Annotated in this window: 38 protein-coding genes and 11 pseudogenes (1 of these 49 running past the window's edge); 18 read left to right on the top strand and 31 right to left on the bottom strand. The window is 67.4% G+C overall.

Features of this window, described 5'->3' with window-relative positions:
* Positions 1-1,003 precede the first annotated feature (1,003 nt).
* Positions 1,004-1,315 (top strand): hypothetical protein, encoded by a 312-nt coding sequence (locus ABD355_RS43285; protein WP_344406840.1) that lies wholly within the window; start codon positions 1,004-1,006, stop codon positions 1,313-1,315.
* 82 nt (positions 1,316-1,397) lie between these two features.
* Positions 1,398-1,629: pseudogene (locus ABD355_RS43280) on the top strand (NAD-dependent DNA ligase LigA); the annotation flags it as partial.
* 62 nt (positions 1,630-1,691) lie between these two features.
* Here ABD355_RS43280 and ABD355_RS43275 read toward each other — a convergent pair.
* Both ABD355_RS43275 and ABD355_RS43265 read right to left on the bottom strand, forming a co-directional pair.
* Positions 1,692-1,883 (bottom strand): annotated as a pseudogene (locus ABD355_RS43275) (transposase); the annotation flags it as partial.
* 313 nt (positions 1,884-2,196) lie between these two features.
* Complete coding sequence (locus ABD355_RS43265; protein ID WP_344406848.1) at positions 2,197-2,856, bottom strand: hypothetical protein; 660 nt, start codon at positions 2,854-2,856, stop codon at positions 2,197-2,199.
* A gap of 554 nt (positions 2,857-3,410) precedes the next feature.
* Here ABD355_RS43265 and ABD355_RS43260 point away from each other — a divergent pair.
* Entirely contained in the window at positions 3,411-3,833 is a 423-nt protein-coding gene (locus ABD355_RS43260) for a hypothetical protein (protein WP_344406839.1), read from the top strand.
* A gap of 279 nt (positions 3,834-4,112) precedes the next feature.
* On the opposite strand, the gene ABD355_RS43255 is transcribed toward ABD355_RS43260, so the two are convergent.
* Positions 4,113-4,898 carry a helix-turn-helix domain-containing protein gene (locus tag ABD355_RS43255; protein WP_344406837.1) on the bottom strand — a complete coding sequence of 262 codons (786 nt, stop codon included), beginning with the start codon at positions 4,896-4,898 and terminating at the stop codon, positions 4,113-4,115.
* 63 nt (positions 4,899-4,961) lie between these two features.
* On the opposite strand from ABD355_RS43255, the gene ABD355_RS43250 reads away from it, so the two are divergent.
* Positions 4,962-5,771 (top strand): SDR family oxidoreductase, encoded by an 810-nt coding sequence (locus ABD355_RS43250; RefSeq protein WP_344406836.1) that lies wholly within the window; start codon positions 4,962-4,964, stop codon positions 5,769-5,771.
* Positions 5,772-5,788: 17 nt separating this feature from the next.
* Here the strand turns inward: ABD355_RS43250 and ABD355_RS43245 are convergent, their stop codons facing one another.
* Positions 5,789-5,929 (bottom strand): hypothetical protein, encoded by a 141-nt coding sequence (locus ABD355_RS43245; protein WP_344406835.1) that lies wholly within the window; start codon positions 5,927-5,929, stop codon positions 5,789-5,791.
* 458 nt (positions 5,930-6,387) lie between these two features.
* A pseudogene (locus ABD355_RS43240) lies at positions 6,388-6,624 on the bottom strand (hypothetical protein); the annotation flags it as partial.
* 414 nt (positions 6,625-7,038) lie between these two features.
* On the opposite strand from ABD355_RS43240, the gene ABD355_RS43235 reads away from it, so the two are divergent.
* Positions 7,039-8,742 (top strand): APC family permease, encoded by a 1,704-nt coding sequence (locus ABD355_RS43235; protein ID WP_344406834.1) that lies wholly within the window; start codon positions 7,039-7,041, stop codon positions 8,740-8,742.
* Here the strand turns inward: ABD355_RS43235 and ABD355_RS43230 are convergent.
* From ABD355_RS43230 to ABD355_RS44895, 4 genes and pseudogenes are all read right to left on the bottom strand, one after another.
* On the bottom strand, positions 8,723-10,414 hold the full coding sequence (locus ABD355_RS43230) for a hypothetical protein (RefSeq protein WP_344406833.1): 1,692 nt from the start codon (positions 10,412-10,414) through the stop codon (positions 8,723-8,725). The two genes, ABD355_RS43235 and ABD355_RS43230, sit on opposite strands and share 20 nt — an antisense overlap.
* Entirely contained in the window at positions 10,411-11,445 is a 1,035-nt protein-coding gene (locus tag ABD355_RS43225) for a hypothetical protein (RefSeq protein ID WP_344406832.1), read from the bottom strand. The genes ABD355_RS43230 and ABD355_RS43225 overlap by 4 nt, the downstream gene beginning before the upstream one ends.
* 1 nt (position 11,446) lies before the next feature.
* Positions 11,447-11,755 carry a hypothetical protein gene (locus ABD355_RS43220; protein WP_344406831.1) on the bottom strand — a complete coding sequence of 103 codons (309 nt, stop codon included), beginning with the start codon at positions 11,753-11,755 and terminating at the stop codon, positions 11,447-11,449.
* 69 nt (positions 11,756-11,824) lie between these two features.
* Positions 11,825-12,088 (bottom strand): annotated as a pseudogene (locus ABD355_RS44895) (hypothetical protein); the annotation flags it as partial.
* A 372-nt stretch (positions 12,089-12,460) separates the two neighbouring features.
* On the opposite strand from ABD355_RS44895, the pseudogene ABD355_RS44865 reads away from it, so the two are divergent.
* Positions 12,461-12,538: pseudogene (locus tag ABD355_RS44865) on the top strand (transposase); the annotation flags it as partial.
* 222 nt (positions 12,539-12,760) lie between these two features.
* Here ABD355_RS44865 and ABD355_RS43205 read toward each other — a convergent pair.
* Together ABD355_RS43205 and ABD355_RS44860 are read right to left on the bottom strand one after the other, a co-directional pair.
* Positions 12,761-13,177: a hypothetical protein gene (locus ABD355_RS43205; RefSeq protein WP_344406830.1), complete on the bottom strand. Its 417-nt coding sequence runs from the start codon at positions 13,175-13,177 to the stop codon at positions 12,761-12,763.
* Positions 13,178-13,184: 7 nt separating this feature from the next.
* Positions 13,185-13,340: pseudogene (locus ABD355_RS44860) on the bottom strand (hypothetical protein); the annotation flags it as partial.
* 623 nt (positions 13,341-13,963) lie between these two features.
* Between ABD355_RS44860 and ABD355_RS43200 the strand changes: the two are divergent.
* From ABD355_RS43200 to ABD355_RS43195, 3 genes and pseudogenes are all read left to right on the top strand, one after another.
* The gene (locus ABD355_RS43200) at positions 13,964-16,198 is read left to right on the top strand and encodes a tetratricopeptide repeat protein (RefSeq protein WP_344406829.1); all 2,235 of its coding nucleotides are present in this window, start codon (positions 13,964-13,966) and stop codon (positions 16,196-16,198) included.
* A 287-nt stretch (positions 16,199-16,485) separates the two neighbouring features.
* A pseudogene (locus tag ABD355_RS44855) lies at positions 16,486-17,150 on the top strand (helix-turn-helix domain-containing protein); the annotation flags it as partial.
* A 184-nt stretch (positions 17,151-17,334) separates the two neighbouring features.
* Positions 17,335-18,033 carry a DUF6461 domain-containing protein gene (locus ABD355_RS43195; RefSeq protein ID WP_344406827.1) on the top strand — a complete coding sequence of 233 codons (699 nt, stop codon included), beginning with the start codon at positions 17,335-17,337 and terminating at the stop codon, positions 18,031-18,033.
* Between the two features lie 30 nt (positions 18,034-18,063).
* On the opposite strand, the pseudogene ABD355_RS43190 reads toward ABD355_RS43195, so the two are convergent.
* From ABD355_RS43190 to ABD355_RS43165, 6 genes and pseudogenes are all read right to left on the bottom strand, one after another.
* Positions 18,064-18,302: pseudogene (locus tag ABD355_RS43190) on the bottom strand (IS5/IS1182 family transposase); the annotation flags it as partial.
* Positions 18,303-18,520: 218 nt separating this feature from the next.
* Positions 18,521-18,802, bottom strand: coding sequence for a hypothetical protein (locus tag ABD355_RS43185; RefSeq protein ID WP_344406826.1), 282 nt, complete (start codon positions 18,800-18,802; stop codon positions 18,521-18,523).
* Positions 18,803-18,990: 188 nt separating this feature from the next.
* Positions 18,991-20,583 carry an ISL3 family transposase gene (locus tag ABD355_RS43180; RefSeq protein WP_344406825.1) on the bottom strand — a complete coding sequence of 531 codons (1,593 nt, stop codon included), beginning with the start codon at positions 20,581-20,583 and terminating at the stop codon, positions 18,991-18,993.
* A gap of 307 nt (positions 20,584-20,890) precedes the next feature.
* Positions 20,891-21,262 carry a hypothetical protein gene (locus tag ABD355_RS43175; RefSeq protein ID WP_344406824.1) on the bottom strand — a complete coding sequence of 124 codons (372 nt, stop codon included), beginning with the start codon at positions 21,260-21,262 and terminating at the stop codon, positions 20,891-20,893.
* Positions 21,263-21,461: 199 nt separating this feature from the next.
* The gene (locus ABD355_RS43170; RefSeq protein ID WP_344406822.1) at positions 21,462-21,782 is read right to left on the bottom strand and encodes a restriction endonuclease fold toxin; all 321 of its coding nucleotides are present in this window, start codon (positions 21,780-21,782) and stop codon (positions 21,462-21,464) included.
* Between the two features lie 205 nt (positions 21,783-21,987).
* Positions 21,988-22,560, bottom strand: coding sequence for an SUKH-4 family immunity protein (locus ABD355_RS43165; RefSeq protein ID WP_344406821.1), 573 nt, complete (start codon positions 22,558-22,560; stop codon positions 21,988-21,990).
* Positions 22,561-23,110: 550 nt separating this feature from the next.
* Here ABD355_RS43165 and ABD355_RS43160 point away from each other — a divergent pair.
* Positions 23,111-23,663 (top strand): annotated as a pseudogene (locus tag ABD355_RS43160) (IS5 family transposase); the annotation flags it as partial.
* Between the two features lie 70 nt (positions 23,664-23,733).
* Here ABD355_RS43160 and ABD355_RS43155 read toward each other — a convergent pair.
* Both ABD355_RS43155 and ABD355_RS43150 read right to left on the bottom strand, forming a co-directional pair.
* Positions 23,734-24,606 carry a class I SAM-dependent methyltransferase gene (locus ABD355_RS43155; protein WP_344406820.1) on the bottom strand — a complete coding sequence of 291 codons (873 nt, stop codon included), beginning with the start codon at positions 24,604-24,606 and terminating at the stop codon, positions 23,734-23,736.
* A 260-nt stretch (positions 24,607-24,866) separates the two neighbouring features.
* Positions 24,867-25,352: a transposase gene (locus tag ABD355_RS43150; protein WP_425585872.1), complete on the bottom strand. Its 486-nt coding sequence runs from the start codon at positions 25,350-25,352 to the stop codon at positions 24,867-24,869.
* A gap of 52 nt (positions 25,353-25,404) precedes the next feature.
* On the opposite strand from ABD355_RS43150, the gene ABD355_RS43145 reads away from it, so the two are divergent.
* On the top strand, positions 25,405-25,929 hold the full coding sequence (locus tag ABD355_RS43145; protein WP_344406819.1) for a DUF6193 family natural product biosynthesis protein: 525 nt from the start codon (positions 25,405-25,407) through the stop codon (positions 25,927-25,929).
* Positions 25,930-26,171: 242 nt separating this feature from the next.
* Positions 26,172-26,448, top strand: a pseudogene (locus ABD355_RS43140) (NF041680 family putative transposase); the annotation flags it as partial.
* A 33-nt stretch (positions 26,449-26,481) separates the two neighbouring features.
* Here ABD355_RS43140 and ABD355_RS43135 read toward each other — a convergent pair.
* Positions 26,482-27,045 carry an RICIN domain-containing protein gene (locus ABD355_RS43135; RefSeq protein ID WP_344406818.1) on the bottom strand — a complete coding sequence of 188 codons (564 nt, stop codon included), beginning with the start codon at positions 27,043-27,045 and terminating at the stop codon, positions 26,482-26,484.
* A 268-nt stretch (positions 27,046-27,313) separates the two neighbouring features.
* On the opposite strand from ABD355_RS43135, the gene ABD355_RS43130 reads away from it, so the two are divergent.
* Together ABD355_RS43130 and ABD355_RS43125 are read left to right on the top strand one after the other, a co-directional pair.
* Positions 27,314-28,291 (top strand): ArsR/SmtB family transcription factor, encoded by a 978-nt coding sequence (locus ABD355_RS43130; RefSeq protein WP_344406817.1) that lies wholly within the window; start codon positions 27,314-27,316, stop codon positions 28,289-28,291.
* Between the two features lie 93 nt (positions 28,292-28,384).
* Complete coding sequence (locus ABD355_RS43125) at positions 28,385-29,047, top strand: class I SAM-dependent methyltransferase (protein WP_344406815.1); 663 nt, start codon at positions 28,385-28,387, stop codon at positions 29,045-29,047.
* A gap of 98 nt (positions 29,048-29,145) precedes the next feature.
* On the opposite strand, the gene ABD355_RS44850 is transcribed toward ABD355_RS43125, so the two are convergent.
* The 5 genes and pseudogenes from ABD355_RS44850 to ABD355_RS43105 all read right to left on the bottom strand — a co-directional run bounded on the left by ABD355_RS44850 (position 29,146) and on the right by ABD355_RS43105 (position 32,981).
* Positions 29,146-29,493, bottom strand: a complete 348-nt coding sequence (locus ABD355_RS44850; protein WP_425585869.1) for a transposase — start codon at positions 29,491-29,493, stop codon at positions 29,146-29,148.
* Positions 29,494-31,035: 1,542 nt separating this feature from the next.
* Positions 31,036-31,137 (bottom strand): annotated as a pseudogene (locus ABD355_RS43120) (IS5/IS1182 family transposase); the annotation flags it as partial.
* Positions 31,138-31,705: 568 nt separating this feature from the next.
* Positions 31,706-31,876, bottom strand: a complete 171-nt coding sequence (locus ABD355_RS43115; protein WP_425585868.1) for a TetR family transcriptional regulator — start codon at positions 31,874-31,876, stop codon at positions 31,706-31,708.
* Positions 31,877-32,010: 134 nt separating this feature from the next.
* Positions 32,011-32,670 carry a ScbR family autoregulator-binding transcription factor gene (locus tag ABD355_RS43110; protein ID WP_344406813.1) on the bottom strand — a complete coding sequence of 220 codons (660 nt, stop codon included), beginning with the start codon at positions 32,668-32,670 and terminating at the stop codon, positions 32,011-32,013.
* A gap of 179 nt (positions 32,671-32,849) precedes the next feature.
* Entirely contained in the window at positions 32,850-32,981 is a 132-nt protein-coding gene (locus ABD355_RS43105) for an SDR family NAD(P)-dependent oxidoreductase (protein WP_344406811.1), read from the bottom strand.
* 615 nt (positions 32,982-33,596) lie between these two features.
* Here ABD355_RS43105 and ABD355_RS43095 point away from each other — a divergent pair.
* Positions 33,597-36,404, top strand: a complete 2,808-nt coding sequence (locus ABD355_RS43095) for an FG-GAP repeat domain-containing protein (RefSeq protein WP_344406810.1) — start codon at positions 33,597-33,599, stop codon at positions 36,402-36,404.
* A gap of 828 nt (positions 36,405-37,232) precedes the next feature.
* Here ABD355_RS43095 and lspA read toward each other — a convergent pair.
* From lspA to ABD355_RS43080, 3 genes are all read right to left on the bottom strand, one after another.
* Entirely contained in the window at positions 37,233-37,853 is a 621-nt protein-coding gene (gene lspA / locus ABD355_RS43090) for a signal peptidase II (protein ID WP_344406808.1), read from the bottom strand.
* Positions 37,854-38,334: 481 nt separating this feature from the next.
* Complete coding sequence (locus ABD355_RS43085; protein WP_344406807.1) at positions 38,335-39,051, bottom strand: class I SAM-dependent methyltransferase; 717 nt, start codon at positions 39,049-39,051, stop codon at positions 38,335-38,337.
* 52 nt (positions 39,052-39,103) lie between these two features.
* The gene (locus ABD355_RS43080) at positions 39,104-39,619 is read right to left on the bottom strand and encodes a hypothetical protein (RefSeq protein WP_344406806.1); all 516 of its coding nucleotides are present in this window, start codon (positions 39,617-39,619) and stop codon (positions 39,104-39,106) included.
* A 135-nt stretch (positions 39,620-39,754) separates the two neighbouring features.
* Between ABD355_RS43080 and ABD355_RS43075 the strand changes: the two genes are divergently transcribed.
* The 3 genes from ABD355_RS43075 (at position 39,755) to ABD355_RS43065 (ending at position 41,991) form a co-directional block, all read left to right on the top strand.
* Positions 39,755-40,210, top strand: a complete 456-nt coding sequence (locus tag ABD355_RS43075; protein ID WP_344406804.1) for a sensor domain-containing protein — start codon at positions 39,755-39,757, stop codon at positions 40,208-40,210.
* A 99-nt stretch (positions 40,211-40,309) separates the two neighbouring features.
* Entirely contained in the window at positions 40,310-40,948 is a 639-nt protein-coding gene (locus tag ABD355_RS43070; RefSeq protein ID WP_344406803.1) for a histidine kinase, read from the top strand.
* 143 nt (positions 40,949-41,091) lie between these two features.
* Entirely contained in the window at positions 41,092-41,991 is a 900-nt protein-coding gene (locus ABD355_RS43065) for a Vgb family protein (protein ID WP_344406802.1), read from the top strand.
* Positions 41,992-42,025: 34 nt separating this feature from the next.
* Here the strand turns inward: ABD355_RS43065 and ABD355_RS43060 are convergent, their stop codons facing one another.
* The 3 genes from ABD355_RS43060 to ABD355_RS43050 form a co-directional block, all read right to left on the bottom strand.
* Complete coding sequence (locus tag ABD355_RS43060) at positions 42,026-42,766, bottom strand: phosphotransferase (RefSeq protein WP_344406800.1); 741 nt, start codon at positions 42,764-42,766, stop codon at positions 42,026-42,028.
* A gap of 567 nt (positions 42,767-43,333) precedes the next feature.
* On the bottom strand, positions 43,334-43,675 hold the full coding sequence (locus ABD355_RS43055; RefSeq protein ID WP_344406799.1) for a peptidase inhibitor family I36 protein: 342 nt from the start codon (positions 43,673-43,675) through the stop codon (positions 43,334-43,336).
* A gap of 267 nt (positions 43,676-43,942) precedes the next feature.
* Positions 43,943-44,498, bottom strand: partial view of a hypothetical protein gene (locus ABD355_RS43050; protein ID WP_344406797.1) — the 3' portion only. 155 nt of this gene lie beyond the right edge of the window; only the last 556 of its 711 coding nucleotides appear in the window; its start codon lies off the right edge, out of view — the gene reads right to left on this strand; its stop codon occupies positions 43,943-43,945.

Here is a 44,498-nt window from a genome sequence, read left to right as displayed (position 1 = left end):
CATGACGAAAAAGCATCTACAGCCCCCGTGTATACAGTTGTAAAGCGAAAATAAGTGGTCGAGTGCGACTTTAAAACGGCATGGGCCCGGAAACAATGTGGCGATCACCACGGGAAGGTCATGGAACCTACGCGCTTAGTTCACGATGAGAAGGGACGCAATGCCGCAGATACGGAACAAGATGCACAAAATTCCGCCACGCTCCCTTCGGGGCAGCCTTGCGTGCGGCCCTTCATGCTTTCAGGCTGAATAAGTTTAGCGAACTCTTACTCCATTCTAGTTCTGATCTTTCATGAGGGTTCATCGGCTTGTGACCCTGGTAGTCTCCGGCGCGCGATCTCGTCAGCCCCGAGTCTGGTCCTGGCAGCCGACGAAGACATCCAGCGCCAGGCCCACAGACGTGGAACACGCTGACCACGGACACACTGCGCGCTGCGGCAGGCGCTCTCCCTCGACGGCGAGCTGACCGAGCAGCAGCGCGAGACGTACTTCGCGCTGCTCGAACCGCAGGAGAACACCGGCTGACACCCGCCTCGCCCCACAGATGAGGGGGCCGGAGCCAATGCCAGCGGTTCCGGCCTCTTCCGCGTGACTGTAGGCGTGACACCGGCCGATGGGATCGGCCCTGTTAGGGGCAACAGGCCCAACCGACACCGGTCCCGCCGTTCAAGCGGATCCTCGACGGGGGGGTGCGCGCACACACCGGCCCGCACGGCACGGCGTGGTGGACGGCGCCCGCCTACGAGGACCTGGCCCTCGCCCCCGCCCGGATGGAGGCGGATGCCGAGGCCGTCACCTTGGACGATGTGTTGCTCCGTCACCGCATTAGGCTCCCCACTGCGCTGACGAGAGGAGCCCATAGATGGCGCCATACCAACTGGGTCTTGCGTTGGGACAGTGGACAGTGTGGATCGCCATGGCCCTCGCGGCAGTCTGGGTAGGGACAGGCCGATGGCGGTACCACCCACGCCCTGAAGGCAGGAGCGCCGACGAGGTTGCCGCCGTGGCACAGCGACGGTCCTGGATAGTCAACTGTTCGATCCTTGCCGTCGCCGCGCTGTGGATCCTGACGGACTGCGTCATCTCCATGGGCATTGCGTTCGGACACTGGACAGTCTGGATCGCCATTGCCTTGGCCCTCGCGGCAGTCTGGGTAGGGACAGGCCGATGGCGGTACCACCCGCGCCCTGAAGGCAGGAGCGCCGACGAGGTTGCCGCCGTGGCGCAGCGGCAGTCCAGGATGGTCAAACGTTCGACCCTGACCCTCGTCGCGCTGTGGATCCTGACGAACGTCGTCTCCATATGGGCTTCGTGAAAACCAGCGAACTTCTGCTCTTCAGAGGACGGGATTCTTCCGCGAGTCGATTGGCGATCGAGGCGAAGCGCCTAGCGCGAGCGCGCACAGCGATCTGATGGCACAGGTCGCCGCGTACGGGATCAACACCACCGCTTCACCGCGATGCCCGGCGTCACCGCCGAGACCGTGGAGCAGGTGCTGGTGCGGGTGCAGGAGATCGCCGGGCTGCGGGCGGAGTTGCCGCGGGATCGACGGGATCGTCGTCAAGGCCGACCTGGCCGCCGACCAGCAGACTGCGGGGGTCGGGTTCGAGCGCTCCGCGGTGGGCGATCGTAGAGGGGCCTCAGAGGGCATTTGATCTAGGCGAATTGCGCTTTCTGTCCTAGTAGCTCCCTCACCAGGTTGGTGTCGTCTCGTCTGTTATGCGCTTGGCGAGGTTGTCGATCGAGGCGACGTGGATCATGGCCTCGGAGCTGGCGGGAAGGGTTTCGTAATCGCGAGAAAGGCGCCGGTGCAACATAAGCCAACCCAGACTTCGCTCGACTACCCAGCGCCTTTTGACGACGTGGAAGCCGCGAACTCCTGGAGCTGATCCTGCAGACAGGACGCGAGGGCTCCCTCAGCGGTTGCAGGAGCCGGATGTCACTTCTGTTCGACTCCTGACCTGGGACAACAGCCCTTCGAGGCTTGGAACAGGTACTGAGCTCAGCGCCAGTCGAGCCCCAGCTCGGCGAGTCGGTCCAACTGATCGACCGTGAGTTTGGCGCGACGGCTTTTTGGTGTTGGAGATCCAGACTCCCAGTTTCACGGGTCCGTCCTCGAGTTCCTCGGCATGGCCCCTGGGCACGGTCACGGAGCCGGTCCGTGCCTTGTTGTGGGCTGTGGATGCTGAACGCAGGTCAACGCCCGGTGAGCACTGGCTTCGGAGTTGTCGGTCCGCCTCCGCCGGGCTCGGGCTGGTTGCCGACGGTTGATCCGTGCACGAGGTCTGTGCCGAGTCGGGTCGGGGCGTGGTGGACCGTTTGGCCGTTGCGGGCGGTGGCGATGAGGCCGGACTGGCGCAGGACGGAGGCGTGTCGCGAGGCGGCCGCTGCGGACACGCCCAGGGTCGCCGCAAGCCGTCCGGTGGTCAGTGCCGGCGTCCTGACAACGGTGACCAGCGCTGCGGCCCTAGTTGCCCCGAGCAGAGACACCAGGGCCTGGGCAGGAGCGTGGAGTTCGGGGTCGCGCGTGATGGTGCTGGTGGTAGCGGGGTAGATGACGGTCACTGAGTCGGCGAGCGGGTCGAACATGATGCGGCTGGCCAAGGCTGTGGGCTGGAAGATCAAAGGACGTCCTTCGAGGGACTCTTCGGCGTGGACGAGCGTGTTCAGGCGTAGTTCCCGGCCATTCCAGCGGATCGACGGATGCAAGGAGTTCAGCAGGCCGTCGACGCCACCGATCGCGGCGCGGACTCCTGCCGTGGCTCCCGCCGTGGCGACAGCGGAGGTGATAAGTCGTCGGTAGGGGTCCAAGGCCGCGAGACGGAAGCCGGTGAGTATGCGGTTCAGGGCGCTCACCGCGCCCACGTGCCCATCGGCAAGGGATCGCGTGAACGGAGTCAGGGCGCCGCACCGAGCCAGGTCCCACAGATGCGCGGTAGCCGGTGGAGAGGCGGGGTCTATCCCTGCAGGTGTCTCCTGAACGATCCCGTCGAAGAAGGCCGGAATGTAGAGGCTCGAGTACAGATCGAAGAGTTTGTTGCCGAATGCCAGCCACGGGCTACATCTAGGCGCCACGCCGCCAGCCTCCGGCTCGGGGCCCGACCAGCGAGCTGATCCCCACCCAGCGCGAGCTCGTACGCAAGGTCTGGCGTGTCGGCCACCTGCAACCGCTCCAGGTCGTCCGTCGACAGAGTGATCCGTATCAACGTGGTTCCCCCCGAACCATGTGCTGGCGGACCTTTTGCATGCTCACGCAAAAGCCTAGCCGTTGGAGTACTGACAGTCGATCGTTGATTCGCCGGCAGGGACGAACAGCGGGAACGTCCAGCGGCACGCAGGGTCGTGGAGGGCACGCACCCACCACGAGAACCAGGCCATCCAGGCCCCACGGAAATCCTCGGAGGTAGCACATGAAGATGCAGCTCACCCGGCGCGCCGCGACGATCCTGGCGGCAGCGGCGCTGACCGCCGGCACTGCGGTCGCCGTCACCCCGTCGACCGCGTTCGCGTCCAGCTCCGACCAGGGAATTCGCCTGAGCACCGGCCACAACGTGGGGGTGTACGGGTCCGACACGAACATCAACAACGGCACCAAGGTCGCCGCCGACCTCATCTACGCCAACCACGACGGGATCGAGACCGACTGCTATACCGTCCTGGGAGCGGACCTACTGGGCACCGGCAGCCGTGACGCAAAGATCTGGTACCACACGATCAGCGAGTACTACAACACCCTCGGGCAAACTGAGCACGTCTACGCGTGGACCTACGGTGCCTACGTGGACGGCGACTACGCCGCGGACCACGGTGGCCTTCAGAACTGCAACTACTAGGCGTTTCGGTTGGATCAGTGGGCGGGGCAGAGGAAGACCGCGATGTGGAGTCTGGCCGGGTCGCCGGCGGTGGTCTTCTCGTAGCGGATGGCGAGGCCCCGCTACTGGTCGGGTAGTCGGGCCGGGTCACGTTGTCGTGGCCCGGCCCCTCAGAACCGGGCACGTCTGGTCGAGCGTCTCGGCGCGTATTGCGGTGCGGCCGGCCGCTATGGGCGGGGTGAGCTTGGCATCAAAACGCCAGCGCCCAGCGCCGCCCACCAGCACTCGCCGGTGTGTACGTCAGAGAAGCCTGGCAAGGGCGGCCGCGGAAGGGCTTCCCGGCACTGCCTGGTAGACGATGATCACCTGCTGCTCGGCGCCCCCGACGGTGAGTGCCTGGCGCCGCAGCGTGAGCTCCCCGACAACCGGATGCACGAACCGTTTGAGTTCGTCGCGGGCGGGCCGCGCGTCGTGTCGCGCCCACAGGCTGCGGAAGTCCTCGTCCGCCTCCAGCTCGGCGACGAGCCGCGCGGTCCTCGGGTCGCGTGGGTCGGCCTCGGCGCGCAGGGCCGCGGCGGTCTGCGCGGCGATCTCCGTCCAGTCCGGGAACAGCCGACGGGAACGGGGGTCGAGGAACACGTCCCGGGCCAAGTTGTGCCCGGGCTCATACATCGGGGCGAGCGTACGGGCCCACTTGTTCGCGGCCAGCACGTCGAACCGCCGGTTGCGCACATACGCCGGAGTGCCCGCCCACCCCTCGAGCAACTGATGCACGTCCGCAGTGACTTCGGCCTCGGCAGGTCGTACGGGGTCTGGAGCGGCCAGCGCGAACAGGTGCGCCGAGGTGTCGGCGTCCAGCTCCAGTGCTCGCGCGAGCGCCCGCAGCACCTGCGGTGACGGATGCCGGTCGACGCCCTGTTCCAGCCGGATCAGATACGGCTCGCTGATCCCGGCCAGCCGGGCCAACTCGTCCCGGCGGAGCCCCGCGACCCGGCGCCGGCCGTGGGCGGGCAGGTTCGCCTGCGAGGGCGTAACCCGTCCCCGCCGGGCCTTCAGGAACTCTCCGAGCGCGTTTTCTGCGGCCATGGCCGCAGGGTAACCCCACGGGGGTGCTGGCTCCGGTCCGGCGCAGGACGCAGGGTCGAGGGCATGAAGAAGACCTGGTTCATCACCGGCGCCTCCCGTGGCTTCGGCCGGATCTGGGCCGAAGCCGCCCTCGCCCGCGGCGACCGCGTCGCACTCACGGCACGCCGTCCCGAGTCCCTGCGGCCCCTGGCCGACGCCTACGGAGACAGCGTGCTCCCGCTCGTGCTCGACGTCACCGACCGGGCCGCCGTCACCGCCGCCGTACGACAGGCCGCCGAAGCCTTCGGCCACCTTGATGTGGTCGTCAACAACGCGGGCTACGGCCTGTTCGGCATGGTCGAGGAGGCCACCGAGGAGCAGGCCCGTGCCCAGCTCGACACCAACCTGCTCGGCCCCCTGTGGGTGACGCAAGCGGCTCTGCCCTTCCTACGGGCACGTGGCAGCGGGCACATCCTGCAGGTGTCCAGCCTCGGCGGGCTCGCCGCCTTTCCCACCCTCGGGCTGTACAACGCCTCCAAGTGGGCGCTCGAGGGGATGAGCGAAGCCCTCGCCCAGGAGGTCGGCCCGCTCGGCATCCACGTCACGCTCGTCGAACCCGGCCCCTACGGCACCGACTGGTCCGGCTCCTCCGCGGTGCACACCGAACCCATCGCCGCGTACGAACCCGTCCGCGAGGCACGCCGGGCCGGCGCCACCGCCCGCGCACCCCAGGATCCGCAGGGCACCGCCGACGTCATCCTCGAACTGGTCGACACCGACGAACCGCCCCTGCGGCTCTTCCTCGGCACGTACCCCTATCCCGTCGTCGAAGCCGCCTACCAACAGCGACTCGACACCTGGAACGCGTGGCGATCACTCGCCGCCAAGGCGTGACGGCCGACAGCGGCAAATTAGAGTTCGTCAACCGTCTGCTCGGTCTCCTCCGCGAGTACGAGCGCGCGCCCGGTCGCGGCCGCCGTCGTGCCGGTGGCGAGCAGGACGATGCGGTCCGTACCGTTCTCGTCCGCACCGGCGGGCGCTGCCGCCGACACGACATCCGGCAGGCGAGTCGACGGGGCGCGGCGCGCCGCGCCGGATCCCCCGAGGCGCGGATCAGTTCCATGACGGGCTCTTGAGAGATCGGCATCTGCCCATCCTGGCGTGCGAGTTCACCCAGGTGCAGGCGAAAGAGCCGATCCCCCCTCACCTCACTTCCGGTGGCGCGATGCAGCTCACACCAGCAACCGGGAGGTGGGCGGGAACATCCACAGACGGTTGACCGTTCACCTAAGCGTGGCTGCGGAGGGGACAGTGTCCCCGGGCCTCACCTATAGCCCATGGGGACGATCGTCCGGCTGAAGCCCCATGGAGCCCTCCGCCGAGAGGCGACCGCCCTCCGCACGTCACCGCGTTACGGCCCCGGCTGGTCTCCCCCGTCCAGCCGGGGCTTTCGCGTGCCGACGGCCGGCACCGTCCGGTCAAGAACACCCTGGTCGTTGGTCGGCGGCCTTCAACGCCTGCTCGGCTCAGCTGAGGTGGAGGTGGTCAGGGCGGTGGTCCAGTCGGTGACGATCGCCTGCTGCGCGGCGGAGAGGGTGATCTGGCCGTTGCAGAGCGCGGTGTGCAGCTTCGTCTCCACCGGGTCCTTCTTGTTGTTCACCCCGGAACCCTTGTGACCAGGGTCGGCGGGTTCCACCCACAGGTCCCGGTAGTCGTTGGAGTCCCCGCCGAGCTGCAGGCTGATCACGTCGGGTGCGGCCGGCAGGCGCCGTACGAACTGGGAGCCGATGAACCCGGCCCCGCTGGTCACCAGGATCGTGTCCATCGCAGGGGTCTCCTTTCCGGTGAAGGGATGGGTCAAGGGCAGCGCGGGCAGCGGCTGTTGGGCCCGGTGCCGGGAGTCGCGGCAACCGGGTTGCGGGATCCGCAAAACAACGACCACACCGTCCACTAAGACAAGAGCCTGGCCAAGAACAGCTATCTGGGCGGCAGGACGTACACCCCCGCGGGAGGAGGAAAGCTGCTCGCCAAGTAACCGCTCCGGTCGCCGAGTCACCAGGAGGAAAACGGTTCCTGACAAAGCATCACTGCTCGCTGTGGTGCCCATGTAACCTGACGCAATCATCCGCCAAGGAGTCGTCGGGGTTACACGAGGGGGCCGATGAGTCTGCAAAGGTCGAAGCGCACCGGGGGACTTGTCGCGAGGCCCGAGGACGAACGGCGGCGGTTGTCGGTCTACCACCTGGTCGGCCTTGCGGCCGGCGGGGTGATCGGTTCCGGCTGGCTGATCGGCCCGGGCAAGGCGTATGAGCGGGCCGGGTCGTACGCCTGGTTGTCCTGGCTCCTCGGCGGTCTGCTGACCCTGCTGATCGCCTGGGTCATGGTGGAGCTGGGAACGGCCGCGCCCAAGACTGGTGGTCTGGTGTTCCTTCCCCTGCAGAGCAGCGGCCCGCTGGTGGCGACGGTGGTCGCGGCGGGCCTGTGGATCCTGTACGCCGCCAACGCGGCCGGCGAAGCGATCGCCATGACCAATGGACTCGCCTGGAAGTTCCCGGGACTCCACGACCCCGCGCGCACCCCGTACTGGATCTGCACGGTCGCCTTCACCGCGCTCATCTGCGCGGTGAACCTACTGGTCCCGCGGATCTTCTTCGCCTTCAACTCCGCATTGACGGTGGCAAAGGTGGCCGTCCCCGTCCTCACCTGCGTACTGCTGCTGGTCTCCGCATCCCAGCTCGACGGCACCGGCGTGAGCGCGCGGCATCCGCAACCGAGCGTGAGCGGGGCACTGGCCGCCGTCGTCGACGGTGGCGTGATCTTCGCCTATGTGGGCTTCCAAGGGCCGCTGGACTTCGCCGGGAACATCAAGCGCCGAGGCATGGGCGAATCCGCCCGGCTGCGCTGGGCGGTCTTTGGCACGATCGTCGGCTCGACCGCGTTGTACACGGCGCTCCAGTTCGTCTACGGCAACCACGTCGGGCCGCTGACCGGCAACAGCCTCCAGACTCCGTGGGGCCAGTTCGCGATGGCCGCGCAGATGAACGTGCTGCTGTGGGTGATCCAGATCGATGCGGTGGCCTCGCCGATGGGCGCGGGGCTCGTCTTCGCTCACTCGCTCACCCGTGAGGTGGCGGCGCTGAGCCGGGCCCATCTGACGCACCGGGGGCTGCAGACGAGCCGTAACGCGTCCCTGCGGGGACGGTACGACGTGTACTGGCTGGTGCTACTGGTGGACTTCGTCGTCGGGGTGGTCATGCTGGTGGCGTTCCGCGGGGACTGGGGATCCCTGACGTCCGTCATAGGAGTACTGGCCCTGGTCGTCTACGCCGTGCCGGGTGTGGTGCTGGTGGCGCTGGGGGACCGCCTGCCCGAGTGTTCCTCCGGGCGGCGCAGGCTTCGGGTGGGTCTGGCTGTGCTGGCCTTCGTACTGATAGGGCTGATTCTGTACCTGGCGGGCGAAGGCAACGTGCTGCGCGCCATGGCGACGCTGGCGGCGGGATGCGTCCTGCTGCTGGGGCTCCCGGTGCTGTCCCGGCGGCGGCCGGCGCTGGGACGGTTCTACGACGCCAAGGAGCACGTGACGGCGTTCCGGGAGTGGCGCGCCCGTCCGGCCGCCCAGGCCGCCCTGGTACTGATCGGTTACCTGCTGGCTCTGCTGCTGTTCACGGTGTGGGGTTCCACCGGGCGCACCGCCAAGATCTCCGGCGGCTGTCTGGTCGTCGTCGCGGCCTGCGCGGCGTTCTGGGGCCTCGTGGTGCTGTCGAACCGCTACATGAGCGAAGTGGCCCCGCTGCTTCCCAGACCGGCGGACTGGGCCACGCAGGCCGGGCCGTCGCGCACTCCGGTCAGCGCAGCGAGCGAATGACCTGGGCGGCCTCCGCGTGGAATCCCTGGTCCTTCAGCTCGTCGACCGTCTGGTCACGGTGCAGTGCGTCGGACCAGCGGCCGACCGTGGCCCGCAGCACGAGGAACCTTGCCTCCTCGGGCATCGCACTGTCGCGCAGCTGCCGGACGATCACGCACACGTCCTCCGGGGTGATGAGCTGCTCGTTCTCCAGACAGCGTTCGAGCAGGTCCTCGCCGTCGCGCATCAGCCGCCGGTCGTAGAGCCCGGCGACGATCTTCCCGACGATCCTGGCCGATCCCTGGGCCCAGTCGGCCGCGGACGGGTCGGCCAGCTCCTTGCGGGCGAGGTGTACAGCGGTCTCGGCGCCTGCGCCGGCGGATGTGCGCAGCGTCTCGACGTAGTCGACGAACAGGTCGGCTTCGGCGTCCTCCTTGAGGAGGTGGACGGCGAGGCGCCGGGCGATGGTGCGTTCCGCGCGACGGCGGTCGGACGACTGCTCGACCTTGCACAGCAGGTGTGCCAGGTCCGCTCCTGAGCGGCCCTCGGTGTGGGCAGCCGCCGCGTTCCAGAGCAGCCGCCTGCACTCGGGATCCGCGTTGACATTGCCCAGGGCCGTGGCCAGGGACTCGAGGTCGGCCACCGGTCGCGGTCCGGCCCTCCCGGCCCCGCCCCGAGCCACGACGTCGGCGAGCAGGTCTTTCGTCGTCCCGGCGAGGACCCCGTCGGGACGGTGCCATTCCTTGATGATCCTGGCCAGGTCGTCGAGATTCACGCGTGCCGCGACGTGCTCCCGGATCAGTCGGCATTTCGCGGGCGCCTCTTTGGTCAGGTGGCTGCAGATCCCGGCGACATGATTCTCCGACAACCGTGTGCCGACGTGTTCGGCGAGCGTGTCCTCGCCGTCCTGCGCGCCGGCGATCAGAGCCGCGACGATACGTCTGGTGGGCGGCACGTGATCCGGCACGTCCAGCTGTTTGTCGACCCACTTCTCCAGGATCCGCTCCGAGGGGCTGAGCCGGCGCAGTGAACCGACCAGGTCGCGGAACTCCGCCGGATCGGCTTCCGCGGTCCCGGTGGCACCGTTCTTGTCGATCGCCTGGAGCGTCCTGTGCAGGAGGTCTCCAGCCGCGTCGTCGCATCCCTCACCGCGCAGCGCGATGTGGAGCAGCGCCTTGTCGAGGTGCGTGCGCCCCGAGCTCGGCCTGATGAACGCGTCCAGCGTCTTGTCCACCAGCTGCGGCCTGCCCGATTCGCTGCACTTTCGGATGAACGTCGCGACGTCCACGGCGGTCCGCTGGCATGCGACGTCGTGGATGATGCCGTCGGTATACGGAGTGGCTCGGACGTCCCCTTCCTCCCGGAGCTCGGTGTCGTACTGCTCCACTGCCAGGGCCGCCGCTTCCCACGGCTCCCGGCACAGTGCCGCCACGGCCAGCATGTTGATGGCGTCCTGGGGGTGATCGAACTTCCTTGCCGACTGGACGAGTTCGTCGATGCGGCGCAGGACGGCGAAGGCGTGCAGGGCCCGGACCGCGTTGGCGGGCTGTGGCTGCATCGTCGCCCGGCCTTCACGAAAGGACTGCATGCGGCTCACGAAGATTTCGACCGAGCAGGTGGAGGTCCACTTGTACCGCTGGATCCATGACTCGGGGCTGTGCTTGGGCTCCGCCGCCCCCTGACCGTCCGTCATGCCTGGGGTGACCGGGTCGGCTCCACGTGGCTCCAGTAGCGGGCGAAGGTGTCGGGCTCGACGAAGAACTCGTTGGCCTTGGCGTCTATGTCGGCAGCGAGGTCCTGGCTCTCCGGGTCGGTGAGGCTGCTCAGGTGACGGACGACATCGCCGGTCATGTGTTCGTCCTTCAGCAGGTCCGCGAGGGGCGAGAGGCGATCCACCTTCAGGAGCCGGGCCCATTCCGCGGGCTCGACGGGCGCCGGACGCGCGCGGCGTTCGCCCTCGTCCATCCGGTTGGTGAACAGCGGGGTGCTCTCCCGGGCGTTGTTGAGGGACATCCTCGGCGCCTTGTGCCCTGTCGGGCACCGTTCCATCTCGGTCCGGACGGCCTCCCGCAGGTGGCCGATGGTGAGCTGGTCCGTGTCGTCCCTCGTGCCCTGCTCGAGCACCTTCAGCAGATGTCCGCTGAACGGCGTGCAGCCGGCGAATCGCGTCGGCAGCTTGGTGCAGCCGGCGGCGGGTGCGTAGGACTCGCGTTCGTCTTTGAGAGCGGTGAAGACGCACGTGCCCTGGTCGCGCTCGCCCAGGATGCCGGGCAGGACCGACTCGCCCCCGAGGTGGGGCAGCCGGCCCGAGAAGCAGCAGTCGGCGATGAGGACCTTGAGCCGTGCGTCGGCCTTGCGCATGACGCGGTAGACGTACCAGCTGGACAGCCAGGTCCAGGGCCTGTCCTTGTAAGAGGAGCCCACGGCGAAGTGGACCTGGTCGCTGACGGGGAGATCACTCCAGTACTTGCCGTGGCCCACGTAGACCACGAGGAGGGTGTCGTCGGGGCCCGTCGCGTCGGCCGTGTCCTGCAGCGCGGTCATGACACCGTCGGCCGTCTGCAGCTCTTCGTCGGTGAGGATGCGGCACGCTCCCGGTCCCCACATCGCGTCGCTGCTCAGGACCTCCAGGTACCGCCGGGCACTCTCGGTGATCTCGTCCCAGCTGCCGATCTCCTGGTCGGCGTACTTCCCCGCTCCGATGACGAGCGCGCGAGATGCCATGTCAGCCGTCCAGCCCTTCCGCGTCCGTCGCCCCGTCGTCGCTCTGCGGTTCGGGGTCGGTCCGGATCGACGCCTCGGGAGGGTCCAGCCTCTCCTCGCGCCAGCGCCCGATGACGTCCTTCACGGCCTGGACGGCAGCCTCCACCGTCATGTCGGCGGTCTTGGTGACCACCGCGATGAGGACGATCTCGACGATCCCGCCAAGGTTCTTTTCCTGGTCGACTTCCTGCTGATGCCACGACAGCCGCGTTCTGGCAGCGAGCTCGTCCAGAAGGCGCTCGGGCTCGTCCAGCCCGAACAGCCCCTTCACGGACACCGAGATCCTGGTTGCCACGCTCGCGCCCCCATATCGAGGAAGACCAGTACCCGACCAGAGTACTCACGATGGCAAGCCCTGCCTTGACTGCCCAGGTAGTTGACGGAGCGTCAGTAGCGTGTCGGTTGCGTGTTTGGGGCGTGTCCGACCCGCTATGGCGGGGCCGAGACGAGCGCCTGGACGCGGGAGCCGGGGGGACGGGAGGCTGGCCCCCTCCGCGCTCGGCGCCGCTGTGACTGGCTGGAAGAACGTCTCGCCGCCCGAGGTGGAGTCACCACTGCTACCCGAGGTCAGCCCGATCGCGGAACTAGGGTCGCCGAGGCAGCCGCAACGAGGGGCACATAGCCGAGGCAGTGGTGGAACTGAACGTTCCCCCTCTGCCTGTTCGGGCCTGGAGAACAGCGGCCGAAGCCGTACCGATCAAGCCTCACTAGCCGTTGCTCTATCGATCTTGGTGATCGTGAGTTCCAGTTTGCCGACTCGGTTGGGTGATCTTCTGGTCGGCAGGGCACGGGAGGGGGGCCTCCCGCACAGCTAGTGGGTGTCGAATCCAACCGAGCAACAAGAGGCCCCTGGTACCGCAGTCTTCCGCGCCCGCGCATTGCCGTCCAACTCCGCTCCCCTGTCGTGTGATTGCCTCGCTCACCGGTTCAGGAACGCCGGGGACCGCTTCACAGGCGTCCGAGGTACCCCTCGGACATGACCGACGCGGAATGGGCAATCGTGCGCGACACGTTGCCCGTGCCGGCCCGGCTGGAAGGCCGCGGCGGGCAGCCGGAGGGCTACTGCCGGCGGTCCTCATCCTGGCCCTCGCGGGCGCAGCGGGCCAGCAGGAAGGCCTTGATGAAGGGGGATGCGGCTGCGTGGTCTTCCCGGTCGGTGGCCAGTTCCCGCAGTATCTCGTGCCATTGGGTGTTGAGCTGGTCTTCGTTCGCTCCGACGTGAGAGAGCAGGTGGCTCTTGAGAGGTCCACGGCGGTCAGTGGGGCACCGCGGTCGTTCATCGTCTCGAACATACGGTAACCGTGGTCGGAACTGGCCGCGCGGATCCCGACGAGGACCACGCGGTCCAGCAGCCACTCGGTGAACCGATCAGGTTTTCTGCGTCGAGTTCTTGCGCGAGCTGGGATTCGACCTGCCGACTGCGCGCCCACAGATGGCGGTGGGAGAGTGAATCCCCCACGCCTGTTTCGTAGGTGCGGGCCTCGGCGACCGCGCGCAGGACGGGTTCGTGATCGGTGATGCCGAGCGAGAAGTGCTCCCCGTCCGTCGTGATCACCCGATTGAGACGGACGACGGCCCGGGTGTCTGCGCTCACCTGTGCCGCCAGCCGCAGCTGCAGGAAGAGCAGGTGCAGCGTTGACGCACCGCTGCTGCCCGTCGACGAGGTAGCGCCGGTTCTTTGAGGGCTCGTCATAGACGAACGGCCCCAGAAAATACTGTGGTGCGGAGTGTGGCCGGCGCAGGCAGGACGGGTTGGTGGACCGGTTCCTGAACGATCCGCACAGATCCCGCCGCGTGCGGACTTCGTCCTCGCCCCAGGTGTACTCGCGCTGGTAGTAGTCGATCTCGTAGGTCACGTCACGGAACAGTTCCTTCAGGCTGAAGCCCTGGGACCTGATCTCGTCCGACCCATGACACCACTCCCCCGCCTGCCCGGCTATCTGTGTCAGCGTAGTACTGGGTGAGCCGCAGTACGTCCGTGTCCCTTCGGTCCTCCGGTCCTGCACGGCGGAGCAGCCTGGGCCGCTGCCTTGCCCAGCGGACGATGGGCTGCATCAACGCGTAGCGGCTCTGTTGCCGTGTCATCGCCTGCTGCGACGCGGGGATAGTGCCCGCAGCAGTATCCCGAGGGTGCGGTGCGCTGCGGCGCGTCGCTCAGGGTGGCGTGACCAGATGGTGGGGAGGACGACGCCCACATATAGGAGGGCGAAGGCGGCCAGTACCAGGAGGACCAGGCTGGTCGGAAGGTGCGTGCTATCGCGCAGAAGAGGCCCCAGGCCCATGTCGTGTTCCTTGATGACGATGTCAGTGGGATCGGCCCCCGATGACGGCGGCCTGGCAACGAGGTTGACTGTCCAAGGCCGTGTCCAGCAGCCATTCAGTGGCCGGTTGCGCAGACCGCGCAGGGAGCACTGGTGAGGGGACGTAGAGTTCGCGGGTGTCCAGCTGTGTCGTCTGGGCATAGTGGGGGGACACCGCGGTGGGCGGAAGCGAGGACGCCTTCTTCGTTGATCTACGGCGGCTCGGGCAGATCCATGGGCGTCATCTGGCGCAACGGGTCAGTCTGCGGGCTCTGTCACGCGGCGCGGGCGGCCCCGTCGCGACGACGATCGGTGCCTGGCTGGACGGCAGCCGCTTTCCCCAACAGGTCGACGCCCTGGTCTCGGTGGTAGAACAGCTGCGTACGGCAGCGGCAGCCGAGGGATTCGAACCGGTTCCGTCCGAGGCACGTCTGCTCGATCCGCTGTGGTGGCGTGACCAGCATGCGGCCGTGGGCCGGGAGCGGGCCGAGAGCGTGCGCGTCGGGGTGCGGCGGGCCCAGGCACAAGCCATACGGCAGGAGCAGCAGGCTGCCGCGTTCGTGGGACGGCCCATCTCCCAGCTCAACCCGTTCGATCTGGAGGTACACCACGGCGTCGAGGTGTCGGCCTGGAGCGTGGACACCATCCTCGACTCCCCCTACGCCGCATGGCTTTCCACAGGTTGGACGTCAGGCGACGGTCTTCCCGAGCTCACGCCCTATATTCTGCGCTCCCATGACGAGGAGCTGAGTGCTCTGGTGAGCCGGGGCGAGGCCGGCCACAGCGCGATGGCGATGCTGGTGGGCGGCTCATCCTGCGGCAAGACCCGGGCCTGCTGGGAAGCCGTTCAGACCTTGGGAGAGGGCTGGCGCCTGTGGCATCCCTTTGATCCCACCCGGCCGGAGGCCGCGCTCGCCGATCTTCAGAACGTCGGCCCCCGCACCGTGGTCTGGCTCAACGAGGCACAGCACTATCTGCTGCCCTCGACGAGCTCTCTGGGAGAACGAGTGGCTGCCGGAATACGCGCGCTGCTGCGGGATCAGGCACGCCGCCCCGTGCTGGTGCTGGGCACCATGTGGCCCGAATACTGGGACACGCTGACGGCTCTGCCTGCTCCGCATGCCCCCGACGTCCACGAGCAGACCAGAAAGCTGCTGGCAGGCACCAACATCTCGGTCCCCTCCGCCTTCTCCTCAACTGATCTGAGAGCTCTGCTCCGCGACGGCTTGGGCGACCCCCGCCTGCTGTATGCCGTCCAGCGGGCCAGGGGCGGCCAGATCACGCAGTACCTTGCCGGGGCACCCTCACTGCTGGAGCGCTATCGCAATGCCCCCGTCGTCGCCCGAGCCGTTCTGCAAGCGGCCATGGACGCACGTCGTCTCGGCCACGGTCTCGCTCTTCCCCACCCTCTTCTCGCTGCAGCCGCGCCCGGCTATCTCACCGATGAGGAGTGGGACCAGACCAGCGACGACTGGCTGGAAGAAGCGCTGGCCTACACCGCGAAACCCTGCCACGGTGCGCGGGGCGCACTCACCCGCATCAAGCCGCGCCCCGGCCAGGCAGGCCTCGCCACCCCTCATTACCGCTTGGCCGACTACCTGGAAGAGCACGGCCGCAACACCCGCTACAGCCGTCCCGTTCCGGACACACTGTGGGAAGCCGCGTTCCAACACGCCCACGTGGAGGATCTGTTCGCCTTCGCCCGCTCCGCCGCCAGCCAGCGCGGCCCCGAAGAACATCTACGGTTCGCCGTCAAGGCGGCGGCCAACGGCGATCACGCGGCGGCATGGCAAGCAGCAGAGACCCTCAGCCGCTCCGGCCGACTGGTGGAGGCCCTGGCCATGTACCAGCGAGCGGCAGACGGCGGCGCCTTCGTAACCGCCCGCCGAAAGGCCGCCGCACTGCTGCACCAGCTCGGACGCCTCGACGAAGCCCTCCAGGAGTATCAGGCGGCAGCCGGCCAGGGCCACCTCCCCTCGGTGCACCGTGCCATCACACTCATGCACGACCGAGGAGATCGCACAGCAGCCGCCACATGGTGCCAACGCCTCGCCGAACAGACCGACCTCGACATCCTCGACACGGCGATCACCTTGCTACAGCAGACCGGCCACGATAGCGCCCTCACCCAATGGCTTTGCGACCTCGCCGAACGCGGTCGCCCCGGAGCCCTCGCACGCGCAGCAGACCTCCTACAGCACACCGGCCGCGCCGACGAGGCGGTGGCATGGCTCGTACCTCTAGCCCAGGCGGGATACCTGGGCGCCGAGCTGCTCGTCGCCGAAATCCTGGAGGAATCCGGACACCTCGACGAAGCCATCACCTGGTATCGCCGCGCGACCGAATCCGGCTACCCCAGCGCCCGCAGCGCGCTGACACGCCTGTCCGCCACCAGCGTCCCGTCAGCCCCATGACCCGCGGCAGAACACCACCGATCGCAAACCCGTGCATCCGCCACACCTCAGACATGGGTGCCGGGTCAAGGAGTGCTGGGCGTCGGCTGGTTGTCGGCGTGCTCTGCGAGGCCGTCGAGGGCTTGGGCAGTGAGGCACAGCAGCCGAGCGCGCTGTCAGAGCTCTTTGCCGAAGCCGGTGGGCTGGCCGCCCATGCCACCGCGGCGTTTGCGGTTGGCCCGCTTGCCTGGACCTACTGATCTCTTCGGAGTGTTGTCGGATGCTGATCCCTGCGGCAGGCCGGTGGCATGCGGTACGCGCAGGGTGGCGGGCTGACCGCCGAGCGGCGGTGGTTTCGTGAACGGATCCGGTACCAGGCCGGTGAGCGGTTCGCACGTGGTGAGAGGACCGCGGTGATCGCGAAGGATCTGCGGGTGAGTGAGCGGTCGGTTGAACGCTGACGTCATGCCTGGCAGGAGGGTGGATGAAGGCCCTCGCCTCGACGGGGCCGGCGAAACTTCCCAAGGTGTCCGACGGCCAGTTCGCCGAACTGGAAAAGGAGTTGGCCCTCGGACCGACCGAGCACGGCTGGGAGGACCAGTGGTGGACCCTGGCACGGGTCAGAGGAAGAAGGATGTGTGGCCGCAGGCGGAATGACCGTGGCGGCGCTGGGGGCCTACATCCTGTTCGAGGACGAGGCCGGGTTCTCGATGCCCCCGCCGCGTGCCCGCACCTGGGGCCGACGCGGGCAGACACCCGTGGTGCCGGTACGGGGCCGCTCCTGGCGCCGCTGGTCGATCGCGGCGATGTGCTGCTACCGGCCAGGAGCACCCTCCCGGCTGATCTACCGGCCGCCCGCCACCGCAAGCATCGGGGCAAAGGACGCGACACCTTCGCCTGGAGGGACTAACGCGAGCTGGTCGTGCGCGCGCACCTCCAGCTCAAGGCCCCCATCGTCTTGATCTGGGAGAATGAGCGTTTTCCGACTTCACGAGTGCCGAGGCGGATCTTCTGTAACCAGGCGGCGTGATACCAGGGCCCGCGGTTGTCAGAGGCCCTGGATACGCTGTCTGGCGTCGGTCTTCGCTGCGCGTGTAGGGATGCCTGTGTGTGAGGGAATCAGATGGCTGGCCGACCGGGACGAAGGGCTGGACAGCGTGGTGTTCGCCCGGCGCATCAGTCCAGAGGAACTGGCGGTGCGGATGGGTGGCACGCCCGGTGCCGCCGTGGAGCTGACCGGCCTCGATGTCACCCATGTCCTCCATCGCTCGCAGACCAGCGACAACGCCGTGGCACGGGTTGGGGCATGCGGTGCCTGGTCGTATGCGGTACTGCATCTGGCCGACCCCGGGCGAGACGACCTGGCCGTCAGAGCATCACGCGATGGTGTCGAAGTCATCCAGTACGTGGCTATGACGGATCACCCGCTCGCGCAGTTCAACTACCTGTGTGATGGTCGAACGGTGTGCGGCTTCGGAATCGGGGAGGAAGCACATCGCTGGGGTCAGAATCCGGACCATCTGCTGCCGACGCTCGTTGTAGGCGGCGTCCTGCCCCCTGACGGGACGAGTCACCAAGCTGCGCCGGCGGACTCAGCCCTGAGCGGCAAACATCTCACGCTCGCCGTGCTCGAGCACCACTTCGGGTTGTGTCTGCCCGAAAACAGTGTGATGCGTGCGCAATTGCCTGCCTACACAATCCGCGGCACGCTCAGCCTGGGCCCCGACCCAGACGTCGACATCATCCGCGCCTGGGCTGCCGAGCACGGCTACCCCCTGGACTGGGGTCAAAGCGGCCACGTACCGACCTCCATCCGCGAGGCGTTTGCCCATGCCACCGGTAGGCGCTCAAGCTGAGGTCGGAACGGGATCATTGAATCTTCCACCTCAGTCTGAGCCTGCCAGGTGCAGGGCGAGGACGGCCTGGATGAGGCCCGTGATCCGGGTCGTAGGCCAGCGGAGCTTGCGCAGCAGTCGCCAGGCCTTGAGGGTGGCGACGGCCTGCTGGGCGAGGGCGCGGATCTTTGCGTGGGGTCGGTTGACCGCTTGTTGGCCGGCGGACAGCGTCTCCCACCTGCCTTAATACGTAGTTCGGATCGTGCCCCGGCGCCGCGGTATGCCTTGTCCCGCCCCGCCGCATCGGCGGGGCGGGAGGCGGGCTCGAGCGCCAGCAGCGGTGACACGGCAGCGCATGAGCCTGTACTGGACGCTGTATTCGGTGTGTCTTCCTCCACGGTCTGCCGCAGTGGCTATGTCGATGACTTCGGGGTTCTGGCACAGATCTTGGGGAGCCGTCGCGGAGGGTGACGGTGTCGTTCGATTGAGGGCGCGGGTCCGGGGCCCGTCAACGTTCTCGCATTCTGGTCCACCACCAGCCGAACACCGCCAACTCAATGTTGTTGGGGTCGGGCAGGGTGCGGCGCTCGAATTCCTCATCGATGCGTGTGATCAGTCGGCCCAAGTCCCGTTGCGCTCCGGGAGGAAGGTGCCGCATCGCCCACTCGAGGTCATCACGGGCATCTCCCACCCCGGGCGATTCGAACTCGAAGGCGTCCAGGTAGCGTCCCGGCCGGTTAAAAGCTCGCTCGAAACACGAGAGCGCATTGGCGACCGCGTTGGGCCACATCTCCTGGTCTTCGACCCGGCGGATCGCTGCACGAGTCTGCGCAGAGACACCGCGGACCTTCTGGACCGAACACTGCCATCGTGGCCGCCACCGCTCCGCGCGGACGACCTTGGGACGCCTACGCGGCATCGCCCTTTCGGATCAACATGAGGCCATCCTGCCACGGGTGGGCGGCTGCTCGCGCAGTGTTACTGGAGCAGGATCATTTTGCGGAGGAGTTCAAATCCGGCTCGGCCGTAGAGCTGGCGCTTGATCTTCTTGATGCGGTTGACGGCGCCCTCGATGCTGCCGGAGCTCCAGTCGAGAGTGAGCCCAGCTATCACGGCGTCAAGGTCCCGCAGAAGGTGGAGCGCGAAGCCGGTGAGACCGGGGAGCTGACTGGCGTCGACTGCATCGATCCAGGTGGGGAGTGTGGCGCCGCGGCGGTCGGTGAGTATCTCGCCGAAGTCGGGGACGTGTGCGGCGGCCGTGTCCAGTTCGGGACAGCGTGCAAGGACATCCTTGAGGCCGGCCCGGTCTTCTTCGGTCAGGGCCGTGGGGTGTCGGGTGAGCCAGCCGGTCACCTGACGCACCGACGGCGGCCGCGGCGGCGCGTCGGCCGGAGCCCTGCGGAGGGTGGCGATGTGGGCGCGGACCATCTGGTAGGTGACGGGCGCGTTGTCGGCGAGGAGTTCACCATGAAGCTGGGTGACGCTGGTGCATCCCTCGGTGAATCGCCGCTCCAGGTAGGACTTGTAGGGGTCCAGTCTGCTGGGGCGGGGCCGGTTTTCGCGGAAGGTGTCCTGCCAGCGTGCCGCGTTCGCGTACCGGAGTACGGTGTTGAGGCCCCAGCCCAGGTGCCGTGCAATCGCCCGGCGTGAGTGACCTTGAGCGAGAAGCTCGTGGACCAGGGCATGTGCTGCCTTCTTCCGCTCGGCCCGCCGGCCGACGGGCCCCGACTCGTCCTGCGGCAGACCGGAAGCCAGCCGGGTGGCCTCCGGCAGAGTGCCACTGGGCGAAGGATTGCTCAGGCAGTCGCGATGGGCGGCGACGCAGGTCTCCACGGCGCGGCCGAGGCCCTGCCATAGATTGAACCGGTCAGCGACCTGCAGAGCATCAGGGGCACCGCGGCGGGCAGCCTCGGCATAGGCGCCCGCCCGGTCCCGGCAGATGATCTCCACGCCGGGGTGACGGACAAGCCACGCGGCCAGCGGTCCGGCTTCACGCGTCGGGAGCACATCGACCACGCGATGGTCTTCGACGCTGGTCAAGACCGTGGAGTACGTCTGACCGCGACGGATCGCAAAGTCGTCCACGCCCAGCACACGCGGCGTGCTGAACGCGGGATCGGGCAATGCAATGACCCTGCGCAACAAGGTCATCCGGCCAGCTCCGAAGCCCAGCTGGGCAGCCAGCCGGGCGCCGGCCCGCCCGGCCAGCGCGAGCCCCACCCGTTCCAGGACACGGTTGAGCCGCGTGGTGAACCGTGCGTGCGGGGCGGCCAGCCGGGAGAACGGCTCGGCGAACGTCCGGCGCGGGCAGTCCGCCGCTCCGCAGATGAAGCGCCGGACCGTCAGCCGGATCACGAAGCCCTGCTCAGCGAGTGGAAGGTCCCTCAGCTTGCGCTGGTATCGGTCGTGGACCCGTCCCGAGAACCGGCCACAGGCCGGACACGCAGCCCCGGCCGCTCGGCCTATCGCCATCACCTCAACCGTGCCGAACGCGGCCGTAACCGCCTCGACATCCACATCATCGATCCCGTCGAACACCAGCGAGGCCCAGAACGGTGCATCGGTCTGCATGACCAGCACCATCACCGTCCGCAACCGACCGCAGCAGCGATCAGCAGACACCTGAGGGAGCGTCAATTCCGTCCGGGGGATGACAAGGCGTACGCCGTCTCACACGAACCCGTCTCCTCGCAATCGAACGTCGAGGTAACGCTCCGCGACGGCTCCCCAAGATCTGTGCCAGAACCCCGAAGAAAGAGACATAGCCAGCCGCAGAGTGGCCGTTGATCGGGTGACGAGTTGGCGTACCGCAACAGACGAGGCTGTGAACACAACCACCCTGTCGACAACCGCCATCAGTACCGATCCACCTCATTGGTCAGCCCTTGAAACTGCGCCGTCGTTCCAGATAGTTCGCTCCCCAACCAATGAATTCGTCATCATCGTCCACGACGCAAGGCCACCTCTCGCACATCACGGCCACAACAACGTCCGCGGCTTCTATAGTGCGATAGTCGATGCCAAATCCATTCCATTTCCCGATGAGTCCACCAATTAGAGCGAGTTCATCCGGCTCATATTCCCTCGCCAGCTCGCCCTGCAGGTCCGGTTCGACCCATGCAATTGACTCCTCGTGCGACACAACGATCCGCCCGTCTCGGAGGTCTGCACTGATCCCACGAGCCAGCAGTTGATCTCGAACCGCTTCGGCGGTCACATCGCTCGGCAAACACGCGATCAACGAATTCATGAGACGACCCCCCTCATGGGCCCAGATACTGATGTCGGTCGCCGCCGGGACACACATGGATACCACCGTGGCGGACCTGCCACTCAATCAGCCCTTCAGGCTCGTACGTGAGCAAGAAGAGCCCCTGCACCTCGGAGTCTTCCTCATCTGCGGGCGGAATAGCAGCCATCTCGGCCAACTGAACACGAAGCCAGGGAACTTACCCCTCCTGGATGCCTCCTCCATAAAAAGCGTACGACGTCCAGTTGAATGGGTGGGCTGGAAATCCCCACCCACCGGAGTAGTGATCATCAGCATGCTTGGCGATGATCTTTCCCAGAACCAAGTTAGTGGGCTTCGCCTGCGCCACATAGGTATCACTTAAAGCGTCAAACTCCCGACCCTTCGGATCATTCTCAAACTTTACTCTCGATTCGCCCTCGAGGCGCTGAGCCAGTGCGTCCGCCGAGGCGTCCGGCTCAAGTACCAGGGGCCACCAATTCTCCCGCTCGGCGAATGCGTGCGGATCCTGGGTGCGCAACTGCTCCCCAGCCTGTCGAAGGCCGCCGAGGCGACCCGCGGCTGGGCCTGCTCAGGATGACGCGCCGGGCCTCGCGCGCTTCCGGAAGGCCGGTTGCGAACGCTTGGGGCGAGGAGTGGCCTGACCTGACCGGCATGCAAAGTACGGCAAGCTCCGGCCCGAAGTTCCGCACGTGTCCGTCGTCAGTCACCGATTCTGCGCTCTTTCATTCGAAATGATGTTCCGGATCCACAATGTAGGTGAGGACCTCGAACCAACAGGAATCCGGGTTCTCCAGAGCGGCCGGATCCACGGCACTCATCGTTTCCCGGATGCGCAAGCGCACAGCCTCAAGCTCTTCCTTTCCATGCGATTCCCAGTCATAGTTCGGACTCTCGGCCTTGAGGAGGTACAGGAAATGAACAAATGACCGCAGCCCGCTGTTCAGCAGATAGATTTCTTTGTATTGAGGCAGACAGTAGACCTTGCCGGTATCCGGGTCGAACGCGATATCGTCATAGGGGATCATTCCCAGACCGATCCAACTGTCCGCCCCCGGCGGGATCCGGTCGAAACGGTCGGAGAGTTCTCCGTCCCACTGCGCGACCGGCTCCAGTCGCTCGCCGATCCCGTCATCCAGGTCGAACCAGGGGTTCTCCCAGACCGGAATACCCAGCGTTCCCAGAACGTCTCGGGCATCCGTGTCCGACACGGGCCCGAGAATGCTCTCCGGCGATCTGATCAGCTCGTCCGGATCGAACACGGCCACGAGCATGTCACGACTGAGGTTGCTACTCATTTACCCTAATCCCACCGAAAGTAGATAACTCACGAAATCCTATCTACTCAGTTTCAGCTGGTCAAGATAGCTCTCCATGACGGCATTCCTATGCTCCCTGGACGCCTTGTCCCCGAATTCAACACTATGACTCACCTCGGTTCCCCGGAATCCTCCGCCATCCATGAGCTGCAATTCGCCTCTGTGCTACAGGGTTCTCGCTCCGTATAGAGATAGCGCATTCGCGCCGGTTCCCCCCTCTCAAAAACGGCGTCCCGATCATCCGCTCGGAATGCTCGCACCCATTGCTGGGGGCCACGAGAATAAAGTCTCCGCTGCCGTCCGCACTACGCACCCGCGCGGCCGCGTAGTTGTTACTCGTGAACTCTCCGTCCTTGTTGTGAGTGCCGTAAATGCGATCCGCGTGGCGCGCGCCAACTGGGTGGCCTCGGAAAGGTCGCTGCTGCCCAGCGGAACCTGCTGAGACGATGCCTTCGGCCGCGGATCAGTGCGCCCCTCGCTCTTGTCCTTCAGCTTGCCGTTCTGTTCGCCTCTGACCGGACGTCCGATAGAGCTGCTGCTTGCCGAGTTGCGGACGGCCGACATGCTCGACCTCTCTAGGGCTGCCGTCGACTGCAGCCATATCGGCGATGAAGGGTGGGCCGGCCACCGGCCCGTCCCCGGTGGACCGAGGCAAGACCGGTAGCAAGCACCACGTCATCGTCGGGGCCCACGGAATCCCGCTGGCCACGATCACCACCGGCGGCAACCGTAACGACGTGACTCAACTGATTCCGCTGATCGAGGCCGTGCCGCCGGACCGCGGCAAGCGCGGCCAACCGCTACGCCGACCCAGGCATCTGTATGCCGACCGCGGCTACGATCACGACCTTTACCGCGACCGGGTGCGCAGGTTTGAGATCACCCCGCATATCGCCCGGCGCGGCATCGAACACGGCTCCGGCCTGGGCGTCTACCGCTGGGTCGCGGAGGGCACGATCGCGCTGCTGCACTGGTTTCGCCGCTTGCGGATCCGCTGGGCGATCCGCGACGACATCCACCATGCCTTCGTCACCCTCGGCTGTGCCCTGATCTGCTGGCGACGGCTGAAATGGTCGCTGTGAACTCGTGTCGCCGTGGCCCACAGGTTTTCGCGTTCGTCATGGTGTTCTGCGGGACCGCTGCGGATGTGGGTCACGACGAGCCCTGGACGCGTTGAGCGGTGTAGGTGACCGTTAGGCGCGGGTCTGCGACCTGGCCGCCGAGCTCGTCGACGAGCGAACCGAGGCGAGTGAGGAACTCTTCGCGGTCGGGCGCGGAGAGTTCCGCGATGTTCGGGAACGTGGACCACTGATCCCGTGCGGTCTGCGCGGTCAGGATCTGCTCCCATTCGATGATCTCGACGGAGACGTTGTCGAAGTAGCCGCCCGTGGTCAACTGGCTGCGCCACCGGTCGGTGTCGAGGACGTGCGAGCGGCTGTCCCGGTAACCGGTCTCGGCAGGCAGCAGGTCTTGGTAGACCTCGTCGAGCCGGTCGCGGAAGAGCGTCGGCCGCTTGACGTCGCCGAAGTCGTTCCACCACGCCGCCAGCCAGCCGCCCGGACGCACCAACCGCGCGATCTTCGCGGTCGACGTGGCCGGGTCGAGCCAATGCAGCGCTGTCGCCACTGCCGCGAGGTCGAACCCGCCTGGCAGGTCTACAGCCTCGAAGTCACTGACGAGGACCTCCAGCCGGTCACACGCGTGATCGGCGACGAGGATCGCGGCCAGGCTTTCGCCGGGCTCGACCGCGACCACGTGCGCGCCGGCAGCCAGCAGCGGTTCGGTGGCCAGTCCCGTACCGGCACCGATCTCGAGCACCCGCGCACCGGGCCGCAGCCCGCAGCGCTCTGCCAACAGGTCGAAGACCGCGTCCGGGTACGGTGGTCTGCCTCGTTTATAGGTCAGCGCATCAGCGTTGAACGACATCCGGCGAGCTGCGCGCGTCGTGTCAGCCATCATCGATCGCTCGGCGGTGACAGAATCATGAGCAGCTCCGGTGTCGAGGTCAGATTCTTGATCGTCCACTTCGACAGTCTGCCAGCTTCGCCTTACGGAGCCACAGGATTTTCGCCCCTGGGTACCCTGCGCAGCTGGGAGCCACAGGTGGTCCCGAAACCTCGTGATGCTGCACAGCAATGCCGCGCTTATCGTTACGAGTCGTTATACACATCGGCCATTCGCTTGTTTCGCTGAGGAATTCTGGTGCGTCTCGTCCAGTTTCTCCGCGAAGTCCCGCACGTGGGACACGAACCCACGGACCTTGTCCTCGTTCACATTCGGCCAGTTCACACCGATGAACTGCAGGAAGAAAACGACTTCTTCAGGCAGCTCAATAGCCGCAGTGCCCTCGTCCGACAACAGCAGGCGACGACCGAGTAGAGCCAGCCCGGGATCATCTGGCGCTTCACCCCTCCGTGGCCGAAGGTATGACAAAAGGCCCGGCCAGGGCAGGTGTTGGCGTCCGGGCGCAGCCACGGCGAGACGTCCGCGGCCAGCACGACCCGGCCGTCGTCCGCTGTCCGCGGCAGCGGCACTGAGGCCAGTGCGCGGCGCAGCCGGGTCACGTCGATCCGCCCCTGGTTGAGACGGGCGTAGAGCGCCCCGTGCCCGCGTCGGAGTTCCGGCGCGAGTGCCAGATCGACCAGCGTCTGCGCCGGCCCGTCCGTGCACAGCAATGCGTCGCATAACTCGAACAGCGCGTCGCCCCCCGCGGTCAAACACGCGTACAACTCCGTCCGGAAGCACGGCACTTCCGAGAACGTATCTTGCAAAACACCCTGATGCACCAGACTCACGACCACGGTCTTCGCGCTGATCCACTCAGTGACGGAGCAAAGGATCGAACGAAGGCCGCTCTCGCGTCCGGCCGTTCCCATCCCGACTGATCAAGTTCGAGGGACCATTCGATCAATCAGGCGGGCTCGGTCGGCCGCGTCCCTCGTGCACGATGGTGACGTGAACAGGGATGCAGCGCGCGAAGCCGTCGTTGAAGCAGGCTGGCAGGCAGTACGGGACGACGGGCGGGTACGGGCGGAGTTGTTGGAAGCAGCCTATGCCGAGCCCTGTCTGCGGCAACTGTTCCCCTGGACCGGGATGGGAGAACTTCACTTCAGTCGTTGCACCGAAAGGCGGTGGACCTGGGACATCCCGTACATTCAGCCCTCATCCAGAGGTACCTACTGGGTCTCCGGCCCTCTGCGGAGCCAGACAGTTGGCCCGGCAGCTACAGCACAGGAGGCCATCGCCATGGTGGTCCAGCGTCTTCCAGCGGGCTGCGGTCCTGCCTTCCTGGGCACACCGGAAGAACTCGCGGCTCACGAAGCCACAACGAAGAGGCACACAGACTGACGAAGGTTAAAGGACAACTGAGGACCTGTTTCTGAACCCAGATCCGCAGGTCACCGCTCCAGTGTCCGAAACGCTCAGTTCGTGGAAGCGTTCGCCGAACGGTCATGGTGACCGTTCGGCGAACGGAACTGCTGGAGCCAGTGGGACATGTGATGCGTTGTTCATACACAACAGGTCCCGGAGGCCGGCGACTCGACTGACGGACCGGCTCGGCCTTGATCGTTCTCAAGGTGTTGGCCAACATCGCGGCGCACACCCAGCTGCGGCTTGCGCTGCCGCTGGCAGCCGACCGGCGCAGGCCCTGCGAGAAGACCACCCGTACCGGCACCGCGCTCCCCCCGACCCGCGTCCGGCGCGGGTTCCGGAACATCACATCCACCCTCACCTCTGCAGTCCGGCCCGCGCACCCATACCCACCCGGCCAGGGCCAAGACGACCACCCGGCTCCAAGAACCGCAACCCCGCCACCCGCTACCGACGTAGGCAAGCCTCAAACGACCCGAGACACTCATCGCCCTGCGTAATAGCCGATGTCGAGGAACAAGCTCGCGCCTACGCCGGGAACATGCTCCAGAACTGGTTGTTGCTGGAGTCGGCCGACCACAGACGCTGGAGGTTCGCGTCCATGTCCAGGTAGAAGCGGTCATTGGCCCAGCTGTTGGCTTTGTCGGCGGCCAAGTTGGCGACCCGCTGGTAGTAGTTGGTGCGCGGGGTGAACCGCCACCGCTGCTGTTCGGACTGGTTGCACCCCCATGCTTGCACGGCCGCACCGCCGGTGAGGTTGTTGGCGTCGGCGTCCAGGCACAGGCCGGTGGCGACGTTCACCAGCTCGTACCAACTGCCGGACGCGCCACCGCTGCCTTCGGGGTAGAAGGTCCACTTGTCGTGGTCGTCGCTCGAGCACTGCTGGACATAGGTGCGGGTGCCGTTCCCCCCGGCCCCCCACAGGCACATGGCCTTGCGACTGCCTCCGGTCCAGCCAGAGTTTTGGATCTTGAAGGTGCCGAGCGAGTCGTCGGCGTGAGCGCTGACGGGTACGGCGACGAGTGCGGCGACCGCGCCGAGCGTAGCGGCGACGGTGGTGATGGAACGTCTCTTCGGGAGCCTGAATTTCAAGGAATTCCCCTCCTGGGAATCGGGAGCCACGGACCAGGGCCCGTCCCCGCTGGATCGGACCGTCCAGGCTGGGGGTCCGTGCCCTCTCCATGGCGCTGGCATGGCGTTTCACGAACTTGCCTTGCGGCCGGGAGCAGAGGTAAGAGTTGCGGGCGAAGCCGCGGTCACACGATGGACTGCGCGACACAGTCGCGACTAGGCTTTTGCGCGAGCATGCAAAAGCTCAAGGACCAGCACCATCAGGGGACGCGCCGGGGGGGACGCCGCCTTGATACGGATCCGTCTGACCAGCGACGACCTCGAACGGACGCAGGTCGCCGACACACCGGACTTCGGCTACGAACTCGCCCTGGGCGGAGCCCACTTAGCCAGACCAGTCCCGGACCGCCGGCTGTCGATGTGGCGACACGAGGTCGCCTCCACCTGGAACCCGTACCACAGCAGGCTGTTCGACCTGTACACGGACCTCTACCTGCCCGCGTTCTTCGACGCGGCCACCCAACCCGCGCCGACACCGATCGACCCAGGGTCTCCACCGGCGGTCGCCCACCTGCGGGACCTGGCCCGATCCCGGGCATTGACCCCCTTCGCGCGCGGGCTCGCCGAGGGCCATCCCCGCGCGGCCACCACCCTCGACCGGGTACTCGCCGGCCTGCGGGCAACGGCCCTGGACCCCTACCGGCGACGTATCACCTCCCTTGTCGCCACTGCGGCCGCGCACGCAGAAACCCAGGCCAAATTGGGCGGCCCCAACCGCCTACTGAGCTCGGTACACCCGTCCGTCAGCTGGGACGGCCAGCACCTGCGCCTCAACACCAGGGTCGATGCCGTGGAATCCCTCGAAGGACGGCCCTTGATCTTCCAGCCCTCCGCTCTGGCCACAGGAATCACCTTCAACCCCCTCGCCGATGAGGTGATCGTCAGCTATCCCGCAGCCCCGGCCCCTCTCACCCGGGACCCCGAACTCCACACCCCGTCTGCGGCGCTGCAGTCGCTGCTCGGCCCGACCCGAGCAGCAGCGCTGGTCGCCGTTGTCCGGACGCCCGCCCTGACCACCGGCCGGCTCGCAGCCACCATCGGCATCTCCCCCGCCGCCGCATCACGACACGCGTCCGTCCTACGCAACTCCGGGCTCATCGCCACCACCCGCAACGGCCAGACGGTCCACCACCACCCGACGCGGCTCGGCCTCGACCTCGCCTACGGATCGGGGGTTGAGGAACATCGATGCCAAGAGGCGCGCTAGGTACTGTCTCTCCGGTCACGACCGGCAGGACAGTACCTAGCAACTGCTTTTGAGGGTTGACCTTGCCCCTGGGGCAAGTCCCACGGTGGCGCTATGGACACCGCATCAGCTCAAGAACGACTCCTGTCCGAACAGCGCGCCTACTACAGTGCCCTCGCCCCGGACTACCTTGACCAGCTCCTCGATCTTCCCGGCGGCGCTGAGCTGAGTGAGGCGCTCGACGCGTTCCGGCCTACGGGCAGCGTCCTGGAACTAGCCTGCGGGCCCGGCACCTGGACCCCTCAGCTGCTCCGCCACGCCAGCGATGTCACCGCCGTCGATGCGTCCCCGGAAATGCTCGCGATCGCCGCGAGCCGCGTCCCTGATGGCGCACCGGTGAGATTCGTCGAGGCTGACCTGTTCACCTGGGAACCTGGCCGCCGTTATGACGTCGTCTTCATGGGGTGCTGGCTCTCGCACGTGCCGGCCAGGCGATTCGAGTCCTTCTGGTCCCTGGTGACCACTGCCCTCGCGCCACAGGGCCGCGTGTTCTTCGTCGATGACCACTACCGAACGCCAGAGGAGCTCGTCGAGGGCCCGGCATCGTCCACCATCCAGCGGCGCATCCCTGATGGGACGGCCTACCGGATCGTGAAAGTTCCCCATGAGCCGGCGGAGCTGGAAAGACAGCTTCGCGAGCTCGGCTGGGACATCACAGTCACGCCGACAGCTGGCCCGTTCTTCTGGGGCGCCGGCAACCGGACTGGAGAGTCTTGATCACGATCGGAGCCAGATCATGACTGAGGCGGTGGTAACGGTGCCTAGGCAGATGTGTCCGCGCTTGTCATAGCGAGTGGCGACGGCCGGGAACTGTTTCAGCTTGTTGATCGCCCGCTCGACCGTGTTGCGCTTCTTGTACCGCGTGGGGTCAAAGCCAGGGGGCCGTCCACCCTGCGAGCCCGGCGTGGGCGTCCGGCCTGTTGGTCCTTCTGCTCCGGGATCACGTGCCAAATGCCACGCCAGGGCAGGTAAGACCGGATGGCGCGGTTGCTGTACGCCTTGTCGGCACCCACGCTGTCACGCGTGCGACGCGGGCGCCCCAACCCAGTTCCGGGCACCCGGATCTTCTCCAACGTCGCCTCCAACTGGGTGCCGTCCGCCCGCTTGCCCGGCGTGATGACCAGCGACAACGGACGACACCTGCCGTCCGCGGCGAGGTGCACCTTGGTGGTCAGCCCCCCCCGCGGGAGCGACCAAGCCCTTCGCCTGCCGCCCCGCCTCCGTGCTGGGCGCGGACCACCAGACGCCCTGAGCACCCGTCACAGTCTCACCCGGTGACGAGGCGAGGCGGGAGACGCGCCTGGCACACTCATGGCCTTCAAGGAACTGCTGCCGGACATGGTACGAGTCCTGGGCCCCGACCAGCGCAGCACGCCCCTCGTTCGGGCGCGCCACGCCCAATCGCTGGGGGATGCGGCCCTTGCAGCCGACGCAGCCGCCGCCTTCGAGTAACTGCTGCCGGACATGGTGCGGGTACTGGGCCTGGACCACCCCGACACCTTGGGAACCCGTCAGGGCCTCGCCGTCGCACGAGGCAAGAGGGGGCGTGCATCTGGCGCAGCCACCGCCCTGCACGAGGTCCTCGCCGACCGGCAGCGGTACTGGGCCCGGACCACCCCCACACTCTCATCGCCTCGGCCGCCCTCGCCCGATGGCGAGGGGGCCGGCCGGGGACGCGGATGGCGCTGTCACGACCTGCGACGAGCTGCCGGCCATGGAGCGCGTGCTGGGCAAGGACTACTCCCGCGCACTCACTGACCGTCGCAACCCCGCCTGCTGGAGGGGCGAAGCGGGGGATGCGGCTGGCGCGGCCGCCGCCTTCGACGAGCTCCTTTCCGACCGGCGGCGCGTGCCGGCCCCCGACCCACCGACACCTTGGGAACCCCTCAGAGCTGGGCCTACTAACGGAGCGAAGCAGCAAGAGGTGGTGAACTGGGCTCCGGATAATGGCGGTTGGGCTCGCGAGTGCAGCAAACGCACTTCGGCACCGTCGTGGCGGCCGCCCACGATCAACTGCGGTGCGCCCCCCCTGCAGTTCGTACCGTACGCAGGGTCCTCGGGGACGACGTCCAGGCGGCTGGTCTCCGCATTGAACGCCATGGCCTGGACGTGACCCACGAGTTCAGGCGCGGCCGACGGCAGCGTCGTCGCCCGTTCAGGGTCCTGGTTCCTCTTCGGACTCGCCGACGCGCCCGTGGTCAATGACACTGCTCCCCAGCGGCAAGAGCGGCCCGCTCCGGTGCCGTACTCTCGACGGACCCCCCATTGCCCGAAGTGTGGCGCACTGATGCGCCTGCGTGTGGTCGGGATCGGCCATGAGAGCAGTCCTCAGGGCATAGGGCGCGCAGGGTCCGGGCCTGCTGCCAGCCGCCAGATCAGGGTGTCAGGCCGCTTCTGATCGCCAGCCCGGACCGCTGTGACGATGCAGGGTATGCATACCGAATCAGCGTTCCCCGCATGTGTGTTCACCTGCGGCATGGAGAGGGCCGTTTGTCACACCGCCCTCCCTGCGCGCCATGGTCACCCGTTCGGGTGGTTGGTTCGCGTTCCGCGTGCAGGAACGGAACAGCTGCGGACTGCGCTCGGTCGACTCTGGGCCGAACCGTCCAGCGGGCAAAGTGCCCGCTGTAGTCCCGGTCGCTCCATGTGCAGGGCGGACGGCTGATCGCGTCCCATCTGCCACCGGGCGGGCGGTCGCTCATCCACGGCTCGTTGCCGCCCCGCTCCCGCACCACCTTCCACAACCGTTCGAACTGTTTCATCCGCAGCCCGGTGAACGTCTCCACCCACAACGGATCAGCCCTCAACCCCCCACGTAAGCAAGGGAAATGCCCAGATCACGGCCGCGTGCAACGCCCTTTAGAGCGCCCAGTACCTGAATGTCCACATCAGTCCCTCTGTCATCGCCGTCGGCGCCGTGACTCTCGCCTGGCGAACGGGCAGGCCGCCGACTAAAAAACAATCCAGGCGGTTTGTCAATAACAAACCATTCAGTCTGTTTACTTTGCCGCTTCGATGAGAAAATAGCCTGTCGGGTTAGTCTTTGTCCGCCGTGCGGGAACGCCGACGGCGGCGGTGCCGGGGGGCGAAACCGGGGAAGCCCGGCTGTATTCAGGGGTCCTGCTGGGCCGTCGGACACGGACAGCAGCACGCTGCACACCGACCCATGCCTGCCAGCGCGCCGGGAGAAGGCGCGGCTTCCCGTGTGGGCCGGGTACCAGATGGACCTGGTCCACCCGGGCTGCGGAGCGCCAGGTCTCGTCCGAGGCGGCCAGGACACGCAGTCCGGCCGTCACGGCGACGACGGTCATGGTCATAGCGTACGAGGAGGACGGTGACCTCACGCGCCACGTCGGCCAGGAGGTTCCAGCCGCGTCAGGCCCGGGCGCCCTTGCTCTCGAAGTGGAAGAGCAGGGCCCCCTTGCTCACGCCAGCGCGCTCACTGATCACCGGAAGGGACGCGGGTACGTACCCTTCGCCGACGAAGGACTCCGCCGCCTGGATCAGTGCCCGGCGGGTCCGGGTGGCACGCTCCTGCTTGACCATCCGAGCTTCCCTCGGTCGGTTTGCGGAACCGCTCCTGTGCCCCCTGCTCACCTCTTCGCACCTGAGGGTCACACAGCACGGGCGTCTCCGATCTCCCCCCTTGCCCAAACCACACAGATGGTTTGTTTCTATGGTCACTGGCCGGCGCCGGCCAGAGCCGAGGCCTGCTCCACCTCGGCTATGACCCGGGCTCCCCGGTCAGGGGCCGTGTCGAGCCACACCAGGACGGCCGGGGCGGCGATGGCGGGCAGCATGTGGCTGAACAGCGCCGACATGCGCACCTCCAGGTCCGCCCAACCGGCCATGGCCTGGGAGACGTGCTGCACGCCGATCCAGGCCCCCAGGAAGACCTGCGCGGTCTCCTCGGGCACGACGTGCGGGAGCACCTCGCCGCGCTCCTTGGCCTCGGACAGGAAGGACGTGGTGACATCGGCCCAGGCGGGCCAGGCGCTGCCAACGACGTCACGGCTTTGCAGATCGGCGGAGAGCCGCACGCCCGCGAGCAGCATCGGCTCCTGCGGCAGGCGCTTGGCCAGCGTCATGCCGGCGTCCACCCACTCCTGCAGTTTCAACTCCCTGGGCACGTGATAGTCGTTGCTGACCTGTACCTGCAGCACACCTCGGGCGAGGGCCACTTTGGAGTCGAAGTGGAAGTACAGGGCACCTTTGGTGACCCCGGCGCGGTTGAGGATCTCGCCGATCGTGGCTGCCGCGTAGCCACGCTCCGCGAAGACCGCGGCGGCAGCCTCCAAAACAGCGCGTCGGGTCCGGACAGCTCGTTCCTGCTGTGCCATGGACCCTCCTCAAGCTGAAAATTAAACCAAACAGCTCGTACCTTACCGCATGCGGCAGCGAAAAGAAGCAGCGCGGTCCGTTTGGTGCGGGGGCCATGGGGGCGCGGCTGCCGGGTCACCAGGCGGTGCGTCCTCCGCCGCAGGCCTGCCTCTTTCGCCTCGGGTGGCGCTGGAAGCACTCATCGACCATCTCGGAGCGGCGAGTCCGGGCGCGATCGCGTGACCCGGACGCTGCGGGCGGCGTACTCGACCGCGGCCACCTTGGTCAGGCCGATGACGGCGTGCTTGGAGGCGGTGTACGGGGCGGCCACCGAGGAGGCGAGAAGTTGGCCGACCTGGAAACGCGAGCGCCGCCCGCTGATCGCGGCCTCCGCAGCACCCAACCTTTCCAAGGCCGACCATGACCCGGCCACCTGGCTGCCACCCGCGGCCGGCTATCGCTGCACCTACGCCATCGTGTGACGATCGCCTGCTGCGCGGCCGCAGAGTGACCTGGCCCTCGCAGAAGTACCGGCACCTCGCCGCCCGCGGCGCGATGGGCATCGCCATCGCCACCGTGGCCGGCATTCCCTCGATCGTGCGGAGCCGGGGCAGGGCGGGCGCCGCCAGGGTGCCCTGTGGTCCAGGCAGGCCACGACGGCGTTGGCCGTCGCGGGCTTCTCGGCCAGGGCCTGCGGCAGGACGGCCGGCGCCGCGGCTTTCGCCGCCGATCTCCCACAGCGTGGACGCGCACGGCACCCGCACTCACTCGTGAGCTGAGACAAGGACCCGTGGGAGCGAATCGTGCGGGCCGTTTCCGCTGCGCCGGTAATCCCGGCTACCCCACTGGTGTGCGCTGATAAGCTCCCGTCGCCCGTTCAGGGCATGCACATTTCATTCACAGCTGTCGGGGGGACAGCTGCCAGGGCGAGGGACCGGGGGGTTCCGTGGGGGTCAGCAAGGTCGTGCGACGCTGTCTGTTCCGCAGAGGGGGCGCGGCCCTGGCTGTGACCGTCGCCCTCGCCGCGGGTGCTCCGGGCGCGGTGCCGACAGGGATGGCGGTGGCCGTGGGGGCTGACCAGGTCGTTGGAGCGGGCGACGTCGTGCTCCCGGCCGCGGACCGGAGCGCCTCGCGCAATCCGGTGTTCATCGGATTCGGTGACACGGGTGTGCTGTCGAATCCCGAGGGATCCAGCGGCTGGCTCTGGACCGACTATGCGACGCGCCGTACCAGAGAGGTGACCGAGTTCGCCGGTACTCAGCAGCCCAACGGGCTCGCCCAGTCGGACTCCACCTACACCCTGTCGACCGACGCCGAGGGCCGACGCGTCGTGCGGTTTCGCGCGATGGGCTCTGGCGAGGACAGAGGCTCGGTGACCGTCCCGACCGGTCTGGCGTATGCCGGGACGGCCGGCGAGGGTGTCGTGGTCGCTTACCTGGGCGGCTCGAGCAACGTGCGCGAACTGCACTTGCTGAAGCGGGCGGCCGGGGGCGGCACCGAGGACACGAAGGTGACCGGCTGGCCCGCCGACGCCAAGCTTCTCGCGTTGAGCGGACGGGATGACCGCTCGCTGCTGCTGCGCTACCGCGTGCCGACCGAGGACCCCCAGGTCTTCCTCGACCAGCTCGTGCTCGTCGACGTCCGAGACGGGACCTGGACCAAGGTGTTCGCCCCCTACAACGCGAACTCGGCCCGGTTGCCCGTCCTGAGTGAGGACTACGTCGGCTGGTGGTACCCGGGCGCCGGTGCGCGGCTGCTACGCCGCGACGCGCTGGATGGACCGGTGATCACCGTGCCGGCCCAGGGCACCGTGGGGAAGACCGACTTCACGGTCGTCGGTGACCACGTCGTGGTGGCCACCTACGGCGACGAGACCCGTGCCGTGCTCACCCGGCCCCTGACCGACGCCGGGGAATGGCGCACTCTGCTTCCGCAGATGGACGGCTGGGTCCACGCGTCGGCGGACGGATCAGCTGTCGTGGTGGGCGGTCCCGACAAAGCACACTGGGGCATGTTCCGCCTCTCCGAGGCGCCGGACGGGCAGATCACCGCCGACGAGCTGATGGACCTGCCGCCCGTGCCCGCACCTGTCGACGGGCTTTCGCTGGTGGGCGGCACGCTTGCCTGGACCGACCAGACCTCGTCCCCGTCCTACGACGTCATGTTCAACACGCGCACCGTGTCGGCTGACGCGGTCCCCCAGGTGGGGCCGGTCCGGCAGGCCGGAGGATGGGTCAAGCCGTGCATTTTCACGTACAGCTGTGTGCGGCTGTTCGGCGCGGGCGACGGATCCGTTGTCTACAACGACTTGGACAACTCCCAGCTGGTACACCGCCGTACACCCACCGGTGAGGTCCAGACACTGACGGTTGACGGCTTCTACGGTGAGGTGAGCGCCGCGGAAGGACGGTACGCGCTGCTCTCGGGCGGCCCGAACCGCAAGCAGTTCCTCGTCGACTGGACGCAGTCCAAGGTCGTGTCGACACGCACGGCCGTGGCCGCCACCCTGTGGGACGGACAACTGTGGACCACGACGTCCACCGCCGGGCACCTGTCGATGAGCCGCCTCGGCTCGACGGCCGCGGCCCTCGACGTCAACGTCGGCTCGGCGTGCGTGCCCAGCGAGCTGCAGGTCAACAGCCGTTTCGTCTACTGGACGTGCGCCGCGCAGAACAAGGCCGGCGTGTTTGACCGCTCCCGCGGACGGTCGGTTGCCGTGCCCGTGGGGGACGTGCTGCTGGCCGACGGGTTCTTGGTACGCCATGACAACGAGCGCGGCAAGCTGGTGCGCACCGACGTCCGCTCCGGGCAGGCGGTCACCTCCGATCTGGCGGATCTGCCCGCGACCAAGAACCTCATGCCGGAAGGCAGCACCTCGGACCGACGGATCCGCTGGACCCTGGACCCCGACAGCGGCCGCGTGGCTTTCGTGGACGCCGGCGAACGCATCCATCTGACGCCGGCCGGGACGCTCGCCGCTCCCCTGCAGCGAGATCACGCGGGGCGGGACGGCATCGGCGACCTGCTCACCCTCGATACCTCGGGCACGTTGGCGTTCCAGCAGGGCACGGGCACAGGCACGTTCTCGGGGAAGGTGAGCGGCAGCGGGTGGCCGACCAGCGCCAGGTTCGTCTCTTACGGCGATCTGAGCGGGGACCGGTGCAACGATGTACTGGTCAAGCTGAGCACCGGCGCTCTGCGCCTGTACAAGCCGGACTGCGGGGCGGCGGTCGAGCCGTCGACGCCGTACACCTCGCTGGGCACATCCGGCTGGAACCAGTACGACGTACTGACCGCGCCCGGTGACGTGAACAAAGACGGTCGCCCGGACCTGATCGCGCGTAACTCCTCGACCGGGGCCGTGTACCTCTACAAGGGCACCGGCACGGGGACGTTGTCGGCCCGGACGCAGCTCTACGCCAACTGGAAGACGTACAAGAAGGTCGTGGGAGCCGGGGACCTGAACGGCGACGGCATCGGCGACCTGCTTGCTCAGGACACGTCGAACAACCTGTACCGGTACTACGGCAAGAGCAACGGCACATTCACCGCGCGGGTGAAGCTGTTCACCAACTGGGGCAGCTCGTACAACGCGGTCGTCGGCGTCGGGGACATCACCGGAGACGGCAAAGCCGACCTGGTCTCCCGGGACAGCGCGGGCAACGTCTGGCGCAACAACGGCGACGGCAAGGGGTCGTTCGGACCTCGCGCGAAGATCGCGAGCGGCTGGCAGGGCTACAAGAGCCTCTTCTAGAAGGGCACTTCTCGGTCAAGTCGTTACATACGTCGTGCCCCGGCGTAGGGAATCGCCGGGGCACTACAGATGACGACAGACGTCTCGGATGCCGAGGCACTCGGAAAGTTGGCTGCTGAGCAACGGCGCCGTGAACAGCAGCGACAGGTCTGAAGCTGCGACCCCTTCTTCAAGATTTCTTGTCGGTAGGGCTGGAGCCCGGGGCCGAGAGGTGAAGCCCCTCGCGTCGACGGAAAACCGCCGACGGTACTCGCTGAGTGTAGAGCTCGATGATCCGTGTCCCTTTCCCTCGAAGTCCGCGTCCTTCGACCGGGTCCAGGAACGGCTGCGGCGCCAGCGCACGCCCTCGGCCAGCAGGATCCGGCGGACCTGGCTGCGACCGACCTCGATGCCCATACGTCCGGCCTCGACGGCCAGCGCGACGAGGGCCCGCTCGCCGACCCGGACTCATCCGGCGCGGCCAGCTCGCCGTCGGCCTGCACGGCCAGCAGACCTGGGGGCGGCTGATTGACCAGACCGAAGATTCTTGAGCGTTTTGTTTCGGTGATCCGCCGCTTCCGGCCCTGTCCACCCCGTTCCTCCAGCCCGCCCAGGCCGAAGCGGTTGAAGCGGTTGAAGCGGTGCAGCCACCGGCGAAGTGTCTTGGGATTGCACCTCAACTCGTCCTCGATGGCAGGCACTCTGTCCGGACCGGCTCAGCTCGACCATCCGTGCCCGCATCACCAGATCACGAGGCGCCTTGCGCGCCCGCGCGCTGTTCCCCGAACTCGACGTGTATGCAACCGGAGCCCTTACCGAAGGGAATACCGAGCCTCCGCTACACGGCAGTCAAGCTTTGGGGTCTGGAGCATCTCGTCGCGGAGCAGGAATGCTCCGGCTCTGCCGATCTTGCGAGGACGAGCCGTCCAGGGAGGTGCCCAGGAACGACAGGAAGACCGCCAGGGCACCGCCGCAGACAATGGCCGAATCGGCGAGGTTGAACACCGCGAAGTGCTCAACGGAGATGAAGTCGACGACGTGCCCGCGGAAGACCCCGGGCGCCCGGAAGATCCGGTCCGTCAGATTGCCGAGCGCGCCCCCAAGCAGCAGGCCCAGAGCGACAGCCCACGGAAAGCTCTGAAGCCTGCGCGCGACACGCGCGATGACCACGACAACCGAAACCGAGATCACCGTGAACACAGCAGTGAAAGCCTGGCCCGAACTGAAAGCCGCACCCGAGTTACGGAACACCTGAAGCGTGAGCACGCGGCCCGCTATGGCAACGGGCTCCTGACCTTCCAACCGCGAGACAGCCACAAGCTTGGTGCCGATATCCAAGGCATAGGTGAGGGCGGCCGCTGTCAGCAGAGCGGTCAGAGAGCGCTGAGCCAGTGCGCGCTCATCAACAGCACGCGTTGCTGTCTCGGGCTGTGATTGCGAGGCATTGTCGGTAGTGATGATCTGCTCCATGGATGCCGAGCCGCCCTGGACAAGCCCACATTACAAGAGCCTATTGTCGGCGACGGGTGGAACGTCCAGCAGGTGCTTGGCTCCACCGGCACCAGGCACCCGAGTGGCAGCTGCCCGTCACCGCAGCGGCGGTGTGTGCGCCCGTGACCTGCCGTGGTCGGCCTCATGGTCGGGATGCCGACACCGTCCAAGACGGAGAACGCAGGCTTGCCCGCGCCGTCTGACCTGGCGAAATCCGCGTGGTCGGGACGGAGGGGATACAGCCTTCGGTCCCCCCTCGGTCCCCAGTACCGCAACCTTCCAGCCACCGGTCCAGCCCACCAAGGGAGCAACTCCCGCAGCCGGGCACCCCGACCGCGGCGCTGACCTGCTGTGGTCGGGCTCGCCGGGGCGTCCGCGTGCGGAGCCCCCTCGCCTCCCGGAACGGCCAACCGCACGCCAGGTTGTTCAGCTCGGTGAGCGCGGTCCCTGCGTGCGGTGCTCACGCTTCCCCGTCGTTGGTGTCCCGGTCGCTGTGGGCGAGGCGCTCACTCTGGTGGCCTGGCGCGTGGGCTCTGCAAGGTCGGAAGCGGGCGAGGTATGCCGGGCTTGGGCCGCGGCGCTCGGTCAGGTGGAGGCCGGCGGCGTCGGCGAGCCGGTGCAGCCGGCCGAAGGGGATCCAGTGCCGGTCGAAGAACTCGCCGATCACCAGCCGCCCGCCTGGTGCCAGCACCCGTGCCGCCTCGCGCAGTACCCGATGCGGCTCCGGGATCTCGCCGAGCGCGGTCACGGCGTATACGGCGTCGAATGTCCCGTCGGCGTAGGGCAGTTCACGTGCGTCCGAGCGGGTGGGCCTGATCGTCGCCAGGCCGTCGCGCTCGGCGCGGCACATCACGTGGTCAAGCATCTCCTGCTGTATGTCGAGCACATCGAGCCGTCCCTCCGGCCCGAGCTGCGGGGCGACGTGCAGCGACTGCAGGCCCGTCCCTGGGCCGATCTCCAGGATCCGCTCCCCCGGCCGCGGTTGCAGTACGGCGTCCATCCGGTCGGCTGTCAGGAACGGCAACGGCACGTCGAGGAGCCCGCGTTGGGCGTACGGATAGGGCGCCGTGTCGCCCAGCCACCAGGCGGCGGCCAACGCGGCGCCGACTCCGGCGGCGACCGCCCAGCGGGCCCGGGCCGGGATCGGGGCGACGGGGGCGGTGGTGATGCGGTGCATGGTGTTCTCCGGTGGATTGATTGGTCCGTGTTACGTAGTCGGGCGGTCGGCGTCACCCGAGCCGGCTCAGCGCCCGCAGCGCCAGCCGGCCGCACAGCGCGGCGAGCGGCAGCTCGGCACCGAGCGACATGGCGACCGCGGTGGCGAAGTCGCCGCCCGGGGTCGCGGTCGTGGTGTCGAACCAGGCGTCCACCACAAGCAGCGTCGCGGTCGCGGCGGCTGCCAGGGCATGCCGCCGGTCGCCGCGGGCGGCGAGGAGGCCGGTGGCAATCAGGCCGAGCGCCTCCAGCGCGTCGAGCCCGACCAAGGCGACCGGCCAGTGCGCCGCGGGCGCGGTGGCCGGCAGGCCAGCGGCCAGCACGTACAGCCACGGCAGCAGGGCGAGCCCGCAGGCGACCAGCAGCCACCCGGTCCGCCGCATGCCCCGCGCCGGGCGCGGCTCCTCCGCCTCTTCGTACAGCGGGATGACCTCGGCGCGGTCGAAGCCCCCGGCACCGGCCAATTCGTCATTGCGCAACACCAGTTGACGCATCGTCTTCCCCCGCTCCCCGTCGGCTCTCCCCTTCACGTGCTCCACCCTCCGCCGCACACCAGGGCGCCGTCAGTCACGCAGGATTCCGACCCGGAGTGGAGAAAAGTGCACCCCCGAACCGGGCGGGAGCGTCATGGCACGGGGATGGCCTGCGGTTTTACCGTTTGACACATGCAACCCACGACGTGGCTGCAGCTGGTAGTCGGCCGGCCGTTCCGCAGGGCGGGACACCGGACCGCGCTCGTCGCCGCCGGCCTGCCGCTCCACCTCGCCGTGGTACCACCGTGGCTCTGGCTGCTCGGCACGATGGCGGCGTTGGTGCCGGCCGTGACTCCGCTGCCCGTGCTGCTCACGCTCGTGGTGACACCCCTGCTGACCGTCGGACAGCGGCGGCGCTACCGGGCGCTCGTCGGCAAGGACCTCCCACGCCCCGCCGTGCCCGGACCGGGACGCAACGGGAAGTCGGTGGTGCGCCGGCTGACCACGCGGGCCTTGTGGCGGCAGGTCTGCTACCACGCCGTGGCGGGTCCGCTGTTCGCCGTCCTGGACCTCGCCGTCCTCGCCGTCTGGGCCGCCGCTCTCGTGGCCGCCTCCATCTACGTGTGGATCTGGGAGCTGACCCCGTAGTGGCGGGTCACCGACCTCGGGTACACCACGCAGGCCGCGTACGTCACCGCCGACGGCCTCGCCCTGCTGTTCCTCGGGCCCCGGCTGACCGGCGCTCTGGTGCGGCTGGGCACCCGGGCGGCCGAGGTCCTGCCCGACCCCAGCCGCATGGAGAAGCCGGCCCGCCGGGTCGCCGACCTCGCCGGGAGCCGGGCCGGTGTGCTCGACACCGCCGACGCCGAGGGGCGGCGGATCGAGCGCGACCTGCACGACGGCGCGCAGCAGCGCCCCGTCTCACTCACCGTCAACCTGGGCCTGGCCAGGTCCACCCCCGGCGACCTGCAGGAGGACGCCCGCAAGGTGATCGACGAAGCGCACCGCGAGGCGAAGGAGGCGATCGCCGAGCTGAACAACCCGGTGTGTGGCCTGCATCGGCCGTCCTTGAGGACCGCGGCCTCGACGCCGCGCTGTCCGGGGTCGCCGCCCGCCCCCGTCCCGGTGCACGTGGCGGTGGACCTGCCGCAGCGCCCCTCACCCACCGTCGAGGCGGTCGCGTACTTCCGGGAGAAGAACAGCGTCGCCACCGCATCGCATGAATCGTTCGGAGGGTGGACGAAATGCTTCACTGACCCGCGGCTTTGCGCGGCTGTCGTGGACCGGCTCACGTTCGGCGGCAACATCGTAGAGACCGGCACCGACTCCTACCGGCTCGCCAGCACCCGGGCAGGAGCAGCTGAGAAGGGCGCCGCCATGAACTGACCTGTCCTGGTCCTTCCTCGATCAGGCGCCGCATGCGCCGGTCCCCCAGCCGTGCAGCAGGAATATTCAGGAGCACGCGGGCCGCTGCCCGGACTAACATCCGCAGTCGCACTTCTTCCGTCCGCCGTCCAAGGAACCCGCCCATGCCGCATCGTCCGACCGTTTCCATCACGGAGTTCTCCGTTTCCGACCGCGAGGCCGGGCCCTACGGAATCGCCGCGGGACCGGACGGCGCATTGTGGTTCACCATGGTCCATCACGGACGGATCGGGCGGATCACGCCCGATGGCGACCACATCTCCTACCAGCTCGAACCGGCTTCCAGCGGTCCGTCGATCATCGCTGCGGGGCCTGATGACGCACTGTGGTTCACCGAGTTCCGCAGCCACCGCATCGGCCGCATCACCACGGCCGGAGACATCGCCTCGTTCCCGCTGCCGACTTCGGATGCCGGGCCGTTCGGGATCGCCTCGGGTCCCGACGACGCACTCTGGTTCACCGAAGCCGGCGCCGACCGCATCGGCCGCATCACGACCGACGGTCATGTCACCGAGTTTCCCCTTCCCATCGCGGGAGCCTTCCCGTCAGCCATCGCCGCTGGCCCGGACGGTCGACTGTGGTTCACGATGAATCAGGCGAACGCGATTGGTGCTATCGCTAGCGATGGTGCCGTCACGGTCCATGCGTTGCCAACGCCTGCCAGCGCCCCCGTCGGCATCACAGCCGGCGCCGACGGCGCCCTGTGGTTCGTCGAGATCGCAACCGGCCAGATCGGACGCATCACCCCGGACGGGAAGATCAATGAATTCGCCCTGCCCGACCCAACGTCACGCCCGCACGCCATCACTGCAGGCGCCGACGGGAACTGCTGGTTCACCGAGTGGGGAGCCAACCGCATCGGACGGATCACCCCCGACGGCAGTATCGACGAACACGATCTCCCCAGCTTGTCCTCCGAGCCTCACGGCATCGCCCAAGGACCGGACGGCGCGATGTGGACCGCTCTCGAGACCGGGACGATCGCACGCCTCGCCACACACTGAGACGGCATATCGCGGTCGGTGAAGCCGAGGGCAGTCAGCGTAGAGCGCTCGCGAAGACGGCACGGTTGGCGGTCGTGTAGTCGTGCTCACGGATGGACCATGCGATTCGAGCAAGGACCTGTTCGTCGTCGGCCACGCGTGGCTGTGGAGCATTGAGGTGCCGGCGCCACCAGAGGGCATTGCGGATTTGGCGGTCAAGGATGGCGTCGACGAGGCTGCTACGCGCTGGGATGTCGAGCCCGTAGGCGTCAGCGAGGATCCGTACCTGGGTTGCCTGTTCCTGAGCGGGTGGAGCTTGCGACTTGGAGGAGATGCACCAGGTCCAGGCCATGTATCCAAGGTCTTCGAGGGGGTCGCCGGGGGCGGCTGTATCGAAGTCGATGAAGGCCATCGGCCGATCCTGGTAGAAGACAGCGTTGTTCGGTCCGGGATCGTGGTGGCAGACGACCGGACGAGTTGCGGCGAGGCGGCTGCCGCGGGTGGCCTCATGGAGCGAGCGCAGAAGGGTACCGGCGGCCACCACCTGTTCGTCGCTCCAGAGCTGGAATCTGGCCGGAACTCGGCCAGGCAGGTAGGTGAACGTGTCACGGCCGGTGTCGTCGAGCCCGAGGTAACGCGGTGCGCCGTTGAACCCGCGTTGTTGAAGATGGTTCAGCAATTCGGCGACGAAGGCCGACCTGGCTGTGACGGGTCGCCGGACGGTGTCACCGACGCGGACGACGCCCTGAGTCATCCGCCCTCCGGACAGTGGCACTTCGTCCTTTCCCGTGTTCATGGCTCCAGCTTCTCGTGTTCTTGGCCGATCCGTTTGGGATCCGGCTGAGCGCCGAAACACAGTCACGGAGTCAGCGGGACGCGTTTCCGTGGGAGCCGGAAGCCGGCGCGGCCGTACATCTGGCGTTCGAGCATCTTGATCCGGTTGACGTGTCCTTCGACGACGGGCGGCTGCATGCCGGAAGGTCTGCCGGACAGAACAGCATCCCGGCCTGGGTGATCCTCGCATTTTCATACGCCTGACGGTGTGGAGCAGCACCTCGACCACGGACCGCGGAGAAGCGGCGCGTCAGCCCCTCCCCCGCCGGAGCTCAGGTTGGCAGCTGCCCCACTGTTCGTACGTCCAGGACCGGCACCGCTGGTCTGGTGGTGTGCTCCTCAACCCGGGCGGGGAGTTCGCCCCCGCGGAGCTTCGCCCGCCGCAGGTTGGCACAGCGGTCGTCGAGCTCCGCGGGGAGAACGCTAAACGGTCAGCACGTCGAGGTCGCAGACGCTGCCGTGACGCCCGCCTCCGGCGGGGCCTCGAAACCCTTGTCCGAGGCCTTCCAGCTCGAACCGGTCGAACAGGTCAGCAGTTCCACTTGGACGAAGCCGGGCTGTAGTTGTTCGCGAGGCGGACGAACTCGCCTCGCGAGACGCAGTCGCCAATGGCGCTGTGGTAGTTGTACTCGCGGTACATCGTCACTCCCCGCCCCGAGGTGCCGTTGTTGTAGACGGCGTACGTGAACTTCCCGTCCGCCACCCATGAGCAATTGTTCCAGGAGGGAGCGTCGTCCTTCCACTTGCACATCTCCGAGTAACGATTGTCCTGAACGTGCCAGGCGCAGAAGTACTGCCGGGGGCATTCGCTTGTGCGGATGGGGAAGGCAGCCGGCGCTGCCGACGCCGGAGCTGCGGTCGAGGCAGTCATTGCCCCGACGGCGACGGCGGCCGTTGCGGTGAACCGTGCCAGGCGTGAGCGGATCAGCATCTCTCTCCTTTGGTGAGATTTGGTCGGTACCTCAGGCGGACCGGAAAGTGGGATCACCTTTCGCGAGCTGTCGGGTGACCCTTTTCGTCAGGCAGCCGAGGGTGCGGAGGCGCATGACTGGTGTCAGGGCCGTCGCGCTTGGGGTTCGTCATCCGAGGCCCTGCAGGGGCGGCCAACAGTCCGGCACATACGCACGTGTGTCGAAGATCAGCCCCACGAGGCGCGCCGCCCCTGTCGGGACTTGGGGGCAGGGAATGTGGATGTGCTTCCATTTGGCCGCCCTAATGCCTTCCGCTTCAACGTCTGGTAGCGCCGAAGGTCGGCTTGGGCCGAGTCGTTGAGCGTGGATTTTTCCGCGTCCCGTTGGGCTTCGTACACCGTCTCGTGAAGGCGTACTTTGCGCTCGCAGTCGTAGTCGTCGGACGCGATGCGCAACTCTTTGCGGCCGAGGCTGCGTAGTGCTCTGTCGCTGCGGCCGGTCGACTCCATGTCGCGGGCCAACTCTTGTCTCGGTGCCTGCAGGTCGTCGTACGAATAGCCTGACTTCCGCATGCATGAGGACCATTTGGCCAGCGCGTTGATATACCGGCCGTCTTTTTCGACCTGGTCCATCACGGTCGCCTGCAAGCCCTCCAGTTCATTCTCAAGCCGGTTCCAGCCCGACCCGTAGGCTGCTTCCCGGCCCTGGTAGGCGCACCCGTCGGGCCGGTAGGTCAGAACCACTCCGGTCGAAAGAGTGAGTTTCTCCACGTGCGTGCCCTCC

This window comes from Streptomyces longisporus (assembly GCF_039532765.1).
Classification (GTDB): domain Bacteria; phylum Actinomycetota; class Actinomycetes; order Streptomycetales; family Streptomycetaceae; genus Streptomyces; species Streptomyces longisporus.
Note: the sequence above shows the minus strand (reverse complement) of the source record. Positions and strands in the feature narration are given on the sequence as shown.

Excerpts from the sequence above, each read along its gene's own strand:
- ABD355_RS43260 (WP_344406839.1), top strand. The coding sequence starts at position 3,411 with ATGAAGATGCAGCTCACCCGGCGCGCCGCGACGATCCTGGCGGCAGCG.
- ABD355_RS43255 (WP_344406837.1), bottom strand. The coding sequence starts at position 4,898 with ATGGCCGCAGAAAACGCGCTCGGAGAGTTCCTGAAGGCCCGGCGGGGA.
- ABD355_RS43250 (WP_344406836.1), top strand. The coding sequence starts at position 4,962 with ATGAAGAAGACCTGGTTCATCACCGGCGCCTCCCGTGGCTTCGGCCGG.
- ABD355_RS43235 (WP_344406834.1), top strand. The coding sequence starts at position 7,039 with ATGAGTCTGCAAAGGTCGAAGCGCACCGGGGGACTTGTCGCGAGGCCC.
- ABD355_RS43230 (WP_344406833.1), bottom strand. The coding sequence starts at position 10,414 with ATGACGGACGGTCAGGGGGCGGCGGAGCCCAAGCACAGCCCCGAGTCA.
- ABD355_RS43225 (WP_344406832.1), bottom strand. The coding sequence starts at position 11,445 with ATGGCATCTCGCGCGCTCGTCATCGGAGCGGGGAAGTACGCCGACCAG.
- ABD355_RS43205 (WP_344406830.1), bottom strand. The coding sequence starts at position 13,177 with ATGACGAGCCCTCAAAGAACCGGCGCTACCTCGTCGACGGGCAGCAGC.
- ABD355_RS43185 (WP_344406826.1), bottom strand. The coding sequence starts at position 18,802 with ATGTGGCCCAACGCGGTCGCCAATGCGCTCTCGTGTTTCGAGCGAGCT.
- ABD355_RS43180 (WP_344406825.1), bottom strand. The coding sequence starts at position 20,583 with ATGCAGACCGATGCACCGTTCTGGGCCTCGCTGGTGTTCGACGGGATC.
- ABD355_RS43175 (WP_344406824.1), bottom strand. The coding sequence starts at position 21,262 with ATGAATTCGTTGATCGCGTGTTTGCCGAGCGATGTGACCGCCGAAGCG.
- ABD355_RS43165 (WP_344406821.1), bottom strand. The coding sequence starts at position 22,560 with ATGAGTAGCAACCTCAGTCGTGACATGCTCGTGGCCGTGTTCGATCCG.
- ABD355_RS43125 (WP_344406815.1), top strand. The coding sequence starts at position 28,385 with ATGGACACCGCATCAGCTCAAGAACGACTCCTGTCCGAACAGCGCGCC.
- ABD355_RS43115 (WP_425585868.1), bottom strand. The coding sequence starts at position 31,876 with ATGGTCAAGCAGGAGCGTGCCACCCGGACCCGCCGGGCACTGATCCAG.
- ABD355_RS43110 (WP_344406813.1), bottom strand. The coding sequence starts at position 32,670 with ATGGCACAGCAGGAACGAGCTGTCCGGACCCGACGCGCTGTTTTGGAG.
- lspA (WP_344406808.1), bottom strand. The coding sequence starts at position 37,853 with ATGGAGCAGATCATCACTACCGACAATGCCTCGCAATCACAGCCCGAG.
- ABD355_RS43085 (WP_344406807.1), bottom strand. The coding sequence starts at position 39,051 with ATGCACCGCATCACCACCGCCCCCGTCGCCCCGATCCCGGCCCGGGCC.
- ABD355_RS43075 (WP_344406804.1), top strand. The coding sequence starts at position 39,755 with ATGCAACCCACGACGTGGCTGCAGCTGGTAGTCGGCCGGCCGTTCCGC.
- ABD355_RS43065 (WP_344406802.1), top strand. The coding sequence starts at position 41,092 with ATGCCGCATCGTCCGACCGTTTCCATCACGGAGTTCTCCGTTTCCGAC.
- ABD355_RS43060 (WP_344406800.1), bottom strand. The coding sequence starts at position 42,766 with ATGAACACGGGAAAGGACGAAGTGCCACTGTCCGGAGGGCGGATGACT.
- ABD355_RS43055 (WP_344406799.1), bottom strand. The coding sequence starts at position 43,675 with ATGACTGCCTCGACCGCAGCTCCGGCGTCGGCAGCGCCGGCTGCCTTC.